The sequence below is a fragment of the Rhodanobacter sp. G1 genome (assembly GCF_055397855.1).
Genome location: NZ_AP039674.1, coordinates 2,701,810 through 2,756,670, shown reverse-complemented (window position 1 = coordinate 2,756,670; position 54,861 = coordinate 2,701,810). Strand labels below are relative to the sequence as shown.

Sequence of the window (54,861 nt, the reverse complement as noted above, 5' to 3'; positions counted from 1 at the left end):
GATCACGGCCACCAGCTCCAGCGCGCCGGAAGCGCCCAGCGCATGGCCGTGCATGGACTTGGTGGAGGACACCGCAAGCTTGTCGGCATGCGCGCCGAAGGCGAGGCGGATCGCGCGCGTCTCGGTGGCGTCGTTGGCCTGCGTGCCGGTGCCGTGGGCGTTGACGTAGTCCACGTCCTCGGGATTCAGCCCGGCCTCGGCGAGCGCCTGGCGCATCGCGGAGGCGGCGCCCTCGGCGCTGGGCATCACGATGTCGCTGGCGTCGGCGCTCATGCCGGTGCCGGCGAGTTCGGCGAGGATGGTGGCGCCGCGCGCGCGGGCGTGCTCCAGCGATTCCAGCACGAAGATGCCGGAGCCTTCGCCCAGCACAAGGCCGCGGCGGTTGGCGCTGAACGGGCGGCAGGTGTCGTCGGACAGCACGCGCATGGCTTCCCACGCGCGCAATGCGCCGTAGCTCAGGCAGGCTTCGGTGCCGCCGGTGACGGCCGCGTCGACCATGCCGAAGCGGATCATCTGCGCCGCCTGGATGATCGCGTGGTTGGCCGAGGCACAGGCGCTGGCCACCGCGTAGGTGGGGCCGCGCAGGCCGAAGGCGATGCTGATCTGGCTGGCCGAGGCATTGGTCATCAGCCGCACGATGCTGAGCGGGTGGGTGCGCGTGGCCTTCTCCGCGTACAGCCGGCGACTCTGTTCGTCCTGGGTGGTTTCGCCGCCCACGCCGGTGCCCACCACCACGGCCGTGCGCAGGCCCAGTCCGTCGCGGGCGAAGTCGAGGCCCGAATGCGCGATCGCCTCGCGTGCCGCGTGCAGCGCGAACTCCGAGGTGCGGTCGAGCAGGGGCAAGGTGCGCTCGTCGATGCCGGTGGCGGGGTCGAAGCTTTCCGGCACCTGCGCGGCGATCTTCACGCGCAGCACCTCGCTGTCCTTGTGGCGCAGCGGGCCGATCGCGCAGCGCCCGTCGCGCAGGCCTTGCCACAGCGCGCGGGCGCCCACGCCCAGCGGGCTGATCGCGCCCATGCCGGTGACGACGACGCGGCGCGTTTCGATGGTCGGCATTACGAGGCGGCCTTCTCGTCCAGCGCCTTCTGCACGGCATCGACCAGGCTCTGCGCGGTGTCGCTGTCGAAGTTGGCGCCCTGCTGCTCGGGGAATTGGATGTCGAAGTGCTCCTCGATGTCGAAGATCAGCTCGATGGCCTCCAGCGAAGCGACGCCCAGATCCTTCAGCGTGGACTCGGGCTTGACGTTCGCCACGTCGATCTTGGCCTGCTTGGCGATGATCTCGAACACTTGCTGCTGGGTCGTTCCGGTCATGACGGAGTCCTCGGTGGCGGGCGACAATGGAAGGCCGGCGCAAGGTGCATGGCGCAGGCTGACCGCCATAGTCTAGGCAAACCCGCTTACTCATGCCTTTCATTTCGCAACTCGAACCGGACGCGCTGTTGGCGGCGTTCCTGGCGCAGCCGCCGATCGGCTTCACGGCCGGACGCTCGCCGCAGGGCATGCCGGGTTTCGTGGCGCCGTTCGACCTGCTGACCACGGCCGACGACGCGTTGCGCACACGCGTGGCTGCGCTGCCGCTGTACCGGCATTGGAGCCGCCTGCTGCGCTGGAAAACCCGCTTCGCCGGCAGCACCGTGACCGAGTACGCGCCGTTGCCGACGGAGGTGCCGCCCGCCGAATTGGCGAAGGGCCTGAAGCTGGCGTGGGGACGCGAGTGCAAACTGTTCATCGTCAAGGACATCGCGCAGGATTCGCCGCTGCTCGGCGACGCCGACAACGCGCATGCGCGCGCCTTCGCGGAAGCCTGCGAAGCCGAGGGCTTCGTGCTGCTGGAAGGGCAAGCGCTGGCCTACGTGCCGATCGACTTCGCCTCGGACGACGAGTACCTGGCGAAGCTCAGCTACAGCCGCCGGAAGAACATCCGCCGAAAGCTGCGCGCGCGCGCGGATCTCGACGTCGAGGTCGTGCGCACCGGCGACGCGCGCTTCCGCGACGAGGACACGCTGGCCGCGTACTACGCGCTGTTCGACAACGTGTACGCGCAGAGCGAGATCCATTTCGACCGCCTGAGTCGGGACTACTTCCGCCTGCTGCTGCAGGACGCGGACGGCGGCGGCGTGGTGTTCGCCTATCGACACGAAGGAAAGCTGATCGGCTGGAACCTCTGCTACGAACACGGCGGCAAGCTGATCGACAAGTACATCGGCTTCGCCTATCCCGAGGCGCGCGAGCACAACCTGTATTTCGTGAGCTGGATGCACAACCTGGGCTACGCGCGCGAACGCGGCCTGACGCACTACGTGGCCGGTTGGACCGACCCGGAAGTGAAGTCCTTCCTCGGCGCCAGCATGACCTTCACCCGCCACGCGGTGTATGCGCGCAATCCCGTGCTGCGCGCGTTGCTGCGCAAGCTGGGCGGACATTTCGAGAGCGATCGCAACTGGCAGGAAGCTGCGGAGAGGGACGATGGGTGATTGTCGCGTCGCCGTTACATCCCTGCATGGCATTCATCGCATGCCTCGGTGCAGCCAAGTGAATCCCTCTCCCTTCGGGAAAGGGGGCCGGCAGGCGGGTGAGGGTACGTTCGTAGCGAGGCGTTGCAATCTTGCCGAACCCTCACCCCAACCCCTCTCCCGGCGGGAGAGGGGCTATACGCCGAGGTGCTCATGAACGCCAAGACGCACCGTCCCGTGGTGCTCGACATTGACGGCTCGGTAGGCCAACTGCCCGGCGGCCTCGTGCTGCCGCTGGCCGAATGGCAGGAGGCGATCCGCTTCGGTTGTTCGCTGGCCACCATGCGCCGCTTCCGTGCGCTGCTGGATGCGCAACTGCCCGCGCATCACGGCACCGTGTTCACCGGCTCGGGCGACTTCCATCACCTCAGTTGGCCGCTGATCGCACGGCTCAGGCCGGCCACCAGCATCCAGGTGGTGGTGCTGGACAACCACCCCGACAACATGCGCTTTCCGTTCGGCGTGCACTGCGGTTCGTGGGTGCGTCGCGTCGCCGCATTGCTCTTCGTCGACCACGTGCACGTGCTGGGCATCACCTCGCACGACATCGGCGCGGGCCACGCGTGGGAGAACTACCTCGCGCCGCTCATGCGCGGAAAGCTCACGTACTGGAGCATGGGCGTGGACACCGGCTGGTCGCGCCGGCTGGGCATCGTGCGCGCGTTCCGCGGCTTCGACACGCCCGAGGCGCTGGTCGACGGCTTCGTCGAACACCAGCGCACGCAGAACCTGCCCAGTTACCTCACCATCGACAAGGACGCGTTCGCGCCCGAGGTGGCGCGCACCAATTGGGATCAGGGCCGACTGCAGCTCGACCACGCCCTGGCCCTGATCGCCAGCCTGCGCAACGGACTGGCCGGCAGCGACATCAACGGCGAGGTTTCGCATTACCGCTATCGCACGTGGTGGAAGCGCAGGCTCTCCGCGATGGACGAGCAGCCCGAGATCGATCCCGCGCAAGTCGCCGGCTGGCAGGCGCAGCAGCATGCGCTGAATCTGAAGCTGCTCGCGGCCATCGCCGAGCGCGGCGGCTGACTCAGGCGAGCGTTTCCAGCACGCCGCAGATCGCGTCCATGTCCGCTTCGGCAAGCCATTGGCTGTTGCCGATGGTGAGGCTGCGCGCGGCGAAGTCGCGGGCGTTCGGCACCTCGGTCGCGGTCACGATGCCGCGCAGGTAGCCGTAGTCGGGCAGGGCATGGATGAACAGGCGGCTCACGCCCAGGCCGGCTTGCCAGAGCTGCTCCAGCGCGGCGTCGCGGAGGCGCTGGTCGGGCAGCAGCAGCAGGAAGAAAGGCCAGGTGCCGCGTGCGCCGGCCGGATCGTCCAGTACATCGATGCCGGGAATGGCGCGCAGGCGCGGCAGCCAGCGTTGCGCACGCGCCGCGCATTGTTCGATGAAGCCGGGCAGCCGTGCGGCTGCGTGCGTGCCCACGGCCTGCCGCCAGCGGCCCACCGCATGCAGCGGCAGCGGCAGCGAGAAATCGTCGCCCACCGCGACCACCGGGTCGCCACGGCGCAACGCACGGCGCAACGGATTGCCGTAGGCGAGACGCAGGCCCAGCGGACGATATAGCGCGGCGTAGCCCAGCAGCTCCGCGCTGCGGCGCAGTTCCCAGCCAGGTTTGAAAGGCGCGATGCGTGCGGCGGTGCGCGCCAGCCGTTCGCGCAGTTCGGGATCGCGCGCGGCGAGCAGGCCGCCTTCGTAGATCGACAGCCCCTTGCCGGCGGCGAGGCTGAAGAAGCCGAGGTCGCCGGCCAGGCCCACGCTGCAGTCGTCACGCCGCGCGCCCAGTGCCTGGGCGGCGTCCTCGATCACGTAGGCGCCCACGTTGTTGGCCACGGCCAGCGCGTCGTCCACGTCGGCCACGCGGCCGGCGAGGTGTGTAGGCAGGATCGCCAGCGTGCGCTCGTCGCAGGCCGCGCGCAGCGCGTGCGGCTCCATGTCGTAGTGGCCGGGGCGCAGGTCGCACAGCACGGGTTCCAGCCCGGCCTGGTGCACGGCCAGCGGCACCAGCGGGCAGGTGTAGGCGGGCATCGCCACGCGGCGGCGCGCGGGTTTCAGTTCGCGCAGCGCAGCCAGCGCGACCAGCAGCGCGGCAGTGCCGGAACAGGTGAGCGCCAGCGGCGGCGTGCCGAGCTGCGCGGCGACGTCGGCGGCCAGCGTGGCCCTGCCGGGACGCAGGTCGGCCAGCTTCAGCGGCAGGCCGGCGGTGGGCGGCAGTTCGTGGCGGCGGCGTGGCAGCATCGGCGCGCCGGGTCAGGCCTTGCCTTCTTCCGGCACGTGCTCGCGGCTCTCGGCAAAGCCGAGGCAGACGATGCCGGCGACGATGGCGATGGCGCCCAGCACGTGCGGCAGCCTGAGCGGCTCATGGAACAGCCATATCGACAGCAGCATCACCGACACCACCTCCAGGTGCGAAGCGGCGAAGGCGGGGCCGATCGGCGCGTGCTTGAGCAGGGTCATCCAGGTGAAGAAGGCGCCGACGTAGCCGACCACGGCGCCGTACACCCAGGGCTTGCCGAACAGGCGCAGCAGCCAGGCCGTGTTGGCCTCCAGCGGCAGCGCGTGCATGCCGGCGTACTTGAAGCTGATGGCGCCCATCGAATCGAACAGCACCAGCACCAGGAAACCGATCAGGTAGAACCAGCCGCGCTTCATCCGCTCACTCCCACGATCACCACGCCCAGCGTCACCAGCAGGATGCCGGCCACGCGCAGGCGGGTGAGCTTCTCGCCGAACAGGAAGCGCCCGGCCACCATGATCGCCACGATGTTGATCGAGCCGAGCAGGATCGCCTCGGAGAGCGGCAGCAGCGTGAGGAAGGCGATCCAGATCAGGAACTCGACCACGTAGCTGGCTATGCCCAGCCAGATCCACGGCCGCCGCGCCATGTACAGCCAGCGCGCGAAGCCGTCGCCGGCCGCGGGGTCGCCGGCCGCGGCCTTGAACGCGAGCTGCCCGCCGGTGTCGAGCACCACGTTGAGCACCCACAGCAAGGCGACGAGCGGGGAGATGGAACCCATGGGCAGGCTCTCAGGCCGCCACGCGCTGGGGAAGGTCGGCCGCGGCCACGCGGTCGAAGAACGCGGCGGAGCGCTCGATCAGGGTTCGGCGTTCCTTGTCGATGGTGATCATGTGGTAGCTGTCGTCCAGCAGCAGCAGTTCGACCGGGGCGCTGACTTCGCGCATCACCAGTTCGGCGTTCCGGATGCTGGCCACGTCGTCCTCGCTGGCGTGCGCCACCAGGCAGGGCGCGGTGACCTGCGCCAGCTGGCGGCGCACCGTGGTCGACAGTTCGTACATCTCGGCCAGCGAATACCACGGGTTGCCGGGCAGGCCGGCGGCGGCGCTGTCGCCGCCCAGCATCGCCGTGCTGACCTGGGCGCGCAGGCGCTCGTCGCGGATGCCGTAGGGTGGTTGTTCCATGAAGCTGCGGTTGCGGCCGATGCCGAGCTTCTTCAGCAGCGGCAGCATGAAGGACATGCGCGCCATGCGCGGGATGCTCCAGCCGTCGTAGCGGAAGGTGGCGCCGTACACGCCCACGCCGGCGATCTGGTCGGGGCGGTCGGCGGCGAGCTTGAGCGAGAGCAGGGCGCCCATCGACAGGCCGCCCACGAACAGGTGATCCACCTTCTCGCGCAGCGCGTCGGCAGCCTGCTCCACGCTGGCGTACCAGTCGCGCCAGCCGGTGGCGAGCAGGTCGTCGGCGTTGCCGCAATGGCCGGCCAGCTGCATGCCGTGCACGGTGTAGCCGGCGCGGTTCAGGCCCTTGCCGAGCAGCTTCATCTCCATCGGCGTGCCGGTGAGGCCGTGGATCAGCAACACGCCGCTGCGGCCGCCTTCGAAGAAGAAATCGGTCTGTTGAATCACGTGGGGTACCTGGAGCGATGCGGATCGCATCGGTGGTTTTTCAGGCTTGCAGCTTCGCAGGGGGCGGTTTCTTCAGTCTTTCGGCTTGTGGATGTGGAGTTTTGTGTGGTTTTGCTGGGTTCAAGGCGGTTTCGTCTGCCTGCCGGCAGCCGAGCTACTTTCTCTTTGCGTGCCCAAAGAGAAAGTAGCCAAAGAGAAACGGCACCCCGATGGCGCGCCCTCCAGGCATCCTGCCTTCCGGGTACGCGGGTGGGCTGCGGGGTTTTTCGACAGCACATCCTGTGCTGGCGAAAAACTGGCCGGCATCCCTGCCGGCCATCCTTACGGACTTTCCTCCGCCCACCCGCCGCGCCATAGGGGCCCCGGGTAAAGCAGCGCGCTCCCAGCGCGCACTTTTGGAAAGAGCAAAGGCAGCGGCAAGGGCGAAAGCTGGAGCGCTGCGGGCTTGCAGCGCTCCAGCTTTTGCTTTTGCTTCTGGCGTGCACGATGCGCGCCAGCTCTTCCGGGGCCCCTCGGTGGCGGTGAGACGTGGACGATCAGGCCGCGCAGCGGGCGTTGCCATGGATGGCAACGCCTTTTCGACCGGGCAGGAGGCCCGGCCGAAAAGCCCGGCCGCGCCTCACGGACTTGCCGGGCAGGAGGCCCGGCAAGCGCCGCCGCGGGGTGTCGTTTCCTCTTGGTTACTTCTCCTTTGGACAAGCAAAGGAGAAGTAACTCGGGCGCCGCAGGCGCACGAAAGCCTTTCGCGAACGAACCACTCGTCGACAGGCGTCCCCGCGAGCACCCGCCCCTCACCCCAACCCTCTCTCCGAAGGGGAGAGGGAGTGACGGCCTCTCCACCGAAAGGGAAAGGGAGCGAAGCGCGTCAGTGCTTGTCGTCAGGAAGAAACCGCACGATCACCCGCTGCCCGATCCGCAACTGCTGCTCCGGCTGGTCGAAGGCCAGCACGCATTCCACCGTGCGCGTGTTGGCGCGGGTTTGCGGGTCGTTCTCCAGTGTGGCGGGGCCATAGACTTGGCCGATGCGCAGCACGTGGGCGTTCCAGTGGCCGTTTTCGCTGTCGTCGTTGGCCACCACTTCGGCGCGCATGCCGGGATGCACGGCGCCCACGAAGCTCTCGTTGAGTTCGGCGCGCACGATGCGCGGCTTGTCCGGCAGCAGGGTGAACAGCGCGTTGGAAGAGGACACGCTGGCGCCGGGCTGGGCGGTCACGTGCACCACGGTGGCGTCGAAGGGAGCGTGCAGGCTGCGCTGGGCCAGTTCGTATTTCGCCTCGGCGAGTTTCTGCGCGGCGATGTCGGCGGCGGCCTGGTCGGCGGCTTGCTCGGCGTCGAGCTGTGCGCTGGCTTCGCGGGCGTCGTCCGCGCTCTGGCCGTCGCCCGCGCCGGCGGCGGCGGCGGCGGCGAGGCGTTGCGCGCGCAGCTTGGCGGCGGCCTGCTTGACCGCCAGCAGCTTGAGCTGGGCCTGCGCCTGTTCGAGCTGCGCCTGCGCGGAATCCACCGCGAGTTGGGCGGGACGGGCGTCCAGCGTGGCCAGCAACTGGCCTTGCTTCACGCTGTCGCCTTCGTGCACGGCCACGCTGGCGAGCACGCCTTCGCGCGGCATGGCGAGCGCGAGCAGGCCGCCTTCGATGTCGACGCGGCCGCGCGCCACCGCGGCGTACTGGCTGGCAGCGGCGGTCGCAGTCGGTTCCGCGCCCTTCGAGCAGGCGGCGAGCGTGAGCGCAGTGGCCAGCGCGCACGCGGCGAGGCACGGCAGGCGGAGGGCGGAAGGCGTCATGGCGGGGTTTCCTTGAGAGCGCCAACGCCGAGGCGTCGATCGCTGAGAATGCGGCCATCCTCCATCGCCAGCACGCGGTCGGCATGCGCGACCAGGCGCGGGTCGTGGCTCACGCACAGTACGGTGGTGCCGTGGGTGCGGGCGATGGTGTGCAGGATGTCGATGATGGTCTGGCCGTTGGCGGCGTCCAGCGCGCTGGTGGGCTCGTCGGCGAACAGCAGTTCCGGCTCCTTGGCCAGCGCGCGCGCGATCGCCACGCGCTGTTTCTCGCCGCCGGAGAGTTCGGACGGCCGCAGCCGGATGCGATGGGCCAGGCCCACTTCCTCCAGCGAACGCTGCGCGCGGGCGCGGGCCTCCTGTTTCGACAGACCCATGTGGTTGAGCGGCAGCTCCACCTGCTCCAGCGCGGTGAGCGCGGGGAACAGGTTGAAGCCCTGGAACACGAAGCCGGTGTGGCGCAGGCGGAAATGCTCCAGCGCATGCAGGTCGAGCTGGGCCAGGTCGCTGCCCAGCGCATGCACGCGGCCGCTGTCCACTTTCTGCAGGCCGCTGAGGATGGCCAGCAGAGTGCTCTTGCCGCAGCCGGAAGGGCCGGAGATCAGGGTGAGTTCGCCGGGATCGATGCTCAGCGACAGGCCGTTCAGCACCTGCGTGCGCAGCTTGCCGGAGGCGAACGCCTTGCAGACGTCGTCGGCGCGCAGGATGGGCGCGCGCGGCGTTGCGGCGGTGGCGTGCATGGTGGCGTTCATCGCAGCAGGGTCGCCGGGTCGATGCGGCGCATGCTGCGCATGGCGGCCATGCCGGACACTGCGGCCTGGCCCATCACCAGCGCGATGCAGGCCAGCGCGGCGACCGGGCCGAGCGTCACCGGCACGTCTTCGGCACGGGCCGCGAGCAGCAGCAGCACGCCCAGCATGGTGGCGCCGACCAGGCCCAGCGCACCCACCCAGAACGCCTGTTCCAGCACCACCCTGCGCAGCGCGCCCACACCCACGCCCAGCGCATTGAGCGTGGCGTATTCGCGCACCGAGCCTTGCACCGCGCCGACCAGGGTCTGGCTGGTGATCACCGCGCCGACCAGGAACACGATGCCGGCGAGGAAGAGCACGCCGGCGCCGGCGCCGGTATCGAACAGCCAGTAGAGCACCGAGCGGTGCGCGAAGTCGGCGGCGCTCCACGCGGTGTAGGGGCCGAAGGCGCTGCTGCCGCGCAGCCGTGCCGCGACGGCGTCGGCCTGCGCGGGATCGCGCAGTTTGGCGACGAGGTAGGTGGGGCCGTTGTCGGCGTCGTCGGTGTCGAGCCGGCGCGCGGTGTCCAGCGAGGCGAGCACGTTGATGCCGCCCAGCCCGCGCAGGCCGCTGCTCACGCCGACCACGCGCACGCGCCGGCCGTTGATGGTGGCGGTGCGGCCCAGCGCCACGCCGAGCTTGCCGAGGTCGGCGCGATCCACGATCACCGCGTCCGGTTCGGCCAGCCGTGCGCGCAATGCGGGCGGCAGCACCCTGGAGAACATCAGGCCGTCGGCGGAGGTGTCGATGCCGGACACGAACACCGATACGCCGCCGGTGTCACCCGTGCCGCGCCAGTCGCCGTCGATCCACTCGTAGGGTTCGACCCGCGTCACCGCCGGATCCATCAGGATGCGCGGTTCCACGTTGGCGTCGATGGAACGGCCCGAACCCACGCTCTGGGTGCCGGGGAAGCCCACCCACACGTCGGCGGACGAGCCGGTGATGTACACGCTGGTGGCGCCGAAGATGCCCAGCACCAGCGCCAGCTGCAGCAGCTGCAGCAGGCCGGCGAAGCCCACCGCGAGGATGGCGGGCAGGAAGCGCCGCCATTCGTACACCAGGGTCTTGCGCGCCAGGGCCACCATCAGTGCGCCGCCTCGGCGGACTTGCCGGCCGTCGCGCCGGGCGCCTCGTCCGCAGGCAGCGGTGCGCCACCCAAGGCCTTGAACAGCGCCACGTAGGCGAGGCTGCGGCTGGCGCGTGCGTCGGCCAGGTCGATGGCGGCCTGCGTGGCGACGAGCTGTCCGTCGGCCAGCGCCAGCGGGCTGTCCAGTTGCAGCTTCACGCGGGTTTGCAGCGAGGCGTCCGCATGCCGCAGTGCCTGCCAGGCGTCCAGGCTGTGCTGCTCGCGCTGCTCCTGCTGCTGCAGCGTGCCCAGCGCGGTTTCCACTTCGGCCACGCCCTGCAGCACGGCCTGGCGGTAGGCCAGCACGGCGGCCTTCAGTTCGTGCGACTTGGCGTTCTCGTTTGCCTTGCGCAGGCCCCAGTCGAACAGCGGCATGTCGAACATCGGGCCCATGGTGATGAGGCCGTTGTCCGAAGTGTGCTTGCGGTTGTTGTTGAGGTCGCTGGCCCAGACCATCGAGGCGTCGAGGCCGAGCCTGGGAAAGCGGTCGGCATGCGCCACGCCCAGCTCGCCGGCGGCGCGCAGCACGTCGGCCTCGGCGCGGGCGATCTCGGGGCGCGTGCGCAGCAGGTCGGCCGGCGTGCCGGGCAATTGCCACGCACCCAACTGCGGCTGCGGGCCGGCCTGCAGCCAGGCCGGGTCGGGTCGGTTCTGTCCCGCCAGCACGGCCAGGCGCTGCGCGGCTTGGTTGACGGCCTGGCGCGGCGCGGCCAGCGCGGCCTGCGCCTGCGCGGCGGCGGCGGCGGCCTGATCCACCGCGCTGGCCGGCGCCAGTTGCAGGTGTTGGCGGATCTTCAGCAGGTCGAGTTGGCGGCTGCGCAGGTCGCCGATGCGTTGCAGCAGTGCCTCCTGCCGTTGCGCGGCGCGCAGTTCGATCCAGTTGCGCACGACTTCGGCCACCAGGGTCACGCGCGCTGCCTGCAGGTCGGCGATGCCGGAATCCAGTTGGCCTTGCGCTTCGCGCTCGGTGCCCTGGGCGCGGCCGAACAGGCCGAATTCCCAGCTGGCGTCGAAGCCGGCCACCAGGTAGGAGGCGCTGGCGTCGGGGTCGATCGTCTGGTCGGTATTCGCCTTGAGGTGGGGCAGGTAGGGCGCGCCGTCATGCCGTTGCAGCACGCGCGCGGCGCGTACCCGTTCCAGCGCCTGCGCCACGTCGAGGTTGTGCGCCAGCGCCCGGTCGACCAGCGCGTTCAGGGCCGGGTCGTCGAACGCGCGCCACCAGCCGCGCAGGTCGGTGGGCGCCGGAGCCTGCGATGCCATGGCGTGCTGCCATTGCGCCGGGATCGGCGGTTCCAGTTTCGGCATCGCCACCGAGCAGCCGGCGAGCGCGACGGCCGCAGCCAGCAGGGTGATGCGCCAGTGGCGGCGCCATGCGATGTCGGATCGGATCGAAGCCACGGTCAGGTCACGCAACGGTTGGGGGAGGTGGAAGAACGGATGGCGACCGTGCGAATCCGTACAAGGATACAGGCCGCGCATGGAAACTGTCAGCGCGTCCGCGGCGCCGGGAAGCGCACCTCCACGCACAGGCCGTGTTCCTCGGCCAACTGGTAGATCACTTCGGCATGGTGGCGTTCGGCGATGCGCTGCACGATGGCCAGCCCCAGCCCGCTGCCTTCCTCGCCGGTTCCCGGCGCGCGGAAGAAGCGTTCGCTCAGGCGAGGCAGCAGCTCGGGCGGCACGCCCGGGCCGTCGTCCTCGACCACCAGGTTGGCGCCGCCGTCGGGACGCGCCTGCAGGCTCACGGTGACGGCACTGCCGCGGCCGGCGTAGCGGATGCAGTTGTCGATGAGGTTGTCCAGCAAGTCGTGCAGGCTGGTAGCATGCCCATGGATGCTTAGCGCCTGCTCAGGGCCGTGGTAGCCGAGGTCGATGCCTGCCGCCAGCGCATCGTGCACGCGTTGCGTCACCGCCTCGGGCACCCAGCGCGTGAGATCCAGCGGCATGTGCTCGATCGTGTCGTTGGACGGCGCCTGCGCGCGGGTCAGCGCCAGCAACTGCGCGGTGGTGCGCGCGGCGCGCTGGTTGAGCCGGCGGATGTGGGCGAGCGCTTCGCGCACGTTGGCCGGGTCGGGATCGGCCAGCGCGCGTTCCACGTGCAGGCCGAGGCCGGTGAGCGGCGTGCGCAGCTGGTGGGCGGCGTCGGCGATGAAGCGGTCGTGCAGCGCCAGCATGCCGCGCAGGCGCGCGAACAGGGCGTCGATGGTGCGGGTGAGCGGCAGGATTTCCTGCGGCACGTCCGGCCCGCCGATCGGCGTGAGCTCGTGGTTGCGCCGCGCCAGTCGGCGGGTCAGCGGGTCGAGCACGCGCAGGCCGTGGGTGACGCCGAACCACACCAGCGACAGCACGCACACGATCAGCAGCGACTGGGTGAGGATGGCCAGGTACAGGATGCTGCGCGCCTGCACGTGGCGGTCGTGCAGCGTCTCGGCCACGGTGATGACGAGCGTGTCGCCGGGGTGGCCGTTCCACGGGGCGCTCAGCGTGACCGCGCGCAGCGAGCGGTTGTCCATGCGGGTGTCGAACAGTTCGGGCGGGGCGTCCGCCGCGGGAATCCGCCGCGCCTGCGGCAGTTGGCTGTTGCCGGCGACCAGCCCTTGCCGGCGGCTGACGATGCTGAAATAGCCGTTGCCATTGGGGTCGTACTGCAGCAGGAAGCGCGCCTGCGGCGTCAGCTCGCCGCCCAGTTGCTCGTTGCCCATCATCTTGGCGAGCGTCAGCGCGTCGTTGCTCAGGTCATGGTCGTGCACGTGGTTGGAATAGCCCAGCGCCACGCCGTAGGTGAGCAGGACGTCCAGCACCAGCAGGATGGCCACCGGGATCAGCAGGAAGCCCAGCAGGCGGCGGCGCAGGCTGGGGCGGCGGGCAGGAGGTTGGTTCATGCGTGGCCGTCGCCGTCGGCTTCTTCCAGCAGGTAGCCCAGCCCGCGGATGGTGCGCACGCCGGTGCCGCTGCCTTCCAGCTTGCGGCGCAGGCGGTGGATGGCGATGTCCAGGCCGTTGTCGGTGAGCTCCTCGTCCCAGCTGCACAGCGCCTCGATCAGTTGCGCGCGGCTGGTGACGCGGTCGGCGCGGGTGGCCAACGCCTCCAGCAGGCCGAACTCGCGCGCGGTGAGCTCCAGCGGGTCGTCGCCCAGCCAGGCGCGGTGGCCGGGCAGATCCAGCCGCAGCCGGCCGATTTTCAGTTCGGGCACGCCCTGGCTGCTGCGGCGGCGGAGCAGGGCGCGCACGCGCGCCTCGAACTCGGTGAGCGCGAAGGGCTTGACCAGATAGTCGTCGGCGCCGAGGTCGAGCACGCGGATGCGCTCGTCCAGGCCGTCGCGCGCGGTCACCACCAGCACCGGTGCGTTGCCGCCGCGGCTGCGCAGCCGGCGCAGTACGTCGCTGCCGTCCAGTTGCGGCAGGCCCAGATCCAGCACCAGCAGATCGTAGTCGTGCTCGCGTAGCGCGGCGTCGGCCAACTGGCCGTTGGCCACGTGATCCACCGCATGGTTGCTGTGACGCAACGACAGGCAGATGCCTTCGGCGATGGAGGGGTCGTCTTCGGCCAGCAGGATGCGCATGTGGTTCGGGCTCCTTCGATCCACGGCTGGAAAATGCATAGCTTGCCACGCGCTACCCGTCCATTCGCTTAGCGCCGGTTTGCGTGCCGCCCTGGCGGCCGAGGCGGGGCGGGATGCGGGATGCGGAAAGGGCCGGCGAAGCATGACCTTTGGCCTATGACGGCGTACCGTGCAGAGGGCACGCTGCGGAGTCACTCGCGGGGAGAGCGCAATGGGGTCGATCAGGGGCAGGGGCGGGCTGTGGCTCGCCGCAATGGCCGTGGGCTGGTGCGCCGCCGGCACGGGCTTCGCGCAACAAGCGCCGGCCGCGGCGGGCAGCGCGGCGGTTCCGGCCGCCGTCAGCACGGCAGCGACCCCGCTGGCGCCGATCCCGTTCGCGCCGGCGCACCAGACCATCGTCACCACGCCCAGCGCGGCCGACGCCTGGGGCGGCCAGCGCAACGGGCAGGAAGCCACGCTGTCGGATCGCGTGGTGAGCTATGCCATCGACGCCAGCCTCGACGCGGCCAAGCACCAGGTGGCGGGCAAGGAGCACATGACCTGGCGCAACCGCAGCAACCGCCCGGTCAGCCATGTCTACTTCCACCTCTACCTCAACGCGTTCGAGAACGACGGCAGCACCTGGTTCGCCGAGCGCAAGGTGCTCACCGCGCATGGCCGCTCGCGCGGCAACGCGGTGCTGAAGGACGGGCAGTGGGGCTGGATCCGTTTGCAGGACGTGGCGCAAGGCGGCACGGCGCTGAAGTGGAGCTTCGTGCATCCCGACGGCGGCCCCGCCACCGACCACACCGTGGTGCGCATCGACCTCGACCAGCCGGTGCCCGCGGGCGGCACGCTGGCGCTGGACATCGCCTTCCTCGACCAGCTGCCGCGCGTGGTGGAGCGCACCGGCTGGTGGGGCGACTTCAACCTGGTCGGCCAGTGGTTCCCCAAGATCGGCGTGCTGGAGCTGGCCGGCGAACGCGGCGCCACCGCGCCGCGCTGGAACGTGCACGAGTTCCACTTCAACAGCGAGTTCTACGCCGACTTCGGCAGCTACGACGTCCATCTGGATGTGCCCAGCGACTACACCGTAGGCGCGGTGGGCCAGCAGCAGGGCGAGCCGCAGACGGCGAACGGCCGTAGCACCTACCACTTCACGCAGGGCGACGTGCACGACTTCGCCTGGGTGGCCGCCAGGGGCTACAAGACGCTGGACGGCAGCTATACCGGCGCGGGCAGCCCGAAGGTGGCCGTGCGCGTGATCTACCCGTCCGAATACGCGGCCAGCGCCGCGCCCACGCTGAAGTCCACCATCGATTCGCTGGCCTATTTCTCGCAGACCATCGCGCCGTACCCGTACCGCACGGTCACCGCGGTGATCCCGCCGTACAACGCGCAGGAAGCGGGCGGCATGGAGTACCCGACCTTCTTCACCTCCGAGGGTTACAAGGAAGTCACGCCGGGCACCGTCAACCAGTACATGAGCGACTTCGTGAACATCCACGAGTTCGGCCACGGCTACTTCTACGGCATCCTCGCCTCCAACGAGTTCGAGGAGCCGATGCTCGACGAGGGCATGAACGAGTACTGGGACGACCGCATGATGCGCGAGCGCAAGGAGGATCTGGTGCTCGCCTCGCCGTTCATGAAATGGCTGGGCGTCGCGCCGGCGATGAGCGGCTTCCAGATGGAGCGCCTGGGCGCGCAGCTCGATCGCCCCGAGGATCCGCTGGCGCAGAACAGCTGGGACAGGCTTTCCAGTTCCAGCTACGGCACGGTGTACACGCGCACCGCCACTGCCATGCACGACCTCGAGCAGCGCATCGGCGAACCGGCGATGCAGAAGGCCATCCGCCTGTACTACCAGCGCTGGCGCTTCCGTCATCCCTCGGTGGCCGATCTGCGGCAGGCGCTGATCGACGGCTCGGGCGACGCCAAGGACGTGAACGAGATCTTCGACGAGGTCGTCTACGGCACGGCGCACATCGACGACCGCGTCGCCGACATCGACACGCACGAGGTGCTGCCGCAGGCCGGCGTGGTCTGGAAGGACGGCAAGCCGATGGCCGACCAGGCCGCGCTGGACAAGCAGATCGCCAGGCAGCGTGCGGACTGGAAGAAAGCCCATCCCGACGCCAAGCCCGGCAGCGGCGGGCCGTTCCCGTGGCACAGCACGGTGACCGTGCTGCGCGACGGCGCGCGCGTGCCCGAGACGCTGCACGTCGTCTTCGCCGACGGCAGCCACGAGGACGTGCGCTGGAACGACGGCCGCCGCTGGGCACGCTTCGAGTTCGAGAAGGCCAGCAAGGTGGTGTCCGCCGAGCTGGATCCTGCGCAGCAGGTGTATCTCGACGCCAACAAGCTCAACGACAGCCTTTCGACCAAGCCGGATGGCGCCGCCTCCAGGCGCTGGACGGTCGACGCGGCCGCCTTGCTGCAAACCCTCTACTCGATGCTGGTGACGCTGTGATGATGGCCAGGACGACTGCCCCGCGCGCCGGCTTCGGCGCCCTGTTCTCCGCGATGGCCGCCGCCGTGCAATGGCGCCTGCTGCTGCTGTGGCTGCTGCTGATGCTGCTGCCCGCCACGGTGGTGGCTTTGCCGCTGTGGCGCACCCTGGCCGGCCTGCTCGACCACTCGGTGCATGCCGAGGCGTGGGCGCGGCACTTCGACCCGCTGATGTTCGGCGACGCGATGTTCGCGCTGGGCGGGCACACGGCCTGGCTGGGGGGCGCCGCGCTGCTGGGCATGTCGCTCGCCCTGCTGCTGTCGCCCTTCCTCGACGGCATGGTGGTGGGCAGCGGTCGTGCCGGGCGCCGGCTGGACTTCGGCGCGCTGTTGCTCAGCGGCTGGATCGAATACGGACGCATGTTCCGCGTGATGCTGTGGTCGCTGCTGCCGTACGCGGTAGTCGTGCTGGTGGCGGGCGCCGGCTCGCACCTGGCCGACAAGCATGCCGGCCAGGCGACGCTGGAGGCGCAGGCCGATGCGTGGCAGCACGGCGCGTGCTGGGCGCTGCTGGTGGCGTTCGTGCTGATGCAGGCCATCGTGGAATCCACGCGCGCGGCCTTCATCGCCGACACCGGCCTGCGTTCGGCCACCCGCGCCTTCGGGCGCGGCATCCGGCAATTGCTGCGCCGGCCGCTGAAGACCCTGCTGTTCTATCTGGTGGTGAGCCTGCTCGGCCTGGCGATTGCCGGCGTACTGGGCATGGCGCGCATCCACACCACGGCGGTGGACGGCGGCTTCTGGCTGGCGCTGCTGCTCAGCCAGCTGATCGTGCTGGTGCTGGCCTGGATGCGCATCGCGCGCCTGTTCGCGCTGGCGCGGTTGATGCCTGCGCGCTGAGGGTTTCGCCTACCGCCGGTGGCCGAGTTGCTTTTCTATGGCGCGGCGCATCTATTGCGTGGCGAAGGAAAGCGTCGCGAGGTATCCAACATTCTGTTCGTCATCCCGGCGCAGGCCGGGATCCAGTAGCGATCATGCTCATTCGGGCCATGCCTTCTACTGGATTCCGGCCAGCGCCGGAATGACGGGCATGAAGGTTTTCGTGCTTCAGGGACGTGCTTCAGGGAAGCGATATGGCTGCGCAGTCCATCGCGCAGCAGGCGAGCCTGCGTGCATGGGCGGAAGGTCATCGCGGAAGCCTTTCCCGCAGCAGGAACATCAGCCGCAGGCGGCGCGGCGGATCTCGCGGTGCGGCGGGTAGTACGCGAACACGTGCGTGTCGCAGCCGTAGAAGTCCCGATCCTCGATGTGCTCGCCGCCCAGGCGCTCGGCCACGCGGTCGGAGGCGTCGTTGCCCACGCGCACCAGGCTGATGACGCGCGGCGCATGCAGGCGGCTCCAGGCGAAATCCAGCACCGCGGTGCCCGCCTCGGTGGCGTAGCCGTGGTGGCGGTGTTCGGGCTTGAGCATCCAGCCCAGTTCCAGATCGGGCCAGCCTTCGGGCTGGAACAGGCCGGTACGGCCGATGAACTCGCCGGTGGCCTTCAGTTCCAGCGCCCACATGCCGTAGCCGCGCAGTTGCCAATGGCCCAGCAGCATCGCCAGCGAACGCCAGGCGTTGGTGCGATCCAGCGGCTGGCCGTCGCCGATGTAGCGGGTGCTGGCGGGGTCGGCCAGCATCGCGGCGTAGTCGTCGAAATGGCGTTCGGTGAGCGCGGTGAGGCGCAGGCGCGCCGTCTCGATGGTGGGTATGTCGATCATGCCAAATCAGAAGCAAGCTGCGTGCCTTCGAGCAATACCGCAAGGGCGCGGGTGCTCGAAGCGAGGCTTTCCGTCCAGGACAAGCCGACGATTGTCTCACCAGTGGCCGCATCCGCAAAATCCTCGGCTTCGCCGGGCGGCAGCAGGTGGCGGTAGTCCACCGTGATCTCGCTGCCGGCGGGCAGGTCGGCCAGCGCGAACACGAAGCCCAGATGCCACAGTCCGTTGGGCGCGAAGCTGTGGTTGATGTAGCACTCGTCGGGCCAGTCCGGCGATACCGTGTAGCGATCCTCGAACCAGCGCGCGCTGGCGTACTTCAGCCTGGCCAGTTCCGGGGCGTCGAATTCGGCATGACGGTAGGTCTGGTTGATGGTGTCGGGCGCGGTGACGATGCTGCCGGCGCGCACGGCCTCGTCGAGGAACAGGCCCTTGCCTGCGCCGGGGATGCGCGAAGCGGCGATGCGGTAGCGCGGCAGGATCATGGCGTGGCCATTGAAAGCGGGGCGCCAGTGTAGGGCAGGTTCGGGACGGCGGCTTGCTAGAATGGGCATCTTTCCCCACGTTCCGGAGACCCCATGGATACCGCCCGCCTTTCACGTTATGTCAGCGGCCTGTGGGACGACGAGATCGTGCCCAGGCTGGTGGAATACATCCGCATTCCCAACAAGTCGCCGATGTTCGACAAGGACTGGAAGGCGCACGGCCACATGGACGCGGCGGTGAAGCTGATGGGCGACTGGGCGAAGGCCAAGCTCGCCGCGCTGCCCGGCAGCACGCTGGAAGTGGTGCAGCTGGAAGGCCGCACGCCGCTGATCTACATCGAGGTGCCGGCTACCGGCGCCGGCGACGACACCGTGGTGCTGTACGGCCACCTCGACAAGCAGCCGGAGATGACCGGCTGGGCCGAGGGCCTGGGCCCGTGGACGCCGGTGATCAAGGGCGACAAGCTCTACGGCCGCGGCGGCGCCGACGACGGCTACGCCGTCTTCGGTTCGCTGGCCGCATTGCTGGCGCTGCGCGAGCAGGGCGTGCCGCACGCGCGCTGCGTGATCCTGATCGAGGCCTGCGAGGAATCGGGCAGCTACGACCTGCCGCACTACGTCGACCATCTCGCCGCGCGCATCGGCAACCCCTCGCTGGTGGTGTGCCTGGACTCGGGCTGCGGCAACTACGAGCAGCTGTGGCTCACCACCTCGCTGCGCGGCATGACCGGCGGCAACCTTACCGTGCAGGTGCTGGAGGAGGGCGTGCACTCGGGCGACGCCTCCGGCGTGGTGCCATCCAGTTTCCGCGTGCTGCGCGAGATCCTGTCGCGACTGGAAGACCCGGAAACCGGCACGATCAAGCCGCAGGAACTCTACGTCGAGATTCCCACCCAGCGCGTGGAGCAGGCGAAGCACGCGGCCGAGGTGCTGGGTTCGGAGATCTACAGCAAGTTCCCGTGGGCCGAAGGCATGCAGCCGGTCACCAAGGAGCTGCCCGAGCTGGTGCTCAACCGCACCTGGCGCCCGCAGTTGGCGGTGACCGGCATCGGCGGCATCCCGCCGCTGGACAGCGCCGGCAACGTGCTGCGTCCGTTCACCGCGGTGAAGCTGAGCCTGCGCGTGCCGCCCACGCTGGACGCGAAGCAGGCCGGCCGCTTCCTCAAGCAGTTGCTGGAGAAGGATCCGCCCTACGGCGCCAGGGTCACGTTCGACCTGGAGAAGGACGGCAGCGGCTGGAACGCCCCCGCGTTGTCGCCGTGGCTGGCCGAGGCGGTGGACGAAGCCTCGCGCAACCAGTTCGGCGCACCGGCCACCTACATGGGCGAGGGCGGCTCGATCCCGTTCATGGGCATGCTGGGCGAGAAATTCCCGAAGGCGCAGTTCCTGATCACAGGCGTGCTCGGCCCGCACTCCAACGCGCACGGCCCCAACGAGTTCCTGCACATCCCCACCGGCAAGAAGGTGACGGGCGTGGTGGCCGAGGTGGTGGCCAAGCACTACGCGCAAGGCGCCAAGGGCTGACACGATCTTCTCCCTCTCCCCGCCGGGGAGAGGGCCGGGGTGAGGGGCCGCACTCGTGGAAGCGTTGGAAGAAGCCCTGCGCTTCGATGTCGATTCTTCCGCGAGCCCCGCCCCCTCACCTCAATCCTCTCCCCAAGGGGAGAGGAGGTAAAAGCCCATGAACCACTCCCACCTCGCCACCAACTGGGCCGCCGTCCGCCATCGCGTGGACGAGGCCTGCCGCGCCGCCAGTCGCGATCCGGTCGAAGTCTCCATCCTGCCGGTCAGCAAGACCTTCGGTGCCGACGTGGTGCGCGCGGCGGTGGCGCTGGGCTTGCACCGCTTCGGCGAGAACAAGGTGCAGGAAATCCGCGAGAAGTCCGGGCCGCTGGCCGACTGCGGCATCGCCTGGGTGGTGATCGGCCACCTGCAGACCAACAAGGCCAAGGACGTGGCGCGGCTGGCCAGCGAGGTGCAGTCGCTGGATCGTCTGGAACTCGCCGAGGCGCTGCACCATCGCCTGCGGCTCGAAGGCCGCAGCCTCGACGTGCTGGTGCAGGTGAAGACCTCGCCCGAGGAAACCAAGCACGGCCTGCCGCCCGCCGAACTGCCCGGCTTCCTCGACAGCCTCGCGCGCTGCGACACCTTGCGCGTGCGCGGCCTGATGACCCTGGCCACCCACAGCGACGATCCCTCCGAAGTGCGCGCCTGCTTCCGCCAACTGCGCGAGCTGCGCGATGCGGCGCAGGCGCGCGGGCACGAATTGCCGCGGCTCTCCATGGGCATGAGCGGCGATTTCCCGCTGGCCATCATGGAAGGCGCCACCGAGGTGCGCATCGGCAGCGCCATCTTCGGCGCCCGTCCGGTTGTGGGCGGTGCGGAAGGCGGATGTTCTCCCGCAGTGTGACCGGCACGACGTTAGTTTGCGAACGACGGGGTTCAGTTAACCTCGATCCAACAACCTGACGAACCCGGCTTGGTAAGTTCACCCTTCGTCCCGTCGTCTGCAGCGCAGATGGCCTATGTAACCGAGGGGTTGCGCTTCATGCCCATCCAGCGATTGACCGGTGTTGCCGCGCTCGTTTCGATGCTGCTGCTTGCCATCCCCTCGCATGCCGAAACCCGCGCCACGGCCAACTTTCCGCTCATCGCCGGCAATGCTTCCCTGCTGTCGCTGAATGCGCTGCACGGAACCAACACCTCGCCGCTGCTGGGTTCGTCCAGCGTGGCGGATTTCGCCGGTGCGGCACCGGCCCTCGTGGCAGGTCGCGGTATGCTGCTTTCGCCGGCGGCCCCGGCCAAGGCCGACGAGGCCCAGCCGGACGCCAGCCAGCCGGACGACCAGGCCGCTGCCCAGTCCGACACCGCCGAGTCGCTCACCGACCTGCGCAAGTCGCTGATCGCGTTGGCGATGAACCTGCGCGACGTGCGCTACGTGCGCGGCGGCCACAACCCGGCCACCGGTTTCGACTGCAGCGGCTTCGTGCGCTACGTGTTCGCCCATGCGATCGGTGTGCAACTGCCCACCAATTCGGCCTCGCAGTTCCTCGCCGGCCTCAAGGTGAAGCGGGCCGAGATGAAGCCGGGCGACCTGGTGTTCTTCCATACCAGCGGTCGCCGCCGTGGTGTCAGCCACGTAGGCATCTACATCTCCAATGGCCGCTTCATCCACGCGCCCACCTACGGCAAGCGCGTGCAGATCTCCAGTCTCGACGAGGCCTACTGGGCCAAGCGCTTCGTGGGCGCCAAGCGTCCCGAGGGCATGCTGGCGCTGCTCGGGCACAGCGGCTGACGAGAGCAGCCATGCACGCATGTCGAAGGCCGCCCGCGAGGCGGCCTTGTCCTTTCCGGCCGTGGAATTCAAACAGGTGGCCGTCCGTGGCCGCACTGTTCGCATGTGTCTTTCCGACCATGGCCGCAGGGCATCGCAGCCGCTACGCTAGCGGCCTTGCCCGTACCGCATGGGCATCCGGATCACTCCATGCCGAACCTCCCGCCGGTCACCCGCTACCTGCTGATCGCCAACGTGCTGGTGTTCGCGCTGCAGCAACTGCTGCCGGGCGCGGACTCGCTGGCACTCGTCGCCCATTTCGCGCTGTGGCCGCTGGGGCCTTCGCCGTATTCGAACGTCGCCGGGTTCGAGCCGTGGCAGCTGGTCACCTATGCGTTCATGCACGGCGGTTTCGAGCACATCCTGTTCAACATGTTCGGCCTGTACATGTTCGGCGGGGTGATCGAGCGCACTTTCGGCGCGCGCAACTACACCGTGTACTACTTCGTCTGCGCGATCGTGGCGGCGGTGGCGCAGTTGCTGGTGGTGAAGTACTTCACCCACGGTTTCTATCCCACCATCGGCGCCTCGGGCGCGCTGTTCGGCCTGTTGCTGGCCTTCGGCATGCTGTATCCGCAGGAGAAGATGTTCCTGATCTTCCTGCCGATCCCGATGCCGGCGTGGCTGTTCGTGATCGGCTACGCGGCGGTGGAACTGGTGCTCGGCGTCACCGGCACCCAGGCCGGCGTGGCGCACTTCGCGCATCTCGGGGGCATGGTCGGCGGCTATGTCATGATCCAGTACTGGCGCGGGCGGCTGCCGCTGAAGCCGAAGCACCGATTGCAGCGCTGACCTTCAAGGAAATCCATGAGCCAAGACCTGCAGCGCCGCCTCACGCCGCGCCACATCACCTTCATGGCGCTGGGCATGTGCATCGGCGCCGGGTTGTTCCTCGGCTCGGCCAGCACGATCAAGCTGGCCGGCCCGTCGGTACTGTTCGCCTACGTGTTCGGCGGCGCGATGATCTTCATCATCATGCGCGCGCTGGGCGAGATGGCCGCGCACGAGCCCGTCGCCGGCTCCTTCGGCGCCTACGCGCACAAGTACCTGGGGCCGTTCGCCGGCTACCTGACGGGATGGAACTACTGGATCCTGATGATGGGCGTGGGCATCGCCGAGAGCACGGCGGTGGGCATCTACATGAAGGCGTGGTTTCCCGATTCGCCGCAGTGGATCTGGGCCTTCGCCAGCGTGGCGATGATCGGTGGCCTGAACCTGCTGGCGGTGAAGGTGTATGGCGAGCTGGAGTTCTGGTTCTCGCTGATCAAGGTGCTCACCGTGGTGGCGATGATCGCGGGCGGCTTCGCGATGATCTGGTTGGGCTGGGGCAACCACGGCACGCCGGTGGGCCTGTCCAACCTGTGGACGCACGGCGGCTGGTTCCCGCACGGCGTCACCGGCATGGTGCTGGCGCTGCCGGTGCTGGTGTTCTCCTTCGGCGGCATCGAGACCATCGGCATGGCGGCGGCCGAGGCTGCGCAGCCCGAGCGCACCATCCCGCGCGCGGTGAACTCGGTGATCTGGCGCATCCTGATCTTCTACATCGGCTCGCTGTTCGTGATCATGGCGATCTATCCGTGGAACGAGCTGGACGCGAACAGCAGCCCGTTCGTCACCACCTTCGCGCGGCTGGGCATTCCCGGCGCGGCGGGGTTGATCAACTTCGTGGTGATCACCGCGGCGCTGTCCAGCTTCAACTCCACCACCTTCAGCGGCAGCCGCATGCTGCACAGCCTCGCCGGCAAGGGCCAGGCGCCGGCGGCGATGGGCCGCACCAGCGTGCACGGCGTGCCGGTGCGCGGCGTGCTGGTGACCATGGCGTTTCTGCTGTTCGGCGTGCTGATGAATTACCTGGTGCCGGGGCGCATCTTCGGCATGATGATGTCGATCCTTGCGTTCAACACGGTGTGGACCTGGGGCATGGTGCTGGTGGCGCACTGGAGCTTCCGTCGCCGGCAGGCGCAGCCGCTGGCGTTCCGCCTGCGCGTGTGGCCGCTGTCCAGCGTGCTGTGCCTCGCCTTCCTGTTGTTCGTGTGGGTGATGCTGGGCTACAGCCCCGATACCCGCGTGGCGCTCTACGTGGGCGTGGCGTGGCTGGCGCTACTCACCGTGGCCTATTACGGCTTCGGCATCGAGCGGCGCATGCGGTTGGCCACCGCAGGCGAAGGCTGACCCTGGCCGCGCCGGCGTGTCTTGCCGGCCGCACCATCGATCCACTGCAGGAGTACCACCGCCATGAAATCCCGTGCCGCCGTCGCCTTCGCCCCCGGCAAGCCGCTGGAGATCGTCGAGATCGACGTAGCCCCGCCGAAGCAGGGCGAGGTGCTGGTGAAGATCAGCCACACCGGCGTCTGCCACACTGATGCGTTCACGCTGTCCGGCGACGACCCGGAGGGCCTGTTCCCCTGCGTGCTCGGCCATGAAGGTGCGGGCGTGGTGGTGGAAGTGGGCGAGGGCGTCACCTCGGTAAAGCCGGGCGACCACGTGATCCCGCTGTACACCGCCGAGTGCGGCGAATGCCTGTTCTGCAAGAGCGGCAAGACCAACCTGTGCGTGGCCGTGCGCGCCACCCAGGGCAAGGGCGTGATGCCGGACGGTACCACGCGCTTCTCCTACAACGGCCAGCCGATCCACCACTACATGGGCTGTTCGACCTTCAGCGAATACACCGTGGTCGCGGAAGTATCGCTGGCGAAGATCAACCCGCAGGCGGATCACGAGCAGGTCTGCCTGCTGGGCTGCGGCGTCACCACCGGCATCGGCGCGGTGCACAACACCGCGAAGGTGCAGGAGGGCGACAGCGTGGCGGTGTTTGGCCTAGGCGGCATCGGCCTCGCGGTGGTGCAGGGCGCGCGCCAGGCGAAGGCGGGCCGCATCATCGCGGTCGACACCAACCCGGCCAAGTTCGAGCTGGCACGCTCGATGGGCGCCACCGATTGCGTCAACCCGAAGGAGCATGACAAGCCGATCCAGCAGGTGATCGTGGAGATGACCGGCTGGGGCGTGGATCACAGCTTCGAGTGCATCGGCAACGTCAACGTGATGCGCGCGGCGCTGGAGTGCGCGCACCGCGGCTGGGGCCAGAGCGTGATCATCGGCGTGGCCGGCGCGGGCCAGGAAATCTCCACGCGGCCGTTCCAACTGGTCACCGGCCGCAAGTGGATGGGCACCGCGTTCGGCGGCGTGAAGGGGCGCAGCCAGCTGCCCGGCATGGTCGAGGAGGCGATGAAGGGCGAGATCGAGCTGGCGCCGTTCGTCACCCACGCCATGGGTCTGGAACGGATCAACGAAGCCTTCGAGCTGATGCACGAAGGCAAGTCGATCCGCTCGGTGATCCACTACTGACAGCGAGCCTCTCTCCTCTCGGGAGAGGGGTTAGGGGTGAGAGTGCGGTTGGAGTGTTGCGCTTCGACCGCGCCCTCATCCACCCTTTACTCGCGCCATCCTGGCGCTCGCCCCTGTGGGGCCAGCTTCGCTGTTCCGCAGGTGCATCCTGCACCTGCAGGTGGGCACCTTCATTCGGCACATCCATGTGCCTCACCATGCGGCGGCTTTCGCCGCGTAAATCGGCTTTCCTGCCGATTTGTCTCCCGGAGGGAGAAGGGAAAGCCAGGGAGATCCGACGTGAACCTCGAACGCATCGAACACCGCGCCTGTTTCGGCGGTTGGCAGGACGTGTACCGGCACGACTCGGCCGTGCTGGGTTGCGCGATGAACTTCGCCGTCTATCTGCCGCCGCAGGCGGAGACGGAACGGCTGCCGGTGCTGTACTGGCTGTCGGGCCTCACCTGCACGGAACAGAACTTCATTGCCAAGGCCGGCGCGCAGCGCTACGCCGCCGAGCATGGCGTGATCGTGGTGGCACCGGACACCAGCCCGCGCGGCGAAGGCGTGGCGGACGATCCGGCCTACGACCTGGGCCAAGGTGCGGGTTTCTACCTCAATGCCACCGAGCAGCCGTGGGCCGCGCATTACCGCATGCACGACTACGTGGCGGAGGAGTTGCCCGCGCTGGTCGAGGCTTCGTTCCCGGCCAACGGCGCACGCGGCATCAGCGGGCATTCGATGGGCGGCCACGGTGCGCTGACGATCGCGCTGCGCCAACCGGGGCGCTACCGCAGCGTGTCGGCGTTCGCGCCCATCGTTACTCCTGCGCGGGTACCCTGGGGCGAGAAGGCGTTCACCGCCTACCTCGGGCCGGATCGCGCGGACTGGGCGCGCTACGACGCCACCGAACTGCTGAAGACGACGAGCGAGCGGCTGCCGCTGCTGGTGGATCAGGGCGAAGCCGACGAATTCCTCGCCACGCAGCTCAAGCCGGAGCTGCTGCGCGAAGCGTGCGCAAAGGCGAACCATCCACTCACCCTGCGCCTGCATCCGGGCTACGACCACAGCTACTACTTCGTGGCCAGCTTCATCGGCGAGCACATCGCCTGGCACGCGCGGGCGATGAAGGGCTGAGCATGACCTGATTCTGCTCGTCATCCCGGCGCAGGCCGGGATCCAGTGGCGATCACGCTCATTCAAGCGATACGGATACTGGATCCCGGCCTGCGCCGGGATGACAAGCAAAGGATCAATCGTCAGCGCAGCGCCAGGAAATCCGCGCTCACCACGAAGCGCACCGCATCCAGCCGCAAGCGCGATTGCGGCAGGGCAGTCAGCAAGGCCTCGCGCTCGGCGGCGAGGGTGGCGATTTCCGCGACGCTGATCGATGGGTTCACCGCGCGCAGCGCCTGCAGTCGCGACAGTTCCGCATCCAGCGTTCCGGCCGCTTCGGCGGTGGCGGCGTCGATGGTCGCCTGCGCGCGGGCGCGGGCGGTGGCCTCGGCCTTCTCCAGCATCGGAGGCACCAGCTTGGCGAGGAACTTGCGGTAGCGCGGCACCTCGATGTTGCGGTCGGCGGCCTTGCGCAGCGCGATGTCGCTGGGCTGGAAATCCGCGCGCTCGGCGAGCCGGGTGTCGATGGCGACGGCGATCGGCAGTGCGGGCAGGAAGCGCTCCGCGTCCAGCTTGCGGTCGGCCACGCATTCCAGCACGAACACCGCCTGCAGCAGCGCGCTGCGCGGCGGCAGCGCGTCGTCCACCATGAAGGCGGCGTTGCCCTGTTCGCCGGAGAGCGCGAGATCCAGCGCGCCGGCGACCATCGGGTGATCCAGCCGCAACAGCGGCAGATCCTCGCGCGCCAGCGCCACCGCGCGGCTGAAGGTGGCCGACTGCGGCCCCTCGGCGAAGCCGGGCAGGGCGTCGGTGGAGAGGTACTGCGGGTCGAGCAGCAGCACCTTGCCGCCCAGTTCCTCCGAGTGGATGCCGTAGCCTTCCAGCAGGCGCTGCACGAAGGCGTCGCGCGCGGGGTCTTCGTCCTCGCGGCGGAACGCCTGGCCCAGTTCCTCGGCGTGGGGATCGCGGCTGGCCGCCAGTTCCAGCAGGTGGTCGCGGCCGGCGCGGATCAGTTCCGCCATCTGCTCGTGCGCGGCGCGCGTCTCGGCGAGCAGCACGTCCAGCTCCTGGTCGCGGCCGTCGTCGCCGCGTGCATGCTGGTCGGCCAGTTGCGCCAGCGTGTCGCCGTAGCGGCGCAGCAGTTCGCGGCCGTCGGCCGGGCTCTGGCGGAACGCGTCCACGCCTTCGTCGTACCAGCGTGCCAGCACGTGCTGCGCGCTGTCGGCCACGGCCAGCACGTGGATGCTGATGTCGTGGCTCTGGCCGATGCGGTCGAGGCGGCCGATGCGCTGTTCCAGCAGGTCGGGGTCGAGCGGCAGATCCCACAGCACCAGACGATGCGCGAACTGGAAGTTGCGGCCTTCCGAACCGATCTCCGAGCACAGCAGCAGGCGCGCGCCGTCGGGCTGGGCGAAGTAGGCCGCGTTGCGGTCGCGCTGCACGATGCCCAAGCCTTCGTGGAAGCGCGCGATGCCCGCGCCGGTGCGCGTGCGCAGGGCTTCCTCCAGCGCCAGCACCTTGGCCTGGCTGCGGCAGATCAGCAGGAACTTGTCCTGCGGATGGGCGTCGAGCAGCTCCACCAATGCGTTGAGGCGCGGGTCGTTCGCGTAGTCCAGTTCCAGCACCGGCGACGGCTGCTGGATGTCGGCGTGGAATTCGGCCAGCAGCGACTGGCGCGTGGCTTCGTCGAGGCCGGCGGCATCCAGTACGTGCCACTGCGGCACGCGCTGCGGGAAGCCGCCGATGCCGGCGCGGCGGTTGCGGAACATCGCGCGGCCGGTGCCGTGGCGGTCGATCAGCGCGGCGAGGATCTCGCGCGCGTGTTCGGGTCGTATCGAAGCGCTGCCGCTTTGCTCGTCATTCCGGCGCCGGCCGGACAAAAGCTCGCCTTGCGAGCGTTGAACAGCCGAAGGCTGGCCCCGTAGGGGCGAGCGTAGCGAGTCATCCAGTATCCTTGCATCAGGAGTTTCATCAGAGGCATTGGGCCCCAGCTTTCGCTGGGGAGACGCCAGCGTGGCGAGCCGCGCCTCGAGCGCCGCGTCGCCGGCAAAGGCGTCGCGCAGCATGGCAAGCTCGGCGTCGTCCAGCGCTTCGCCGTCGAGTAGCTTGTCGGCCACCTGCGACAGCGGCTGGAAGCGCTCGGCTTCGGCGAGATAGGCGTCGAGGTCGTGGTAGCGCTGCGGATCGAGCAGGCGCAGGCGGGCGAAGTGGCCGCTGCGGCCCAGTTGTTCTGGCGTCGCGGTGAGCAGGATCACGCCGGGCGTCTTCGCGGCGAGCTGTTCCACCAGGGTGTAGCGCGGGCTGGCGGCTTCCGGCGTCCACGCGAGGTGGTGCGCCTCGTCCACCACCAGCAGATCCCACGGCGCGTCCAGCAACTGCTGCGCGCGCTTAGGGTTCGCTTCGAGGAAACCGAAATCGGCGATCACCAGCTGTTCGTCCTCGAACGGGTTGCCGGCGGGCTTGCCTTCGTCGGCTTGCGTCAGCGCCTCGCAGCGCTCCTCGTCGTAGATCGCGAAGCTGAGGTTGAAGCGGCGCAGCAGTTCCACGAACCACTGGTAGACCAGGGTGTCGGGCAACAGCAGCAGCACGCGCGCGGCACGGCCGGTGGCGAGCTGGCGCGCCACGATCATGCCCGCCTCGATGGTCTTGCCCAGGCCCACTTCGTCCGCCAGCAGCACGCGCGGCGGGCGGCGCGCGGCGGCGATGCCGGCCACGCGCAACTGGTGCGGCACCAGGCCCACGCGGGCGGCGCCCAGCCCCCACATCGGCGAGCGGCGCGCCTCGGCGCGGCGGCGCAGGCCTTCCACGCGCAGCTCGAATTGCGCCACGGGATCGGTGCGTCCGCCGATCAGGCGGTCGTCGGCCTGGCTCACGCTCTGTTCGTCGTCGAGCTGGCCTTCGTGCAGCTCGCGGCCCTCGCCGCGGTAGATCAGCAGATCCTCGCGGATCTCCACCTGCTCGACCAGGAACGCGATGCCCTTGCCGGCCACGCGCTGCCCGGCGCGGAACTCCGCGCGGACCAGCGGCGCGGAATCCACCGCATAGGGCCGCAGCACCCCGGCCTTGGCGAACAGCACCTGCACGCCGCGCCCTTCGACGCGCAGCACGGTGCCGAGGCCGAGTTCCGGCTCGGCGGTAGAGATCCAGCGTTGACCAGGTACGAACATCGTGCAGCCGCGTTGATTCAGGGGCTGGCAATTATCCGCGTTGGGAGGCGCGATGGACAGCGGGGAGCCGGATGTCCCGGCTTCTGGTCAGCTCGAGCAGGATGCGCCAGTGGCGAGGGGCTTGCTTGTGATCGTGCCCGAGCCGTTCACGTCCAACTCCACGCCTGGTACGGCCGTGCTGTTGCTGGCGGTTCCACTGCTGTCGGTGAAACAGGTGACGTATCGCAGCGTGGTGTTGGAAGGCCTGAGCTGGCCTTCCAGGCCGAAGCTGGGATAAGTGGTTTGGCCAGCCCAGATCGATACGCCGCTTTGTACGGCGGCTGCACGCAGCAGGAGGTTGCCTGTGGCGTAAGCCGCATTGGACGAGGCCGCGCCGGGTGGATAGCTGTAGACCATCCAGCCCGCCCCCCACGAGGTACCGCCAGTGGTGCAGTTGACGGTGTCTGCGCTGGGACACAGCGTTACCAACTGACCGCGGTCGATGGCTTCGGAGCGGGCGTAGCTAAGGGCGGACAGCAGCGCGTTGTTGGCGGAGCTGACTCGGTTGCGACGGATCGTGTCGCGGAAGCTGGGTACGGCGATGGCCAACAGGATGGCCATCACCGACAGGGTTACCATCAGCTCGACCAGCGTGAAGCCGGCTGTTGCTCTCGATGTGCGAACCATGGTCTTCACCAGCAGCTGCCGTTGGAGTTGGAGGTGGCACTGGCCGGCCCAGGGGTCTTTACCCCGGCATTGTTGAGGGTCAACGCACCGCACCATGCGTTGTCCCCGACCTGCGCACCCACCGGGGTGGCCGTGGCGGTGAAGGACTGCGAACTGCTGTCGGCGGGAATCACGACCGTGCCGTTGTAGTACTGCTTGTCCGAGGCCACGGGACTGGCGCTGTAACCGATGTCGGTGAGCGAACCATATTTGTTGAAGGTGGAATAGTAGCGCTCCTCGGCCGTGGCGATGTTGAGCAGCAGGTTCTGGCCGTCCGCTCGGTGTGCCCGATAGGCGTAGCGGCCGTAGGCCGGAATCGCGAAGGCTGCGATCAGGGCGATGATCGCCACCACGATCATCAGTTCGATCAATGAGAAGCCGCGTGCGCGTGTCATGGCTTGCTCCTGCTTATTGGTCATTGTCCAGCGCTCCCCACGAACGGCGGCGCCACACAGCATCGGGAATGGTCAGCATGCCGCCACCAGTGAGGTTGACGCCGGGAGTCAGCAGACTGCCGCCGCCTACCACGGTGGCCACCGGCACCGTGCCGCTGGTGGGTGGATTATCGACTACGCCCCCCACCAGGCGATAAGGACTGGTGCCAGTCCATGACGAATAGCCTGGGCTGGTGAGGCCATCGCCGGATCCGCCGTTGGCCGCATCGAGAACCATCAGTGCGCCGGTGATGAATGTTATGCAGGGGTCGCTGTTAGACGGCATCAGGGTGGTGATCACCACGCGATTGCTGTCGAACAGTGCGCCAGGGGTCACCACCACGCGTTCGCCCGCGTCCAGAAGATTGCCGCCGGAGTCCTTGACGCTGAGGTTGATGTACCAACCTTGCTGGCTGGCGCTTACCGGGTTGTTGGTCATGCCGCGGACGATGTTGACGTTGCCGCCGCTGGAGGTGGTGGCCTGCACCATCGTCTGCTGTTCAAGGTTGCTGGTGCCGCTGACTTTGCCATCGTTGGGCAGGTCGCGGATGCCATAGATAGCCTGCGTATCGATGGCAGTGGTGTTGTCGTTGGCGCCCAGATACTTGCCTGTGCCAAAAACCACGATGAAACGGTTGGTGGCTGGATCGGGGAACAGCCGCGGCATTACCGTGATGGGCTGCGAACCTTGCTTGGTGGGCTGGTAAGCCAATGATACCGACCAATCCGTAACCGTGCTGGAAGAGAGGTCGTAGCGCCACAGGTTGCCGGCGAGGTCGCCCGCAAAGGCGATGTCGTCGATCTGGTCGTTATTGTAGTCGCCCAGTACCGGCGAGCCGAGGCCATAGCTGGTGACGCCGGAGATGTTCGTTGGCGTCTTCAGCTCGGCGATCATCGCGCCGGTCTGCGCATCCAATACGAACAAGGAACTGAAGGCCACCGCTGGGCTGCCTGCGGTAGGGGCGCCGGCCGGCATCGGACAATTGGTGGCGTTGTAGGGGCCCGCGCTGCAGTTCGGGAAGTAACCACCCGGCACCAGCACCACCCAATGGCCATTGGCGAGGCGGCCAATGTTCGGCTGGCCGTAGGTGAAGCCGAGGTCGGCCGGGTTGCAAGTGCCGTAGTTCGAATAGCAACTGCTCCCGGGAGCCGGCGTGTCGGAGCTGAACTCCCACAGCACCTTTTTGGCCGCGTTCGACTCGGTCACCTGGGTGGGATCGGTGATGTCCAGCGCATACACGCCGCGACCGCCGTTGCGCAGGTTGCCCACCAGAATGGTGTGCCAGCCGATGCTCGTGGTCGCGGGCGTGGTGGTCTTGCTGGGAAAGAACACGTCGTGGGTCACGGGCGTGCCATCCACCGTGGGCTGGAACGTGAAATTGATCTGGGTGAGATTGCCCAGGTTGCCGTACACGGAGCGTGGCACGTAGGCGAACACTTCCCGCCCTGCCTGGGCGGTCGCTTCGACTGTCGGTGGGGTAGCGCTGCTCAGATCCTCGGAGGCGTTGAACGCGTGCAGCATGCCGTCGTTGGCGCCCACGTAGACCACCGGTGTGCGGTCGATATGGTTTTGCACGAACTGTTCGTAGGTACCGTTGTCGCCGGAGTTGCCGGATGCCGCTGCGGTGGCCTCCGGTGAGCCGGAAGGCCAGTTGTCCGTATAGCCGCTGGCGGGATAACCCACGTAGACCGCATGCGAATTGATGATCGCGCCCAGCAGGCTGGTGCGCGCACGCATCACCTTTGGTTCTTGCGTACGCACGCCGCGCAGGTAATCGATGCGATTGCCCAAGGTGTCGTTGGTGGTGTCGGTGGGTGCGGGCAGCATCAACTCCGCCTGGGCGTTGGCGTCGAACGAATTGGCGGCGCTGGACGCCTCGAACGGTATGCCGCCACCGAAGCTGCCGTCGGTGTTTTCCTTGGACGTAAGGATGTTCCGCAAAGTGGGGTCGGTGATGCTCGGATCGGTCAACAGGGCGCCGGCATCCTCTTTCTGTGTAGTGTCTTTGCCGTACCACAGCGGAGTCGTGCCCACTGAGCCGTCCGCATTGGCCTGCACGGCGCTCAATACGCCGGTCCAGTGGGTGCTCTCGTAGCCCGTGGTGAACGCCAGCGCCCCGGGAACCAGCACGCTGGTGTTCAACGCGTTGGTGGTCGGGTTGCCTTGATGTGCCGAGATGCTGCTGAGGATGTTGCTGAGCTGGGTAATCAGATCCTGCGGGTTGCCTGCGCTGAAGAACTGGCCGCGCCCGGCCAGTGCCGCATGCCAGGTATCGTCGATGTTGGCGGCAATGCCGCTGCCGCTGCCATCGGGTGTCGGCCATGTTGACGCGCCGGAGGAGTTCGTCTTGCCCTTGCGCAGATCGCAGGCGTCTTGTGCACTTGCCGTCGTGGTATCGGTGCAATTGGTATTGGTGGAGAAATTCAATTGGCCGCTGACGCCCAAGCCGACCAGGTACTCCGACATGTGTGGCCAGGTGGCCGGATCGTTGTTGGGGTTGAAGTAGATCTCCTGGTTGATGTTGGTCACATCCTTGTCGATTGTGGCTCCGGAGGTCGTAGAGGGGGAGAGGTTGAACACGCTGGTGGTCTGGTCGGGCAGGTACGGCGACACGTAGCCGCCGGTCGATTGGGCCTTGGTATAGAGGTCGGGACGAAGGTTGTGCGCCCAGTAATAGAATGCGATGTCCGACAGCGAGGCATAACCGCTGTCGCCGCCGTCGTCCACAGGGTTGTAGATTGAGGTCACTCCTGCCGTGGTGGGATCCGGCATTTTTGTATGGTCGGGTAGCTCCAAACCTGCCTTGGGGTAACTCTGGGTCAAATCGCTGGTTGCCGGGCCATCGCTGTCGCCGTTCCACAGGCCGTCGGTTACCAGCATGTGGTAATTCTGCCGGCAGGTCAGTTCGTTGCCTGCGCCTGTGCCGGAGGCCGGTGGCTGCCAGTAGGGATCCCTCAGGGTGCTGGCGTCCGTACTGTTGGTGCCCCGTGTAAAGAACGTGCCCGCACGAGCCATTGCGCTTCGTGTGGGCGTACCGCCGCTGGCCGGTACCTGGAAGATCCAGTTGAAAAACGCGCTGCGGTAACAGGAAGGTATGGTCGTGCTATTGCTGGGCTGCTGGGTGCTGGACGGATCTGCGGTGAGGGAGTTGCAGGCGCTCTTGTTGATCAGGCTGCTGATGATGGTTCCGGATGCCAACTTGTAGGTGCTGTCGTCAAGGTTTTGCCAAGCCATGCGGATGGTGCTGCCAAAGCCGCCATCATCCCAGCCGTTCGGGTCGTTGATCTTGGTCGCAAGGGTGCCGGAGCCGAATACGCGCGAGATGGAGGTGCGAGCCATCTGGTTGCGGGTGCGGTAATACGCAAACCAGTTGGCGAAGTTCTGGTACTGCTCGGGCGGTACCGGTATCGCCTCCCAGTTGCTGGCCGTGTAGAGCGCGGCCAGTCCGTCGCTGGTGGGGTTGCCGTACGTGTCCGTCGCGATGGCCACGTTTTTTTTCAGGCGGTAGTAATAGGGGCCGCCATTCGGGTAGGTGTACGACTTGCCGTCGCTCAAGGTATGCGAGGCGCCGTCCATCGGACTGGCCTTGTTCCAGTAATCGTCCTGGCTGCTGCCAACCGAGCCATGCAGGGAGCTGTAGCCGCATTTCCACCGATTGTCGGTGCTGCCGGACTTCGTGCCCATTATGTTGACTAGGTACTTGGAGTAACTGGAGTTGAGGTTGGGGTTGTTGTAATAGCCTGCGTTGGTGTTGGGCGTTACCGGGTTCAGCGGCCGATTGACGGCAATGCCGTCGTACCACACCGCAAGAAGCTTTTTATCGGCTGAGTCGAAAGAGGTGCCGTCGGCATTGACCGGTGGCGTGTAGATGATGTTCGGGTTGTAGTACACGCCGTTCATGGCGTGGGCGCGGATGCCTGACGAGTAGGCCGGATCGATCACATTGGCGCAGCGCCACGGGCCGCCGTTCCAGTCCGGCAGGCCGCTCAATAGGTTGCCGTTGAGGTCGGTCGTCCAGGGCGGCTGATCGCTGAGCTTGTTCCACGACATCGATCCGGAGTCGTCGAAGGTCATCACGATGTTCGGCGGCACCGATTGTGTCTGGTTCGGTGGCGTGTTGCTGAGCTGCACTTCGCCGGCAAGTGCAGCGGTGGAGGCAGTGGCTACCGTGGTCGTGGAGCTGCTGCTGGCAGGAGTTGCGGCCGTAGACAGCGCAGCGACGCTCGGCAGCGAGGATGGCGTGGCTTGTACTGGAATCACGGCGCCGGTGCCGCCAGCCAGGGTCAGCAGCAGGGCAGGGATGAAGGAGCGTGCGCGTTCGCGCAGGAAGCGATGGCGGGTCATGGCTCGTGGCTCCGGCTCAGTTGCCTTTGGCGGCGAACGTGCTTTGCAGCACACGCACGGTGTTGGGGCTGCCGCCCGTCGCGCGGGCGGTGATGCGGTAAACGTGACGGGTGGTGCTGGTGTAGCCGCCGCTGGTAGGGCCGGTGGCGCCGCTTTCGTGCAGGCCGCTGCTGATGCCGGCCGGCAGCTCCACGCCGAGATCTTCGATCATGTACACCGGGTTTTCTGCCAGTTTGGCGTTGTCGGACTGTGCGGTGTAGTCCACGCTGCCGGATGGCCCCTTGTAGGTGGTGGCGCCGCTGGTGATCCAGCCCTGACCATGGCGGAACTGGGTGACCGTGCCGTTCTTGCCATAGAGTGCCGTGTTGGTCGGGTCGTACTTGTAGCAACTGCCGGCAAGCACGCCGCTGCCGCACAGCAGGGGCGTGCCGACAAGGTTGGTGGTGTTCATCCACAGCGTCCATTCGGCGCCGCGCAATGCGGTTTGTGCGCTCATTTGCGCCTGTTGCGCATTGCGCATGCCGCCGGCCATGCGCTCCTGCAACAGCGAGCGTCCGGTGGCGCTGAGGGCGAGCAGGGTAAGCAGCAACAGGAAGATCAGCGCAACGATGAGTACGGCACCGCGCTGTGCGCGTGGTATGCGCCGGATGGATGCGCGACGGCGGAACGGGGCGGTCATGGCTCTTTCCTGGCGATCACGGGTTGTAGTTGCGCACCGAGATGAGCACGCTGAACTGGCGCCGCAGCATCTGGTTGACGAAGCCCTGGTCGGTGGGCTTGATTTTGTGGGAAGAATTGGTCGGCGGGGTGGGCGTATCGCTATCATCCACGGTGTAGGCGTAGCTCATGTCGCTGTTGGTCAGCGTGTAGAGAGGCTGCTGGCCATCCACCAGGATGTTCATCTCGATGCTTTTCACCGCGCGCCACAGGCATCCCGGGTCGGAGCTGGTGCTCAGCGGATTGGGTGCGGCCTGCGGGCAGGCTACGGCGTTGGAGTCCACCTGCGCGGCAGTGAGGAAACTGGTCATGCCGTTGGCGTCTTCCACGCCGTATTTGAAGTCAAGGCGTTCGACGCCTTGGGCGATCTCCTCGTCGGAGCCGCCATGATTCTCATCGCCGCCATTGACCCTGCGAAACAGTGCACCTGTCAGGGGGGCAGCATCGTTATTGTTGAGGTGTACCAGTTTCACGTAGTACGTGACGGTCTGGAAATCACGGTTGAAATCGAACAGCCGCGGAGCCGACGAAGGCTGTTGCAGCGAGGGCGTGCCATTGTTGCTCGAGGTGTCCGGGCTGAGGGTGTCGCTGGAGTCGTCCACGGCGAAGATCTGCGCATTCGAGCAGTCGGCCAGCATCGCCAGGTCGCCGGACTTGAAGTCGCTAGCAGGCGGCTCGCCGACACTGGTGTCGGGAGCGATGGTGATGCTGCTCACCGAAGAGGCGCTGCCGGCGACGGCGGGAGTGATGTAGCTGTAGCCCGTGCGGCCGATCGCCCATCCGCGGGAGGGGTTGATATAGCGCACGGTGAGTACGGCAGTGCCGGGTACGCGGTCATTCACCGAGGTACCCATCGGGGGAATGGCGGAGAGAGCGCTGGACGGGTCGATGGGCGTGCAGGCGGTGGTGGTGCAGTCGTAGCCGCGCATCGAGAGAAACGAGGGAAGGGCATACAGGTTGCTTGGGGCGGACGGATAAGTGTTGCCGCCGCTCTTGCCGCCCATGGGAGTGGTGACGTCGTACATGGCGCCGGTGAGGTTCTTCGCGTACACCGTGGGTGCGCGCAGGCCATCGAGGTAGGTGCCGCCGCTGGTGGCGATGGGCGTGGCGACGCCGCCGGTATTGGTGCAGTACTGGCCGTTGGCCATGCGCAGGTCGTCGCTCATGCGGCTGGCGACGAAGCGTCCGGTTTCCTGCAGCGTCGCGAGCTGGGTCTGCACCTTGTTGCTGCTCGAAGTGGAGAGGAACACGCTGATGATGCCGGCGGCCACCAGCAGGCCCAGCACCATGGCGATCATCAGTTCGATCAGCGAGAGGCCGGCTTGCCCGGCACGATGGAGGGGGCGCGGCATCACGGTTGAAAATTCCAGGTGAATTTGGTCTGAGTAGCGGTGATGTTGCTTGAGTCGCCGGTGCCGCGTTCCGCCCAACTGATGGTCATCTTGCAGTTACCGCCATAGGGCGGGCGCATGCCGTACTCGGCGCTGCTGGGGCTGAAACCTGCACTGCCACCGTCGCACTTGATGGTGGCCGTCGCATTCGGCAGGAACGTGTTGAGTTGGGTGCTCCACGTCTGCATGTCGTGCGCCGCCAGATCGTCCGGGGTGCAGGACGTGGTCAGGTCGCAGTTCGTGGTGACCGAGGTGGCGGTGGGATAGCTGTCGCTGTTGTAGCTGCCGTCCCATACGGCCACGGGGTTTGCGCTCATGCGGTCGGCCATATTGTGGGCCAGGAAGACGACCTGCGTGCGCAGGTAGGCTGCCTGGTTGGAGCGTGTGGCCATGATGAGCAGGCCGGCCAGCCCAAGCAAGCCGATGGTGAAGATCATCACGGCCACCAGCACTTCGATCAGCGAGACGCCACGCTGGCGTGTTGGGCTTCGCATGTTTCCCCCTGGATGCGCGGCGGAGTGCCGACGCAGCGTATGCAGCGACGATTATCGGTGGTAAGGATGGGCGTTTGTGTGCCGTTCGTCAGCTAATAGCGACCGTTGGTCAGGGCCGGCTCCGCCGTAGCCGTTTTCGGCGCGCTGCGATCAAGTATCAAAGCTAGGTCATGCATGCGTGATGCCTTCCCGCAGCCGATGCGCACCTAGCTCCGCCAGATACCGGCTGGGCGGCGCACCGAGCGTGCGGCGGAACGCGGCGCTGAACGCACTGGGGCTGGCGTAGCCCAGTTCGATGGCGACGGTGGTGACCGCTTCGCCGGCGCCGAGCCGGGTCAGCGCGGCGAGCAGGCAGGCCTGCTGGCGCCAAGCGGCGAAACTCATGCCGGTCTGCCGGCGGAATAACCTGGTGAAATGGCGCCGGCTCATGCCGGCCTTGTGTGCCATCGCATCCACGTCGATTTCCAGTGCGGGTGCGGCGAGCAGGGAACGGCATAGTTTGCGCAGGCGCGGTTCGTCGGGCAGCGGCGTGTTGAGCGGCAGCGCGGGCATCGCGCGGATTTCGTCCAGCAACAAGGCCATCACGCGGCCGTCGCGACTGTCCAATGCGTATTCCAGCGGCACGTCCACTGCCTCCAGCAACAGCGCGTGCAGCAGCGGCGATACTTCGATCACCTGGCAGAATGCGGGCAGGCCAGCGGCGTCAGCGGCCTCGCGTCGCACGTAAACGCTGCGCGTGGAAACCTCGCCGCTCATGTGCACCTCGTGTGGCACGCCCGGCGGTAGCCACAGCGCGCGCCGCGGCGGCACCACCCAGCTGCCGCGATCGGTTACCGCGCTGACCACGCCGCTGGAGGCATAAAGCAGTTGGCCGCGCTTGTGCGCGTGTGCGGGCAGCACGTGACCGGCGGGGTAATCGTTGCCGGTGGCCACGATGTCGCGTGGCGCATTTTCGTAGGCATCGACGCGGGTATGTCTCATGCGTGGCCCAGATTCGACAAGATTTGACCCGACGGCGCATGCGGGCCTTGGGCCAACGCATTATCGTGTGCGTCGCGGCGAATGCAATGGCGCTCTGCCGCGATCTTTCCCCGAGATCCCAGGCGAACTCCCCCATGCAGACCCGTGTCGATGCCGTTCCACTGAGCCCGGCCATTCCGTCGCCGACACCGGCAACCACCGGAGAGCGCACCCAGTTCACGGTGCTGGGCGCGATCAGCTTCTCGCACCTGCTCAACGACATGATCCAGTCGCTGATCCTGGCGATCTATCCGTTGCTGAAGAGCGGTTTCGACCTCAGCTTCGCCCAGGTCGGCCTGATCACGCTGACCTATCAGGTCACCGCCTCCTTGCTGCAGCCGCTGGTGGGCATGGCGACCGATCGCCGGCCGATGCCGTATTCGCTGGCCGCGGGCATGGGCTTCACCCTGGGCGGGCTGCTGCTGCTGGCGACCGCACCGAACTTCCCGGTGCTGCTGCTGGCGGCGGCGCTGGTGGGCACCGGCTCGTCGATCTTCCATCCCGAATCCTCGCGGGTGGCGCGCATGGCTTCGGGCGGCCGCCCGGGGTTGGCGCAGTCGGTGTTCGTGGTGGGCGGCAACTTCGGCGCCTCGCTGGGGCCCTTGCTGGCGGCCTGGATCATCGTGCCGCATGGGCGCGAAAGCGTGGCGTGGTTTGCGCTGGCGCCGCTGCTGGCGATCGCGGTGCTGGTGCAGGTGGGGCACTGGTACGCGCGCCATCACGCCAGCCACGGCAAGTCGCGTGCGCGCCGTGCGCCGGTGCGCGAACTGTCGCCTGGCATGGTGAAGGCCTCGCTGCTGCTGCTCACCGTGCTGATCTTCTCCAAGTATTTCTACATCGCCAGCATCAGCAGCTACTACACCTTCTACCTGATGCACAGCTTTGGTGTGTCGGTGCAGAACGCGCAGGTGCACCTGTTCGTGTTCCTGGCCTCGGTGGCCGCGGGCGTGCTGATCGGCGGCCCGCTGGGCGACAGGGTGGGGCGCAAGTGGGTGATCCTGGGCTCCATCCTTGGCGTGGCGCCGTTCACCCTGCTGCTGCCGCATGCGAACCTGTTCTGGACGGGCGTGCTCAGCGTGGTGATCGGCCTGGTGCTGGCCTCGGCCTTCACCACCATCATCGTCTACGCGCAGGAACTGGTGCCGGGCCGCATCGGCATGATCTCGGGCGTGTTCTACGGCCTGGCCTTCGGCATGGGTGGCCTCGGCGCCGCGGTGCTGGGCAAGCTGGCCGACCTCGACGGCATCGGTTATGTCTACCAACTGTGCGCCTACCTGCCGCTGATCGGCGTGTGCGCGTTGCTGCTGCCGGATATCGAGCGGCCGGCCAGGAAGGGATGAGGTCTTTCTTGTAACCGAGTCCTGCCGTTCGTCATTCCGGCATAGGCCGGAGGCGCTTCACAACAGCGAAGCTGGTCATCCAGTGAGGGTGTGGCCTGGATCGGCCTTGTCGCTACTGGATCCCGGCCTACGCCGGGATGACGGTCGGGATTGCTCAGCGTGTTCCGAGCACTACCGGCTCCGGCTCCAGCCGAACGCCGAACTTCGCGTGCACGGCGGTGATCACCTGTTGCGCGAAGGCCCAGAGTTCGCCGCCGCTGGCGTGGCCATGGTTCACCAGCACCAGGGCATGGCGGTTGGAGATGCCGGCGTCGCCCTCGCGTTGGCCCTTGAGGCCGGCGGCTTCGATCAGCCACGCGGCGGAGAGCTTGCTGCGGCCGTCGGGCTGCGGCCACACGGGCAGTTCGGGATGTTCGCGCTTGAGCGCCTCGGCCTGTGCGGCGTCGATTATTGGATTTTTGAAGAAGCTGCCGGCGTTGCCGATCACTGCGGGGTCGGGCAGTTTGCGCGTGCGCAGGTGCACCACGGCTTCGGCGACGTGGAAAGCTGCGGGCTTGGCCACGCCCATGCGCGCGAGTTCCTCGCGGATGCCGGCATAGTCGAGCCTGAGTTCGCGCGAGCGGTGCAGGGCGAAGCGCACGGCGGTGACTATGTAGCGGCCCGGTTCGCGCTTGAACAGCGAGTCGCGGTAGCCGAAGGCGCAGGTGGCGCGGTCGAGCTGGGCCACGCGGCGTTCGTGCGTGTCCCAGGCTTCCACGCTCTCGATGAACTCGGCAACCTCGGTGCCGTAGGCGCCGATGTTCTGGATCGGTGCGGCGCCCACGGTGCCGGGGATCAGTATCAGGTTTTCCAGCCCCGCGTAGCCCTGGCCCAGCGACCAGCGCACGAAGTCGTCCCAGCGTTCGCCGGCAGCCACCGCGATGCGCGCGACGTCGCCGTCCTGCTCCACCTGCACGCCACGGGTTTCCATCGCCAGCACGGTGCCGTCGAAGTCGCTGGCGAGCAGCAGGTTGCTGCCTTCGCCCAGCACCAGCAGCGGCGCGTTGCGCACGGCGGGGAAGTCCAGCAGCTCGGGCAGCTTGCTGGCGTCGCGCAGCTCGGCCAGCAGCTTCGCTCGCGCGTTCACGCGCAGCGTGTTGCGGTTGGCGAGCGGGGCGTTTTCTGTGAGCGTGTAGCCGCCCATGTCGATCCGTTCAAGCGGCATGCGTTGTTCCCTGTTGGCGGCGGATCTCGTCCACGCATTCGGCGATCAGGTGCGGGCCGCGGTAGATCAGGCCGGAGTAGAGCTGCACCAGCGTGGCGCCGGCGTCGAGCTTTTCCGCCGCATCGCTGCCGTCGAGGATGCCGCCCACGCCCACGATGGGCACGCGCTCGCCCAGGCGCCGGCGCATGCCGCGCAGCACGTCGGTGGAAAGCGCGAACAGCGGCTTGCCGGACAGGCCGCCGGTTTCCTGGCCGCGCGGGTCATCCGCCACCAGGGCGCGGTCGATGGTGGTGTTGGTGCAGATCACGCCGTCGATGCCGGTGGCGAGCAGGGTCTCGGCGATGCCGTCCTGCTCGTGTCCGGAGAGATCGGGCGCGATCTTCAGCAGCATCGGCTTGCGCGTGCCGCTCTGCGAGCCGAGCTGTTCCTGCCGCTCGCGCAGCGTGGCGACGAAGCGGCGCAGCGTGGCTTCTTCCTGCAGGTCGCGCAGGCCCTGCGTGTTCGGCGAGGAGATGTTCACCGTGATGTAGGTGGCGTGGCGGTAGACGCGGGCTAGGCACAGCAGGTAGTCGTCCACCGCGTGCTCGTTCGGCGTGTCCTTGTTCTTGCCGATGTTGATGCCGAGCACGCCGCGGTAGCCGGACTTCTCCACGTTGCGCACCAGCGCATCCACGCCCGCGTTGTTGAAGCCCATGCGGTTGATGATGGCCTCGTGCTGCGGCAGCCGGAACAACCGCGGCTTCGGGTTGCCGAGTTGGGGCCGCGGCGTCACCGTGCCCACCTCGACGAAGCCGAAACCCAGCGCGCCCAGCGCGTCGAGGTGGTCGGCATTCTTGTCGAGACCGGCCGCAAGACCCACGGGGTTCGGGAAGCGGATGCCGAAGGCTTCCACCGGCAGTTCGGCTACAGGCTTGGCGACGAAGCGCATCAGCTCGCTGCGGTGGGCCACATCGAGCCCGTACAGGGTGAGGCCGTGGGCGGTCTCGGCATCCAAGGCGAACAGCAGTGGGCGGAGCAGGTCGTACATTGGGTGTCTCGGTGAAGAAACGTTTTTGATCCGTCATTCCGGCGTAGGCCGGAATCCAGTGACAGCAGGGCCTGAACGAGCGTGATCGCCACTGGATCCCGGCCTACGCCGGGATGACGACCCTAAGCATCCTGAAGCGTGCCCGCGATGATGCGGGTGTCGTAGTCGAAGCTGATCCGGCCATCCCGCTGGCAGCGCTCGAACAGTTCGCGCAGTGCGGCGGTCATCGGCTCGTGTTGCGGATGGCCTTCTTTCGGCGCATAGGAGGACGACATCAGGCGGCCGCGCAGGCTGTCGAAATCCAGCAGTTGCTTGTGCTCGAAACGCGCAACGCCGCGCCAGCCGGCGCCGAACCATGCGCGCATGCTGTCGTCGTCGGCATAGCGCTCTGCCACGCTGGTGTAGTCGGTGCCGTAGCGCTGCAGGAGTGCCTCGTAGCCTTCGAGGAAGGGCGTGCCGGTGAGCCGGCGCGAGTTCCAGAAGATCGCGGCGAGGCCGCCGGGACGCAGGATGCGCGCGAACTCGCGCCGCGTGGAGGCTGGGTCGAACCAGTGGAAGGCCTGCGCCACCGTGACCAGGTCGACACTGCCGTCGGGCAGGTGGGTGGCGTCGGACGTGCCGTCGACGGCGCGGAAGCGCGGGTTGCCGCCCAGCCAGGCGAGCGCCGCATCGCGCATCGCCGCGTTCGGCTCCACCGCGGTCACGTCGTGGCCGGCGTCGAGGAGCAGCTTGCAGGATATGCCGGTGCCCGCGCCCACGTCGGCCACCTTCCAGGCTGGCGTGACGCCCTGTTCGCGATGCAGCCAGTCCAGCATCGCGGTCGGGTAGTCGGGGCGATAGCGCACGTAGTCGGCGACGCGGTCGCTGAAGCGCTCGGTGGAATGCAGTTTGCTCATGGCATCAGCCTGAAAGGTTCTGGCCGCCGTCCACGCACAACGTCTGGCCGGTGATCCAGCCGGCCCACGGCGAGGCGAGGAACAGGGCGGCGTGGGCGATTTCCTCCGGCCTGCCGTAGCGGCCGAAGGGGATCTTGGCGAGCGTGGCGGTGTACAGCTCCGGCTCTTCGTGTTTGCGCCTGTCCCACAGGCCGTCGGCAAACTCGATGGAGCCCGGCGCGATGGCATTGACGCGGATGCGTTGCCCGGCCAGCTGAAGTGCTTGCGAGGTGGTGTAGTGGCTGAGCGCGGCCTTCATCGCGGCGTAGGCGGAACCGTTGCGGCGCGGGTGGAAGGCGGCGATGGAACTGGTGTGCAGGATGCTGGCGTGGGGCGAGCGCTGCAGGTACGGCAACGCGCAGCGCGAGGCGCGCACGGCAGCCATCAGGTCGACGTTGAAGTTCGCCAGCCAGGCTTCGTCGTCCTCGCTGAAGTCGTAGCCCGAGGCGTTGTTCACCAGCACGTCGATGCCGCCCAGCGCGTCGGCGGCGGAGTCGATCCAGGCGGCGATGGCGTTGGCGTTGCCCAGGTCGCAACCGGTCACATGCGTGGCGTGGCCGAAGCCGGCGAGTTCGTCGTGCGTGGCTTGGAGCGCTTCTGCGCCGCGCGCGCAGATGGACACGGCCGCGCCGGCTTCGGCGAAGGCCAGCGCGATGCTGCGGCCGATGCCCTTGCTGCCGCCGGCGACGGCGACGCGCCAGCCGCGGAAGTCGAAAAGCGGGGTGGCGGATGCGTCAGGCATCGGTGGCATCAGTGCCAATGCGCGAAGCCGAAGCCGAACACCAGCATCGCGATGACGAAGATCACCAGCAGCATGCTGAGTGCCAGTTGCACGTAACCCAGTACCAGTCCGGCGACGGCCATGCCGTCGCCCTCGATGTGCTGATCGATGGGTGCGCGGCGGATTTCACCGCGCGCCAAGTGGCCGCAGATCACCGCGACCAGCGCGCCGACGAAGGGCAGCATGAACCAGGCGAGGATGCCGAACACCAGGCTCACGATGGCCATGGAGCTGGTGGTGCTGCGTTGGGGCGGCTGGTAGCTCATGGTGGCGATCCTTGAAACGTGAGGCCCTTGCCTTCAAGGACAAGGCGACGCACATGACTCCGAAGACTCCGGTGCTTTTGCCCGTCATTCCGGCGAAGGCCGGAATCCAGTGACGTCGTGGCCTGGTCAGGCGTTGAGGCCACTGGATCCCGGCCTGCGCCGGGATGACGAGCTGGGTGCGTTCGGATGGGCCCTATGCGACAGCCCCGCCTAGAGGGAGATGCGAGCGCTTACAGGTCGAACTTGATCCCCTGCGCCAGCGGCAGCGAATCGGAGTAGTTGATGGTGTTGGTCTGGCGACGCATGTAGGCCTGCCACGCCGTCGAACCCGACTCGCGGCCGCCGCCGGTTTCCTTCTCGCCGCCGAACGCGCCGCCGATCTCCGCGCCCGAGGTGCCGATGTTGACGTTGGCGATGCCGCAGTCGCTGCCGGCGGCGGACAGGAAGGCTTCCGCGCGCTTGAGGTTGGTGGTGAAGATCGAGGACGACAGGCCCTGCGGCACCGCGTTCTGCATGTCGATGGCGTCCGCGATGTCGCGGTACTTCATCACGTACAGGATCGGCGCGAAGGTCTCGTGCTGCACGATCTCGGCGTCATTGGTGAGGCCGGTGACGATGGCAGGCAGCACGAAGTTGCCGGGGCGCTCGATCGCGGCGCCGCCGGTTTCCACCGTGCCGCCCGCAGCCTTGGCCTTGGCGATGGCGTCGAGGTAGGCGGCCACGCCTTCCTTGCTGTTGAGCGGGCCCATCAGGTTGGCCGGGTCGGTGGGATCGCCGATCTTGCCTTCCACCTGCTTGTACGCGGTGATCAGCTTGGCCAGCACCTCGTCGTATACCGCTTCCTGCACGATCAGGCGGCGCGTGGTGGTGCAGCGCTGGCCGGCGGTGCCCACCGCGCCGAACACGATGGCCGGGATGGCCAGCTTCAGGTCGGCGGTCTCGTCCACGATGATGCAATTGTTGCCACCCAGTTCCAGCAGCGAACGGCCCATGCGCTGCGCCACGCGCTCGCCGACCTGGCGACCGACCTTGGTGCTGCCGGTGAACGAGATCAGCGCCACGCGCCTGTCGTCCACGAACTGCTGCGCCAGCTCGCTGCCGGCGTCGTTGAACAGGAAGAACAGGTCGGGGAAGCCGGCCTTCTTCAGCGCCTCGTTGCAGATCTTCATCGAGGCGATGGCCGACAACGGGGTCTTGGGCGAGGGCTTCCAGATGCTGATGTCGCCGCAGATCGCCGCGATGAAGCTGTTCCACGCCCACACCGCCACCGGGAAGTTGAACGCGCTGATGATGCCGACCAGGCCGATCGGGTGCCACTGCTCGTACATGCGGTGGCCGGGGCGCTCGCTGTGCATGGTCAGGCCGTACAGCTGGCGCGACAGGCCCACGGCGAAATCGCCGATGTCGATCATCTCCTGTACTTCGCCGTCGCCTTCCGGCTTGGACTTGCCCATCTCCAGCGCCACCAGCGAACCCAGCGCGTCCTTGTGCGCGCGCAGCGCGTCGGCGCACAGGCGGATCGCCTCGCCGCGGCGCGGTGCCGGCGTGGTGCGCCACGCCTTGAAGGCGGCCTGGGCGCGCTCGACGATGGTGTCGTAATCGGCCTGCGAGGAAGCATGCACGCGGCCCAGCACCTCGCCGGTGGTCGGGTTCACCGGCTCCAGCACGCCGGCGCTCGTGGTCTTCGACCACTCGCCGTTGCCGAGGTAGGTGCCGGAATTCGTCTCGGCCAGGCCGAGCGCGGAGAGGATGCTGTGGGACATGCGGACTCCAGTGCCGGGCGCGCGTGGCGCCCCTGATTCAAAACAGCGATTCTAACAGGGCAGGGTACGCATCCGGTTCGCGCGGTGCAGCGTTCCATGCCAGAATCCGCGCCTTGGCCCCGTAGCTCAGCTGGATAGAGCATCCCCCTCCTAAGGGGAAGGTCGCGCGTTCGAATCGCGCCGGGGTCACCAGACGCTTGCCGGCGAGGCCCGGAAAGACGCGGCGCGACCCTGCCAATCGTCACGCTCGCACGCTGCGTCCGTGGTGCTAAGTTGGGGAAATCCCCCTTCCGCCACAGGTACAGCCATGTCTCGTGTTTCCTTCGCGCGCCCGCATCGGATCCGTCGTCGTGCCGCGGCCTGCCTTGCCCTGGCGGTGTCGCTCGCGCTTGCCGCCGGCGCCGCTTCCGCGCAGGTGTCGCGCAGCGCGCAGGTGCCGGCACCGCAGGACACGCCGTATCCCGGCACCCTCGCCATCCACGTCGATGCCAGCGACACGCGGCAGGGCATCTTCCGCGTGCACGAGACGATTCCGGTGCAGGCCGGCCCGCTCACCCTGCTGTACCCGGAGTGGATCCCCGGCAACCACTCGCCCAGCGGCCCCGTCGCGATGCTGGCGGGGCTGAAGCTCAGCGCCAACGGCAAGCCGGTGGCGTGGACGCGCGACAAGTACGACGTCTACGCCTTCCACCTCGACGTGCCCGCGGGCGCCACCCGCCTCGATGCGGACTTCCAGTACCTCTCGCCGCGCGACGGCGGCTACGAGATGACCGACCGCATGCTGATGCTGGAGTGGGACAAGATGTCCCTCTACCCGGCCGGCCATTACACGCGCGACATCCGCGTCGAGCCCAGCGTGAGCCTGCCGCAGGGCTGGCAGTTCGGCACGGCGTTGGAGACAGCTTCGCAGTCGGGCGGCAGTACCACCTTCAAGCCGGTCACCTACAACACGCTGGTCGATTCGCCGATGTACGCAGGCCGCTATTTCAGGCGCGTTGACCTGAATCCAGGCGGCAAGACGCCGGTGCACCTGGATATCGTGGCCGACGCGCCGAAGTACCTGCAGATGACGCCCGAGCAGCTCGCGCTGCACCGCGCGCTGGTGACGCAGGCGGCGAAGCTGTTCGGTTCGCACCATTACGACCACTACGACTTCCTGTTCTCGCTGTCCGACGTGATGGCCGGCAACGGCCTGGAGCACCACCAGTCCAGCGAGGACGGCATGGGCGCGGACTACTTCACCGCCTGGGCGGACGACGCGCCGGGCCGCGACCTGCTGGCGCACGAATACGTGCATTCGTGGAACGGCAAGTTCCGCCGCCCGGCCGACCTGTGGACGCCCAACTTCAACGTGCCGATGGGCGATTCGCTGCTGTGGGTGTACGAGGGCCAGACGCAGTACTGGGGCCTCGTGCTCACCGCGCGCTCCGGCCTGTGGACGCCCGAGCAGTTCCGCGAGGCGCTGGCGATGGACGCCGCCAACTACCAGCGCAACCGTCCCGGCTTCCAGTGGCGCACGCTGGAGGACACCACCAACGACGCCACCGCCGCGCACCGCTCCGCGCTGCCGTACCGCAGCTGGCAGATGAGCGAGGACTACTACTCGGGCGGCCAGATGATGTGGCTGTCGGTGGACGCCAAGCTGCGCCAGCTCACCCACGGCAAGAAGTCGCTGGACGATTTCGCGCGGGCCTTCTTCGGCGTGGACGATGGCAGCTTCGTCACCAAGACCTACACCTTCGACGACGTGGCCGCCGCGCTGGACGGCGTGGCGAGGTACGACTGGGCCGGCTTCCTGCATGCGCACGTCGCCGCGGTGAACCCGCCGCTGCTGGACGGCCTCGCCGCCGCGGGCTGGAAGCTGGTCTACACCGACCAGCCCAGCGGCTTCGAGAAGCAGTACGACAGCCGCCCGGAATCCCCGCGCCACATCTACAACTTCGCGTGGTCGATCGGCCTGACGCTGGCCAAGGGTGGCGAGATCAACGACGTGCGCTGGGGCGGCCCGGCGTTCAAGGCCGGCGTGAGCACCGGCGCCACCGTGGTGGCGGTGAACGGGCGGGCGTATTCGCGCGACGTGCTGAAGGAGGCCATCGCCGCCGCCAAGACGGACAAGGCGCCGATCAAGCTGCTGCTGAAGTTCCAGGGCAACCTGCAGACCGTGCCGGTGGACTACCACGGCGGCCTGCAGTACCCGCACTTGGAGCGCATCGCCGGCACGCCGGATTACCTCGACCAGATCATCGCGGCACGGAAGTAATCCGCTTCACTCCCTCTCCCCGCCGGGGAGAGGGCCGGGGTGAGGAGCCGCGCTTGCGACAGGGCCGTGCGGGTACGGCGTCGCCTACGTCGCGTCGTCGGCCTTCGCAATGCCGCCCGGACTCCAGTGGAACACCTCGTCCAGCCGCTTGCCGAACACGTCGGCGATACGGAAGGCCACTTCCAGCGAGGGCGAATAGCGCCCTTGCTCGATCGCGGCGATGGTCTGGCGCGTGAGGCCCACGCGCTTGCCCAGTTCGGCCTGCGTCATGTCCTGCGCGAGGAAGCGCAGCAGGCGCACTTCGTTGGTGAGCGCTTCAGTGGGCAAGGCGCGGCGTCCTGCGATGACGGTAGCCCATCGCGATCAACGCGTAGCGCACCGTCTCGGCCAGCACGATGGCGAACAGCGCGGCGTTGGTGATCTTCCAGCCGGCATCGCTGAAGGGCATCACCACGCCGACCACGATCATGCCGGTGAGCATCACGAAGTAGGCGATGCGGGTGGCGCGTCCGTCGATGGCGCGGTCGCGCTCGTCCAGCAGCAGCGGTTCGCCGCGCTCCTGCCACTTCATCACCAGCAGGCCGGTCACGTAGGCGACGGCATGCACGCTGGCGACGACGGCGAGAAAGGCGATGCGCTCCAGGAACGTGGTCAGCCACATCGGGCATTCCGCCTGGATCAGGAAGTAGATGATATAGGGCGGACACTGGCTCCACAGGGCCAGCCAGGCGCGCTTTTCGAACGGTGACATGAGCTTCCCTTGGGGTTGATTATATTTCACTTTATGTTAGATATTTTTGACATCATGTCAAGAAAAAAGCCCCGGATGCGCTGCGGCCAGCGCGACCCGGGGCAGTGGGGAGAGGAGGCTCAGTTGTGTCCGGGCTTGTCCGCGCGCCGCGCCGGCAGCATGGCGTACAGCACATCATTGGCGTTGGCTTGCGAGGCGGTGGCGATGGCGGCCACCGTGTCGCTGGTGGCGCCGGCCTTGTAGCCCTTCCGCTGCAGGTGCTGCAGCAGTTCGTCCGGCGTGGTGCGCAGCACCGGCGCCAGATCCGCCAGGCTGGCCTGGGTCATCAGGGTCACCGTCTGGAAGGCGGGATTCATGGGGCGGCCCTTGCCGGCGGTCAGCGCGAACGGCACCGCCGCCGCCAGCGACAGCAGCAACGGGATCAGCAGGGTCTTGCGCTTGGCGTAGGCCAGCAGCGGCTTCCAGTTTTTCGCCAGATGCAGCGCGAACGGCGCCAGCAGCGCCATGCTCAGCCACTCGTGCATGGAGTGGAAGCTGCGCGGCGCCCAGTGGAAGAACAGCGCCACGCCCGAGACGGCGGAGACGGTGAACAGGCCGGCGGTGAGCGGCGTGCCGTAGCGGTGCATGAAGTCGTTGAAGCGCATTCCGGCGGATCGTCCTGGGAAAGTCTGAATAATGATAGTTATTCTCATTTGAGGCAAGCCATTGAGGCAAGTCTCCTGGGTGCGTGTCGATCCCTGGCCGCAATGTTCGTCGTACCTGTGAACGCCGCTTTCGTGCGGCGTCGAACCCCACATGGAGACGACGAGATGCGATTCCTTTCGATGGTGCGGATCAACGAACGCGCCGGCCAGCAGCCCAGCGCGCAGTTGATGGAGGACATGGGCAAGCTGATGGCCGAGTTGAGCGCGGCCGGCTCGCTGCTGGATACCGCCGGCCTGCAGCCCACGGCCGAGGGCAAGCGCGTGCGCCTGTCGCGTGGCCGGCAAACGGTGGTTGACGGCCCCTTCACCGAAACGAAGGAGGTGGTGGCCGGCTACGCCATGCTGCAGGCCGCCTCGATGGACGAGGCGCTGGAAATCACCCGCCGCTTCCTCGCCGTGCACGGCGACGAATGGGATATCGAATGCGAGGTGCGGCAGGTGATGGAGCACTGCCCCGAGGTGGCGTGAGCCGAGGTTTCAAACCTCCGCCGCCACCGGCCGCAACCGCAGGCCCGCCATGTGGCGCAGCGCCACCGCCATCGCGGCCAGCCCCGAGGCGGCGCCCACGCCCAGCGCCCAGCGCGGGCCGAAGTGGTCGGCGATCCAGCCGACGATGGGCGCGCCGAGCGGCGTGCCGCCCATCGCCACGGCGATGCGCAGCGCCATCACGCGGCCGCGCATCGCCGGTTCCGTGGTGAGCTGCATCAGGCTGTTGGTGCCGGTGAGGAACACCAGCGCGGCGAGGCCGGTCAGCACCAGGGCGGCGGCGAACAGCGCTTCGTCCGGCGCCAGCGCCGCCAGCGCGCAGCCAATGCCGAACACGGCGGAAGCCGTGCACAGCACCGCCATGCCCGGCTGGCTGCGGTATGCGGAATACAGCGCGCCGCCCACCGAGCCGACGGCGAACGCCGAGGTGAGCAGGCCGTATTGCCCCGCGCCGCCGTGGAAGGCGGTGAGCGCCATGGTGGAGATGAAGATGGGGAAGTTGAGGCCGAACGTGCCGATCAGGAACAGCATCACCAGCACGGCCATCAGGTCGGGTCGCCGCCACACGTAGCGGAAACCCTCGGCGATGCCGCCGGCCTTGCGCGATCCGCGCACGGCGCCGTGCAGCTGATCCACGCGCAGCAGCATCAGCGAGGCCAGCACGCCCGCGAACGAGGCGGCGTTGATCAAGAACACCCAGCCGCAGCCCACGGCGGCGATCAGCAGGCCGGCCACCGCCGGGCCGATCATGCGCGCGGCGTTGAACGAGGTGGAATTGAGCGCCACTGCGTTGGCCAGGTGTTCGTCGCCCACCAGGTCGTTGACGAACACCTGCCGCACCGGCGCATCGAATGCGGAGACGCAGCCAAGCAGGAAAGCGAACACGTACACCTGCCACAAGGTGACCACGCCCGCGACCGTCACCAGCCCCAGGCCCAGCGCCAGCAGGCCCAGCGCCGCCTGCGTGGCGATCAGCAGCTTGCGACGGTCGAGGCGGTCGGCGGCGTAGCCGCTCCACGGCAACAGCAGCAGCTGCGGGCCGAACTGCAGCGCCATCACCACGCCCACCGCGCTGGCGTTGTGGCGGGTGAGGATGGCGAGCACCAGCCAGTCCTGCGCCACCCGCTGCATCCACGTGCCGACGTTGGACACCAGCGCGCCGCCGGCCCATACGCGGTAGTTCCGGATGCGCAGCGAGCCGAACATGCGGGGTTTCAGCCGTGGGCGCGCGCGAGCAGGCCGACGACCTCGGCCGTGCTGCCGGTTTCGCCCAGCCGCGGGAAGATGCGCGCCACGCTGTTCTCGTGCGCGTCGGCGTTCATGTCGGTCATCGCGTCGGTGGCGAGGGCGACGTTGTAGCCCAGCTCGTAAGCCTGCCGCGCGGTGGATTCGACGCCGATGCTGGTGGCCACGCCGACGATCACCACCTGGGTCACGCCGAGCCCTTGCAGGTGTTCGTGCAGGTCGGTGTGCATGAACGCGCCCCAGGTGCGCTTGGTGACCCGGTGGTCGCTTGCCTGCGCCTCCAGCTCGGGCACCAGTTCGGCCCAGTCCGGCGGCAGGTCGCCCATCCGCTTCGGCTGCTCGCTGCGGCCCGGCGCGCCGCCGGCCACGTTCACCAGCACCACCGGCGCGCCGTGCCGGCGGAACGCCCGCGTGATTTCCACCACGCGGTCGATCACGCCGGCCATGGGGTGGGCGCAGGGCAGCTGTACGATGCCTTTCTGGATGTCGATGACGATCAGGGCGGTCTTGGGGTCGAGCGTGGTCAGTGCCATGGAAAAGCCTTGGTGCGTGGAAGGAGGGAGCGGTTCAATCGCCGGCCAGCCGCTTCAGCAGTTCGACGCCGCGCGCCAGGGTGTCCTGTTCGCTGGCGTTGAAGCGCTCGCGGATGGCGTGGAACAGCCAGTCCTCGCGCGCCGCGCGGATGGTGCGGATCTTTTCGCGCGCGAGCCTGGACGGCGAAAGCAGGGTGCGCCGCCCGTCGTCGGGATCCGGCGCGCTTTCGACCAGCGCCAGCACCTGCATGGCGGCAACCGTGGCGCCCATCGACTGCGGCCTGACGTTCTCGGCGCGTGCCAGCTCGCTGACCGTGGCCGAACCGTGGCGATCCAGGTGGATGAGCACCGCGATCTGCGACAGCGTGAGCCCCTCGATGCCGACCTTCTCGCGCAGCTGGCGCTTCAGCTTGCCGATCAGGCCGCGCAGTTCGCGTGCCGTGGCCTGCGCCTGGGCGACGCGTGGATCGGGACGGGTGGCTTTCATGGCGGCGCATGCTACGACAAGTGCAGTTAAACTGCAAAGGTAAACTTCATATCTTGGCGGGTGAGCCGGGCGGCATGCGCAGACGCATCCGGACTGGGTCGTTGATTTCAGAACTTATTGGTTTAGTATTCCGGGTCTTGGCTGCCGCCCGGTGGCCGGCGGAGCGCGGGAGGCAGGCATGAATGCGGTGGCTCAAACGTCGGGCGACGACATCCTCGTGGTGCGCGGACTGGACAAGGTCTATCCCGGTGGCTTCCAGGCGCTGAAACCGATCGACCTCGCGATCCGCCGCGGCGAGATCTTCGCGCTGCTCGGCCCCAACGGCGCGGGCAAGACCACGCTGATCAGCATCATCTGCGGCATCGTCAACCTCGGCGCTGGCAGCATCACGGTGGACGGCCACGACGTGGTGCGCGACTGGCGTGCCACCCGCTCGCTGATCGGCCTGGTGCCGCAGGAGCTGAAGACCGACGCGTTCGAGACGGTGTGGAACACGGTGCGCTTCAGCCGCGGCCTGTTCGGCAAGGCGCCGGACGACGCCTACATCGAGCGGCTGCTGAAGGAGCTGTCGCTGTGGGACAAGCGCGACAGCAAGATGCTGATGCTCTCCGGCGGCATGAAGCGGCGCGTGATGATCGCCAAGGCGCTGTCGCACGAACCGCGGCTGCTGTTCCTCGACGAGCCCACCGCCGGCGTGGACGTGGAACTGCGCCGCGACATGTGGGCGATGGTGCGGCGGCTGCGCGAGAGCGGCGTCACCGTCGTGCTCACCACGCACTACATCGAGGAGGCCGAGGAGATGGCCGACCGCGTGGGCGTGATCAACAAGGGCGAGCTGATCGTGGTGGAGGAGAAGGCTGCGCTGATGCACAAGCTCGGCCGCAAGCAACTGCGCCTGCAGTTGCATGACCCGCTGGACGCGGTGCCCGATGCGCTCGCCCTCCATCACCTGGAACTGGCGGCCGGCGGCAACGAGCTGGTCTACAACTACGACACGCAGGGCGAACGCACCGGCATCACCGCGCTGCTGGCCGACCTGGCTGCGGCCGGCATCCGCTTCCGCGACCTCAGCACGCGGCAGGACACGCTGGAGCAGATCTTCCTGCAACTGGTCAAGGAGAATGCCGCATGAACTGGTATGGCATCCGCGCGATCTACCGCTTCGAGATGGCGCGCACCGGGCGCACCCTGATGCAGAGCGTCGCCTCGCCGGTGGTGTCCACCTCGCTGTACTTCGTGGTGTTCGGCTCGGCGATCGGCTCGCGCATCACCAGCGTGGACGGGGTCAGCTACGCGGCCTTCATCATCCCTGGCCTGGTGATGCTGTCGCTGCTGATGCAGAGCGTGTCCAACGCTTCCTTCGGCATCTACTTCCCGAAGTTCGTGGGCACCATCTACGAGGTGCACTCCGCGCCGCTGTCGTTCCTGGAGATCGTGCTGGGCTACGTGGGCGCGGCGGCCACCAAGGCGGTCATCGTGGGGTTGATCATCCTCGCCACGGCACGCTGCTTCGTGGACTACTCCATCGCGCATCCGCTGGTGATGGTGGCCTTCCTGCTGCTCACCACGGTCACCTTCAGCCTGCTCGGCTTCATCATCGGCATCTGGGCGGACAACTTCGAGAAGCTGCAGGTGGTGCCGCTGATGGTGATCACCCCGCTGACCTTCCTCGGCGGCAGCTTCTACTCCATCCACATGCTGCCGCCGTTCTGGCAGAAGGTGACGCTGTTCAACCCGGTGGTGTACCTGATCTCGGGCTTCCGCTGGAGTTTCTACGGCCTGGCCGACGTAGGCGTGGGCATCAGCCTTGCCGCCACGCTGGGTTTCCTGGTGCTGTGCCTGGCGGCGGTGTGGTGGATCTTCAGAACCGGTTACCGGCTGAAAGTGTAAGAGTCTGTCCGGTGTCCCACGTGGCCCGTGCACTGAACGATCCGTCCATGCGCGAGTCGAACTTTCATCGGGACGGTGGACGTGGAGGTGGATCGTGACGTACCGGCGCAAATCGGGCAGTACAGGCATGACGGTGGCGGTGATTGCGGTGGTGGTCATCGCCGCGGTGGCCGGCTATATGGGCTGGCGTGCCACCCAGCCGAACGGAGGCGCCGCCGGGCCGGCGCCGGCATCGACCGCCGCAACGAGCGCGCCGGCGCCGGCGCCGGCACCGGCGGCCAGCATCCAGCACCCGATCGCGCAGGCCTCGGTGCCGGCGCCTGCATCCACCGCGCCGCTGCCCGCGCTGGACGACAGCGACGCCAGCGTGAGCTCGGCGCTGTATGCGCTGGGCGGCGAGGGGTTGAAGGGATTGTTGTTGCCGCAGCAGGTCGTGGGGCGCATCGTGGCTACTGTCGATGCGTTGCCGCGGCATGTGCTGGGCAGCAGCTCCATCCTGCCGTTGCGCACTCCGCGCGGCGCGTTCCGCGCCGGCGAAACCCAGGGCATCCTCACCGCCGATGCGCGCAACGCCGAGCGTTATGCGCCATACATGGCCATCGTGCAGCACGCCGATCCGCAGGCGCTGGTGGCATGGTACGTGCGCAGTTATCCGCTGTTCCAGCAGGCGTACCGCGAACTGGGCTACCCCAAGGGCTATTTCAACGACCGCCTGATCGCCGCCATCGACGACATGCTGGCCGCGCCTTCGCCGGCGCAGCCGCCCGCATTGCAGCTTGAGAACGGACGCTACAGCTACGTCGATCCTGCGCTGGAATCGCTGT

51 protein-coding genes and 1 tRNA gene (2 of these 52 cut by a window edge) are annotated in these 54,861 nt (G+C 67.8%); 18 read left to right on the top strand and 34 right to left on the bottom strand.

Annotated elements, in window-relative coordinates; translation table 11 throughout:
• Positions 1 to 1,056 carry the 5' portion of a beta-ketoacyl-[acyl-carrier-protein] synthase family protein gene (locus ACZ5Z2_RS12345; protein WP_464758885.1) on the bottom strand. The gene continues 177 nt to the left of window position 1, outside the view, so the window shows 1,056 of its 1,233 coding nt (coding positions 1–1,056); it begins with the start codon at positions 1,054 to 1,056; the stop codon falls past the left edge of the window.
• The gene (locus ACZ5Z2_RS12340; RefSeq protein WP_464758884.1) at positions 1,056 to 1,313 is read right to left on the bottom strand and encodes an acyl carrier protein; all 258 of its coding nucleotides are present in this window, start codon (positions 1,311 to 1,313) and stop codon (positions 1,056 to 1,058) included. Before ACZ5Z2_RS12340 ends, ACZ5Z2_RS12345 begins: the two co-directional genes overlap by 1 nt.
• A gap of 92 nt (positions 1,314 to 1,405) precedes the next feature.
• On the opposite strand from ACZ5Z2_RS12340, the gene ACZ5Z2_RS12335 reads away from it, so the two are divergent.
• Positions 1,406 to 2,476: a GNAT family N-acetyltransferase gene (locus tag ACZ5Z2_RS12335; RefSeq protein ID WP_464758883.1), complete on the top strand. Its 1,071-nt coding sequence runs from the start codon at positions 1,406 to 1,408 to the stop codon at positions 2,474 to 2,476.
• A 192-nt stretch (positions 2,477 to 2,668) separates the two neighbouring features.
• Positions 2,669 to 3,550 carry a hypothetical protein gene (locus ACZ5Z2_RS12330; RefSeq protein ID WP_464758882.1) on the top strand — a complete coding sequence of 294 codons (882 nt, stop codon included), beginning with the start codon at positions 2,669 to 2,671 and terminating at the stop codon, positions 3,548 to 3,550.
• A gap of 1 nt (position 3,551) precedes the next feature.
• Here ACZ5Z2_RS12330 and ACZ5Z2_RS12325 read toward each other — a convergent pair whose 3' ends face one another.
• The 10 genes from ACZ5Z2_RS12325 to ACZ5Z2_RS12280 form a co-directional block, all read right to left on the bottom strand.
• Positions 3,552 to 4,760 carry a DegT/DnrJ/EryC1/StrS family aminotransferase gene (locus ACZ5Z2_RS12325; RefSeq protein WP_464758881.1) on the bottom strand — a complete coding sequence of 403 codons (1,209 nt, stop codon included), beginning with the start codon at positions 4,758 to 4,760 and terminating at the stop codon, positions 3,552 to 3,554.
• Between the two features lie 12 nt (positions 4,761 to 4,772).
• A complete protein-coding gene (locus tag ACZ5Z2_RS12320) occupies positions 4,773 to 5,174 on the bottom strand; it encodes a DMT family transporter (RefSeq protein ID WP_464758880.1) in 402 nt (133 codons plus the stop codon).
• On the bottom strand, positions 5,171 to 5,539 hold the full coding sequence (locus ACZ5Z2_RS12315) for an EamA family transporter (protein WP_464758879.1): 369 nt from the start codon (positions 5,537 to 5,539) through the stop codon (positions 5,171 to 5,173). The genes ACZ5Z2_RS12320 and ACZ5Z2_RS12315 overlap by 4 nt, the downstream gene beginning before the upstream one ends.
• Positions 5,540 to 5,549: 10 nt before the next feature.
• On the bottom strand, positions 5,550 to 6,386 hold the full coding sequence (locus ACZ5Z2_RS12310; RefSeq protein WP_464758878.1) for an alpha/beta hydrolase: 837 nt from the start codon (positions 6,384 to 6,386) through the stop codon (positions 5,550 to 5,552).
• An 865-nt stretch (positions 6,387 to 7,251) separates the two neighbouring features.
• Entirely contained in the window at positions 7,252 to 8,166 is a 915-nt protein-coding gene (locus ACZ5Z2_RS12305; RefSeq protein ID WP_464758877.1) for an efflux RND transporter periplasmic adaptor subunit, read from the bottom strand.
• A complete protein-coding gene (locus ACZ5Z2_RS12300) occupies positions 8,163 to 8,903 on the bottom strand; it encodes an ABC transporter ATP-binding protein (RefSeq protein WP_464758876.1) in 741 nt (246 codons plus the stop codon). Before ACZ5Z2_RS12300 ends, ACZ5Z2_RS12305 begins: the two co-directional genes overlap by 4 nt.
• Positions 8,904 to 8,911: 8 nt before the next feature.
• Entirely contained in the window at positions 8,912 to 10,042 is a 1,131-nt protein-coding gene (locus tag ACZ5Z2_RS12295; RefSeq protein WP_464758875.1) for an ABC transporter permease, read from the bottom strand.
• Positions 10,042 to 11,481, bottom strand: coding sequence for an efflux transporter outer membrane subunit (locus tag ACZ5Z2_RS12290; RefSeq protein WP_464758874.1), 1,440 nt, complete (start codon positions 11,479 to 11,481; stop codon positions 10,042 to 10,044). Before ACZ5Z2_RS12290 ends, ACZ5Z2_RS12295 begins: the two co-directional genes overlap by 1 nt.
• Before the next feature lie 89 nt (positions 11,482 to 11,570).
• Positions 11,571 to 12,965, bottom strand: a complete 1,395-nt coding sequence (locus tag ACZ5Z2_RS12285; protein ID WP_464758873.1) for an ATP-binding protein — start codon at positions 12,963 to 12,965, stop codon at positions 11,571 to 11,573.
• The gene (locus ACZ5Z2_RS12280; RefSeq protein ID WP_464758872.1) at positions 12,962 to 13,645 is read right to left on the bottom strand and encodes a response regulator; all 684 of its coding nucleotides are present in this window, start codon (positions 13,643 to 13,645) and stop codon (positions 12,962 to 12,964) included. The genes ACZ5Z2_RS12285 and ACZ5Z2_RS12280 overlap by 4 nt, the downstream gene beginning before the upstream one ends.
• Positions 13,646 to 13,856: 211 nt before the next feature.
• Here ACZ5Z2_RS12280 and ACZ5Z2_RS12275 point away from each other — a divergent pair, with 211 nt between their 5' ends.
• Together ACZ5Z2_RS12275 and ACZ5Z2_RS12270 are read left to right on the top strand one after the other, a co-directional pair.
• A complete protein-coding gene (locus ACZ5Z2_RS12275; protein WP_464758871.1) occupies positions 13,857 to 16,097 on the top strand; it encodes a M1 family metallopeptidase in 2,241 nt (746 codons plus the stop codon).
• Complete coding sequence (locus tag ACZ5Z2_RS12270; protein WP_464758870.1) at positions 16,097 to 16,975, top strand: hypothetical protein; 879 nt, start codon at positions 16,097 to 16,099, stop codon at positions 16,973 to 16,975. Before ACZ5Z2_RS12275 ends, ACZ5Z2_RS12270 begins: the two co-directional genes overlap by 1 nt.
• A 318-nt stretch (positions 16,976 to 17,293) precedes the next feature.
• On the opposite strand, the gene ACZ5Z2_RS12265 is transcribed toward ACZ5Z2_RS12270, so the two are convergent.
• The gene (locus ACZ5Z2_RS12265; RefSeq protein ID WP_464758869.1) at positions 17,294 to 17,836 is read right to left on the bottom strand and encodes a GNAT family N-acetyltransferase; all 543 of its coding nucleotides are present in this window, start codon (positions 17,834 to 17,836) and stop codon (positions 17,294 to 17,296) included.
• The gene (locus tag ACZ5Z2_RS12260) at positions 17,833 to 18,318 is read right to left on the bottom strand and encodes an SET domain-containing protein-lysine N-methyltransferase (protein WP_464758868.1); all 486 of its coding nucleotides are present in this window, start codon (positions 18,316 to 18,318) and stop codon (positions 17,833 to 17,835) included. The genes ACZ5Z2_RS12265 and ACZ5Z2_RS12260 overlap by 4 nt, the downstream gene beginning before the upstream one ends.
• Positions 18,319 to 18,411: 93 nt before the next feature.
• Here ACZ5Z2_RS12260 and ACZ5Z2_RS12255 point away from each other — a divergent pair, with 93 nt between their 5' ends.
• The 7 genes from ACZ5Z2_RS12255 (at position 18,412) to fghA (ending at position 26,113) form a co-directional block, all read left to right on the top strand.
• The gene (locus ACZ5Z2_RS12255) at positions 18,412 to 19,842 is read left to right on the top strand and encodes a M20 family metallopeptidase (RefSeq protein WP_464758867.1); all 1,431 of its coding nucleotides are present in this window, start codon (positions 18,412 to 18,414) and stop codon (positions 19,840 to 19,842) included.
• 157 nt (positions 19,843 to 19,999) lie between these two features.
• Positions 20,000 to 20,728: a YggS family pyridoxal phosphate-dependent enzyme gene (locus ACZ5Z2_RS12250; protein ID WP_464758866.1), complete on the top strand. Its 729-nt coding sequence runs from the start codon at positions 20,000 to 20,002 to the stop codon at positions 20,726 to 20,728.
• Positions 20,729 to 20,836: 108 nt separating this feature from the next.
• Positions 20,837 to 21,613 (top strand): C40 family peptidase, encoded by a 777-nt coding sequence (locus ACZ5Z2_RS12245; protein ID WP_464758865.1) that lies wholly within the window; start codon positions 20,837 to 20,839, stop codon positions 21,611 to 21,613.
• Between the two features lie 189 nt (positions 21,614 to 21,802).
• On the top strand, positions 21,803 to 22,444 hold the full coding sequence (locus ACZ5Z2_RS12240) for a rhomboid family intramembrane serine protease (protein WP_464758864.1): 642 nt from the start codon (positions 21,803 to 21,805) through the stop codon (positions 22,442 to 22,444).
• A gap of 15 nt (positions 22,445 to 22,459) precedes the next feature.
• Positions 22,460 to 23,824 (top strand): amino acid permease, encoded by a 1,365-nt coding sequence (locus ACZ5Z2_RS12235; RefSeq protein ID WP_464758863.1) that lies wholly within the window; start codon positions 22,460 to 22,462, stop codon positions 23,822 to 23,824.
• Positions 23,825 to 23,887: 63 nt separating this feature from the next.
• A complete protein-coding gene (locus ACZ5Z2_RS12230) occupies positions 23,888 to 24,997 on the top strand; it encodes an S-(hydroxymethyl)glutathione dehydrogenase/class III alcohol dehydrogenase (protein ID WP_464758862.1) in 1,110 nt (369 codons plus the stop codon).
• 279 nt (positions 24,998 to 25,276) lie between these two features.
• Positions 25,277 to 26,113: an S-formylglutathione hydrolase gene (gene fghA / locus ACZ5Z2_RS12225; RefSeq protein ID WP_464758861.1), complete on the top strand. Its 837-nt coding sequence runs from the start codon at positions 25,277 to 25,279 to the stop codon at positions 26,111 to 26,113.
• Between the two features lie 122 nt (positions 26,114 to 26,235).
• Here fghA and ACZ5Z2_RS12220 read toward each other — a convergent pair whose 3' ends face one another.
• The 8 genes from ACZ5Z2_RS12220 to ACZ5Z2_RS12185 form a co-directional block, all read right to left on the bottom strand.
• Positions 26,236 to 29,259 (bottom strand): helicase-related protein, encoded by a 3,024-nt coding sequence (locus ACZ5Z2_RS12220; protein ID WP_464758860.1) that lies wholly within the window; start codon positions 29,257 to 29,259, stop codon positions 26,236 to 26,238.
• Between the two features lie 87 nt (positions 29,260 to 29,346).
• The gene (locus ACZ5Z2_RS12215; RefSeq protein WP_464761704.1) at positions 29,347 to 29,925 is read right to left on the bottom strand and encodes a GspH/FimT family pseudopilin; all 579 of its coding nucleotides are present in this window, start codon (positions 29,923 to 29,925) and stop codon (positions 29,347 to 29,349) included.
• Positions 29,926 to 29,930: 5 nt separating this feature from the next.
• Positions 29,931 to 30,359: a type IV pilin protein gene (locus ACZ5Z2_RS12210; RefSeq protein WP_464758859.1), complete on the bottom strand. Its 429-nt coding sequence runs from the start codon at positions 30,357 to 30,359 to the stop codon at positions 29,931 to 29,933.
• 13 nt (positions 30,360 to 30,372) lie between these two features.
• A complete protein-coding gene (locus tag ACZ5Z2_RS12205; protein WP_464758858.1) occupies positions 30,373 to 34,743 on the bottom strand; it encodes a pilus assembly protein in 4,371 nt (1,456 codons plus the stop codon).
• A 16-nt stretch (positions 34,744 to 34,759) separates the two neighbouring features.
• Positions 34,760 to 35,422: a pilus assembly PilX family protein gene (locus tag ACZ5Z2_RS12200; RefSeq protein ID WP_464758857.1), complete on the bottom strand. Its 663-nt coding sequence runs from the start codon at positions 35,420 to 35,422 to the stop codon at positions 34,760 to 34,762.
• Between the two features lie 16 nt (positions 35,423 to 35,438).
• Positions 35,439 to 36,812: a PilW family protein gene (locus tag ACZ5Z2_RS12195; protein WP_464758856.1), complete on the bottom strand. Its 1,374-nt coding sequence runs from the start codon at positions 36,810 to 36,812 to the stop codon at positions 35,439 to 35,441.
• Positions 36,812 to 37,345: a type IV pilus modification protein PilV gene (gene pilV / locus ACZ5Z2_RS12190; protein ID WP_464758855.1), complete on the bottom strand. Its 534-nt coding sequence runs from the start codon at positions 37,343 to 37,345 to the stop codon at positions 36,812 to 36,814. The genes ACZ5Z2_RS12195 and pilV overlap by 1 nt, the downstream gene beginning before the upstream one ends.
• Positions 37,346 to 37,513: 168 nt before the next feature.
• Positions 37,514 to 38,326 (bottom strand): AraC family transcriptional regulator, encoded by an 813-nt coding sequence (locus ACZ5Z2_RS12185; protein ID WP_464758854.1) that lies wholly within the window; start codon positions 38,324 to 38,326, stop codon positions 37,514 to 37,516.
• 134 nt (positions 38,327 to 38,460) lie between these two features.
• Here ACZ5Z2_RS12185 and ACZ5Z2_RS12180 point away from each other — a divergent pair, with 134 nt between their 5' ends.
• The gene (locus tag ACZ5Z2_RS12180) at positions 38,461 to 39,705 is read left to right on the top strand and encodes an MFS transporter (protein ID WP_464758853.1); all 1,245 of its coding nucleotides are present in this window, start codon (positions 38,461 to 38,463) and stop codon (positions 39,703 to 39,705) included.
• A 154-nt stretch (positions 39,706 to 39,859) separates the two neighbouring features.
• On the opposite strand, the gene murB is transcribed toward ACZ5Z2_RS12180, so the two are convergent.
• The 6 genes from murB to amaB form a co-directional block, all read right to left on the bottom strand.
• Positions 39,860 to 40,888 (bottom strand): UDP-N-acetylmuramate dehydrogenase, encoded by a 1,029-nt coding sequence (gene murB / locus ACZ5Z2_RS12175; RefSeq protein WP_464761703.1) that lies wholly within the window; start codon positions 40,886 to 40,888, stop codon positions 39,860 to 39,862.
• Between the two features lie 10 nt (positions 40,889 to 40,898).
• Positions 40,899 to 41,936 (bottom strand): quinone-dependent dihydroorotate dehydrogenase, encoded by a 1,038-nt coding sequence (locus ACZ5Z2_RS12170; protein ID WP_464758852.1) that lies wholly within the window; start codon positions 41,934 to 41,936, stop codon positions 40,899 to 40,901.
• A gap of 122 nt (positions 41,937 to 42,058) precedes the next feature.
• Positions 42,059 to 42,832 carry a class I SAM-dependent methyltransferase gene (locus ACZ5Z2_RS12165; protein ID WP_464758851.1) on the bottom strand — a complete coding sequence of 258 codons (774 nt, stop codon included), beginning with the start codon at positions 42,830 to 42,832 and terminating at the stop codon, positions 42,059 to 42,061.
• A gap of 4 nt (positions 42,833 to 42,836) precedes the next feature.
• Entirely contained in the window at positions 42,837 to 43,622 is a 786-nt protein-coding gene (locus tag ACZ5Z2_RS12160) for an SDR family NAD(P)-dependent oxidoreductase (protein WP_464758850.1), read from the bottom strand.
• Positions 43,622 to 43,918, bottom strand: a complete 297-nt coding sequence (locus tag ACZ5Z2_RS12155) for a DUF4190 domain-containing protein (RefSeq protein WP_464758849.1) — start codon at positions 43,916 to 43,918, stop codon at positions 43,622 to 43,624. The genes ACZ5Z2_RS12160 and ACZ5Z2_RS12155 overlap by 1 nt, the downstream gene beginning before the upstream one ends.
• Before the next feature lie 230 nt (positions 43,919 to 44,148).
• Positions 44,149 to 45,681, bottom strand: a complete 1,533-nt coding sequence (gene amaB, locus ACZ5Z2_RS12150; protein ID WP_464758848.1) for an L-piperidine-6-carboxylate dehydrogenase — start codon at positions 45,679 to 45,681, stop codon at positions 44,149 to 44,151.
• 115 nt (positions 45,682 to 45,796) lie between these two features.
• Between amaB and ACZ5Z2_RS12145 the strand changes: the two genes are divergently transcribed.
• Both ACZ5Z2_RS12145 and ACZ5Z2_RS12140 read left to right on the top strand, forming a co-directional pair.
• Positions 45,797 to 45,873: transfer RNA gene (locus ACZ5Z2_RS12145), tRNA-Arg, on the top strand.
• A gap of 115 nt (positions 45,874 to 45,988) precedes the next feature.
• Positions 45,989 to 47,941 carry a M61 family metallopeptidase gene (locus tag ACZ5Z2_RS12140; protein WP_464758847.1) on the top strand — a complete coding sequence of 651 codons (1,953 nt, stop codon included), beginning with the start codon at positions 45,989 to 45,991 and terminating at the stop codon, positions 47,939 to 47,941.
• Between the two features lie 84 nt (positions 47,942 to 48,025).
• Here ACZ5Z2_RS12140 and ACZ5Z2_RS12135 read toward each other — a convergent pair whose 3' ends face one another.
• From ACZ5Z2_RS12135 to ACZ5Z2_RS12125, 3 genes are all read right to left on the bottom strand, one after another.
• Complete coding sequence (locus tag ACZ5Z2_RS12135) at positions 48,026 to 48,268, bottom strand: helix-turn-helix transcriptional regulator (protein ID WP_464758846.1); 243 nt, start codon at positions 48,266 to 48,268, stop codon at positions 48,026 to 48,028.
• Entirely contained in the window at positions 48,258 to 48,692 is a 435-nt protein-coding gene (locus tag ACZ5Z2_RS12130; RefSeq protein ID WP_464758845.1) for a hypothetical protein, read from the bottom strand. Before ACZ5Z2_RS12130 ends, ACZ5Z2_RS12135 begins: the two co-directional genes overlap by 11 nt.
• Before the next feature lie 119 nt (positions 48,693 to 48,811).
• Positions 48,812 to 49,336 carry a DUF4405 domain-containing protein gene (locus ACZ5Z2_RS12125; protein WP_464758844.1) on the bottom strand — a complete coding sequence of 175 codons (525 nt, stop codon included), beginning with the start codon at positions 49,334 to 49,336 and terminating at the stop codon, positions 48,812 to 48,814.
• 165 nt (positions 49,337 to 49,501) lie between these two features.
• On the opposite strand from ACZ5Z2_RS12125, the gene ACZ5Z2_RS12120 reads away from it, so the two are divergent.
• Positions 49,502 to 49,864: a YciI family protein gene (locus tag ACZ5Z2_RS12120; protein WP_464758843.1), complete on the top strand. Its 363-nt coding sequence runs from the start codon at positions 49,502 to 49,504 to the stop codon at positions 49,862 to 49,864.
• Between the two features lie 9 nt (positions 49,865 to 49,873).
• Here ACZ5Z2_RS12120 and ACZ5Z2_RS12115 read toward each other — a convergent pair whose 3' ends face one another.
• From ACZ5Z2_RS12115 to ACZ5Z2_RS12105, 3 genes are read right to left on the bottom strand one after another with little or no spacing between them, the layout of a single operon-like run.
• Positions 49,874 to 51,088: an MFS transporter gene (locus ACZ5Z2_RS12115; protein WP_464758842.1), complete on the bottom strand. Its 1,215-nt coding sequence runs from the start codon at positions 51,086 to 51,088 to the stop codon at positions 49,874 to 49,876.
• 8 nt (positions 51,089 to 51,096) lie between these two features.
• On the bottom strand, positions 51,097 to 51,660 hold the full coding sequence (locus ACZ5Z2_RS12110; protein ID WP_464758841.1) for an isochorismatase family protein: 564 nt from the start codon (positions 51,658 to 51,660) through the stop codon (positions 51,097 to 51,099).
• A gap of 34 nt (positions 51,661 to 51,694) precedes the next feature.
• Positions 51,695 to 52,147: a MarR family winged helix-turn-helix transcriptional regulator gene (locus ACZ5Z2_RS12105; protein WP_464758840.1), complete on the bottom strand. Its 453-nt coding sequence runs from the start codon at positions 52,145 to 52,147 to the stop codon at positions 51,695 to 51,697.
• Between the two features lie 178 nt (positions 52,148 to 52,325).
• Between ACZ5Z2_RS12105 and ACZ5Z2_RS12100 the strand changes: the two genes are divergently transcribed.
• The 3 genes from ACZ5Z2_RS12100 to ACZ5Z2_RS12090 form a co-directional block, all read left to right on the top strand.
• A complete protein-coding gene (locus ACZ5Z2_RS12100; RefSeq protein ID WP_464758839.1) occupies positions 52,326 to 53,279 on the top strand; it encodes an ABC transporter ATP-binding protein in 954 nt (317 codons plus the stop codon).
• Positions 53,276 to 54,037, top strand: coding sequence for an ABC transporter permease (locus tag ACZ5Z2_RS12095; protein ID WP_464758838.1), 762 nt, complete (start codon positions 53,276 to 53,278; stop codon positions 54,035 to 54,037). The genes ACZ5Z2_RS12100 and ACZ5Z2_RS12095 overlap by 4 nt, the downstream gene beginning before the upstream one ends.
• A 94-nt stretch (positions 54,038 to 54,131) precedes the next feature.
• On the top strand, positions 54,132 to 54,861 hold the 5' portion of the coding sequence (locus ACZ5Z2_RS12090) for a DUF3014 domain-containing protein (RefSeq protein WP_464758837.1). It continues 110 nt past the right edge of the window; the window shows 730 of its 840 coding nt (coding positions 1–730); the start codon lies at positions 54,132 to 54,134; the stop codon falls past the right edge of the window.

Bases quoted from the DNA above. Each gene is read 5' to 3' on its own strand.
- ACZ5Z2_RS12340 (WP_464758884.1), bottom strand. From the start codon at position 1,313: ATGACCGGAACGACCCAGCAGCAAGTGTTCGAGATCATCGCCAAGCAG.
- ACZ5Z2_RS12335 (WP_464758883.1), top strand. From the start codon at position 1,406: ATGCCTTTCATTTCGCAACTCGAACCGGACGCGCTGTTGGCGGCGTTC.
- ACZ5Z2_RS12330 (WP_464758882.1), top strand. From the start codon at position 2,669: ATGAACGCCAAGACGCACCGTCCCGTGGTGCTCGACATTGACGGCTCG.
- ACZ5Z2_RS12325 (WP_464758881.1), bottom strand. From the start codon at position 4,760: ATGCTGCCACGCCGCCGCCACGAACTGCCGCCCACCGCCGGCCTGCCG.
- ACZ5Z2_RS12320 (WP_464758880.1), bottom strand. From the start codon at position 5,174: ATGAAGCGCGGCTGGTTCTACCTGATCGGTTTCCTGGTGCTGGTGCTG.
- ACZ5Z2_RS12315 (WP_464758879.1), bottom strand. From the start codon at position 5,539: ATGGGTTCCATCTCCCCGCTCGTCGCCTTGCTGTGGGTGCTCAACGTG.
- ACZ5Z2_RS12305 (WP_464758877.1), bottom strand. From the start codon at position 8,166: ATGACGCCTTCCGCCCTCCGCCTGCCGTGCCTCGCCGCGTGCGCGCTG.
- ACZ5Z2_RS12300 (WP_464758876.1), bottom strand. From the start codon at position 8,903: ATGCACGCCACCGCCGCAACGCCGCGCGCGCCCATCCTGCGCGCCGAC.
- ACZ5Z2_RS12295 (WP_464758875.1), bottom strand. From the start codon at position 10,042: ATGGTGGCCCTGGCGCGCAAGACCCTGGTGTACGAATGGCGGCGCTTC.
- ACZ5Z2_RS12285 (WP_464758873.1), bottom strand. From the start codon at position 12,965: ATGAACCAACCTCCTGCCCGCCGCCCCAGCCTGCGCCGCCGCCTGCTG.
- ACZ5Z2_RS12280 (WP_464758872.1), bottom strand. From the start codon at position 13,645: ATGCGCATCCTGCTGGCCGAAGACGACCCCTCCATCGCCGAAGGCATC.
- ACZ5Z2_RS12275 (WP_464758871.1), top strand. From the start codon at position 13,857: ATGGGGTCGATCAGGGGCAGGGGCGGGCTGTGGCTCGCCGCAATGGCC.
- ACZ5Z2_RS12270 (WP_464758870.1), top strand. From the start codon at position 16,097: ATGATGGCCAGGACGACTGCCCCGCGCGCCGGCTTCGGCGCCCTGTTC.
- ACZ5Z2_RS12265 (WP_464758869.1), bottom strand. From the start codon at position 17,836: ATGATCGACATACCCACCATCGAGACGGCGCGCCTGCGCCTCACCGCG.
- ACZ5Z2_RS12260 (WP_464758868.1), bottom strand. From the start codon at position 18,318: ATGATCCTGCCGCGCTACCGCATCGCCGCTTCGCGCATCCCCGGCGCA.
- ACZ5Z2_RS12255 (WP_464758867.1), top strand. From the start codon at position 18,412: ATGGATACCGCCCGCCTTTCACGTTATGTCAGCGGCCTGTGGGACGAC.
- ACZ5Z2_RS12250 (WP_464758866.1), top strand. From the start codon at position 20,000: ATGAACCACTCCCACCTCGCCACCAACTGGGCCGCCGTCCGCCATCGC.
- ACZ5Z2_RS12245 (WP_464758865.1), top strand. From the start codon at position 20,837: ATGGCCTATGTAACCGAGGGGTTGCGCTTCATGCCCATCCAGCGATTG.
- ACZ5Z2_RS12240 (WP_464758864.1), top strand. From the start codon at position 21,803: ATGCCGAACCTCCCGCCGGTCACCCGCTACCTGCTGATCGCCAACGTG.
- ACZ5Z2_RS12235 (WP_464758863.1), top strand. From the start codon at position 22,460: ATGAGCCAAGACCTGCAGCGCCGCCTCACGCCGCGCCACATCACCTTC.
- ACZ5Z2_RS12230 (WP_464758862.1), top strand. From the start codon at position 23,888: ATGAAATCCCGTGCCGCCGTCGCCTTCGCCCCCGGCAAGCCGCTGGAG.
- ACZ5Z2_RS12220 (WP_464758860.1), bottom strand. From the start codon at position 29,259: ATGTTCGTACCTGGTCAACGCTGGATCTCTACCGCCGAGCCGGAACTC.
- ACZ5Z2_RS12215 (WP_464761704.1), bottom strand. From the start codon at position 29,925: ATGGTTCGCACATCGAGAGCAACAGCCGGCTTCACGCTGGTCGAGCTG.
- ACZ5Z2_RS12210 (WP_464758859.1), bottom strand. From the start codon at position 30,359: ATGACACGCGCACGCGGCTTCTCATTGATCGAACTGATGATCGTGGTG.
- ACZ5Z2_RS12205 (WP_464758858.1), bottom strand. From the start codon at position 34,743: ATGACCCGCCATCGCTTCCTGCGCGAACGCGCACGCTCCTTCATCCCT.
- ACZ5Z2_RS12200 (WP_464758857.1), bottom strand. From the start codon at position 35,422: ATGACCGCCCCGTTCCGCCGTCGCGCATCCATCCGGCGCATACCACGC.
- ACZ5Z2_RS12195 (WP_464758856.1), bottom strand. From the start codon at position 36,812: ATGCCGCGCCCCCTCCATCGTGCCGGGCAAGCCGGCCTCTCGCTGATC.
- pilV (WP_464758855.1), bottom strand. From the start codon at position 37,345: ATGCGAAGCCCAACACGCCAGCGTGGCGTCTCGCTGATCGAAGTGCTG.
- ACZ5Z2_RS12185 (WP_464758854.1), bottom strand. From the start codon at position 38,326: ATGAGACATACCCGCGTCGATGCCTACGAAAATGCGCCACGCGACATC.
- ACZ5Z2_RS12180 (WP_464758853.1), top strand. From the start codon at position 38,461: ATGCAGACCCGTGTCGATGCCGTTCCACTGAGCCCGGCCATTCCGTCG.
- murB (WP_464761703.1), bottom strand. From the start codon at position 40,888: ATGGGCGGCTACACGCTCACAGAAAACGCCCCGCTCGCCAACCGCAAC.
- ACZ5Z2_RS12170 (WP_464758852.1), bottom strand. From the start codon at position 41,936: ATGTACGACCTGCTCCGCCCACTGCTGTTCGCCTTGGATGCCGAGACC.
- ACZ5Z2_RS12165 (WP_464758851.1), bottom strand. From the start codon at position 42,832: ATGAGCAAACTGCATTCCACCGAGCGCTTCAGCGACCGCGTCGCCGAC.
- ACZ5Z2_RS12160 (WP_464758850.1), bottom strand. From the start codon at position 43,622: ATGCCACCGATGCCTGACGCATCCGCCACCCCGCTTTTCGACTTCCGC.
- ACZ5Z2_RS12155 (WP_464758849.1), bottom strand. From the start codon at position 43,918: ATGAGCTACCAGCCGCCCCAACGCAGCACCACCAGCTCCATGGCCATC.
- amaB (WP_464758848.1), bottom strand. From the start codon at position 45,681: ATGTCCCACAGCATCCTCTCCGCGCTCGGCCTGGCCGAGACGAATTCC.
- ACZ5Z2_RS12140 (WP_464758847.1), top strand. From the start codon at position 45,989: ATGTCTCGTGTTTCCTTCGCGCGCCCGCATCGGATCCGTCGTCGTGCC.
- ACZ5Z2_RS12130 (WP_464758845.1), bottom strand. From the start codon at position 48,692: ATGTCACCGTTCGAAAAGCGCGCCTGGCTGGCCCTGTGGAGCCAGTGT.
- ACZ5Z2_RS12125 (WP_464758844.1), bottom strand. From the start codon at position 49,336: ATGCGCTTCAACGACTTCATGCACCGCTACGGCACGCCGCTCACCGCC.
- ACZ5Z2_RS12120 (WP_464758843.1), top strand. From the start codon at position 49,502: ATGCGATTCCTTTCGATGGTGCGGATCAACGAACGCGCCGGCCAGCAG.
- ACZ5Z2_RS12115 (WP_464758842.1), bottom strand. From the start codon at position 51,088: ATGTTCGGCTCGCTGCGCATCCGGAACTACCGCGTATGGGCCGGCGGC.
- ACZ5Z2_RS12110 (WP_464758841.1), bottom strand. From the start codon at position 51,660: ATGGCACTGACCACGCTCGACCCCAAGACCGCCCTGATCGTCATCGAC.
- ACZ5Z2_RS12105 (WP_464758840.1), bottom strand. From the start codon at position 52,147: ATGAAAGCCACCCGTCCCGATCCACGCGTCGCCCAGGCGCAGGCCACG.
- ACZ5Z2_RS12100 (WP_464758839.1), top strand. From the start codon at position 52,326: ATGAATGCGGTGGCTCAAACGTCGGGCGACGACATCCTCGTGGTGCGC.
- ACZ5Z2_RS12095 (WP_464758838.1), top strand. From the start codon at position 53,276: ATGAACTGGTATGGCATCCGCGCGATCTACCGCTTCGAGATGGCGCGC.